The 57,671-nt window shown below is 66.0% G+C and carries 41 protein-coding genes and 1 other RNA gene (2 of these 42 running past the window's edge); 24 read left to right on the top strand and 18 right to left on the bottom strand.

Features of this window, described 5'->3' with window-relative positions:
• From FHT08_RS02030 to FHT08_RS02015, 4 genes are all read left to right on the top strand, one after another.
• Positions 1–637 carry the 3' portion of a TetR/AcrR family transcriptional regulator gene (locus FHT08_RS02030; protein ID WP_047127206.1) on the top strand. 17 nt of this gene lie to the left of the window's left edge, so 637 of the gene's 654 nt are visible here — the last part of the coding sequence; its start codon lies off the left edge, out of view; it ends in the stop codon at positions 635–637.
• Between the two features lie 128 nt (positions 638–765).
• A complete protein-coding gene (locus FHT08_RS02025) occupies positions 766–1,422 on the top strand; it encodes a protein-L-isoaspartate O-methyltransferase (RefSeq protein WP_047127207.1) in 657 nt (218 codons plus the stop codon).
• A 20-nt stretch (positions 1,423–1,442) separates the two neighbouring features.
• Positions 1,443–2,816, top strand: coding sequence for a TolC family outer membrane protein (locus FHT08_RS02020; protein WP_047127208.1), 1,374 nt, complete (start codon positions 1,443–1,445; stop codon positions 2,814–2,816).
• A 238-nt stretch (positions 2,817–3,054) separates the two neighbouring features.
• Positions 3,055–3,417, top strand: a complete 363-nt coding sequence (locus tag FHT08_RS02015) for a hypothetical protein (RefSeq protein ID WP_146098405.1) — start codon at positions 3,055–3,057, stop codon at positions 3,415–3,417.
• 349 nt (positions 3,418–3,766) lie between these two features.
• On the opposite strand, the gene waaA is transcribed toward FHT08_RS02015, so the two are convergent.
• Positions 3,767–5,083, bottom strand: coding sequence for a lipid IV(A) 3-deoxy-D-manno-octulosonic acid transferase (gene waaA / locus FHT08_RS02010; RefSeq protein WP_104605205.1), 1,317 nt, complete (start codon positions 5,081–5,083; stop codon positions 3,767–3,769).
• A gap of 76 nt (positions 5,084–5,159) precedes the next feature.
• Here waaA and FHT08_RS02005 point away from each other — a divergent pair, with 76 nt between their 5' ends.
• On the top strand, positions 5,160–6,080 hold the full coding sequence (locus FHT08_RS02005) for an LpxL/LpxP family Kdo(2)-lipid IV(A) lauroyl/palmitoleoyl acyltransferase (RefSeq protein WP_104645137.1): 921 nt from the start codon (positions 5,160–5,162) through the stop codon (positions 6,078–6,080).
• Between the two features lie 62 nt (positions 6,081–6,142).
• Here the strand turns inward: FHT08_RS02005 and FHT08_RS02000 are convergent, their stop codons facing one another.
• Genes FHT08_RS02000 through FHT08_RS01990 form a run of 3 tightly spaced genes read right to left on the bottom strand, consistent with a single transcriptional unit; the run spans position 6,143 to position 8,778 of the window.
• The gene (locus tag FHT08_RS02000) at positions 6,143–7,477 is read right to left on the bottom strand and encodes an O-antigen ligase (protein WP_104536252.1); all 1,335 of its coding nucleotides are present in this window, start codon (positions 7,475–7,477) and stop codon (positions 6,143–6,145) included.
• Positions 7,458–8,570 (bottom strand): glycosyltransferase, encoded by a 1,113-nt coding sequence (locus FHT08_RS01995; protein ID WP_166774146.1) that lies wholly within the window; start codon positions 8,568–8,570, stop codon positions 7,458–7,460. The genes FHT08_RS02000 and FHT08_RS01995 overlap by 20 nt, the downstream gene beginning before the upstream one ends.
• Positions 8,571–8,580: 10 nt before the next feature.
• Positions 8,581–8,778, bottom strand: coding sequence for a zinc-finger domain-containing protein (locus FHT08_RS01990; RefSeq protein ID WP_006451050.1), 198 nt, complete (start codon positions 8,776–8,778; stop codon positions 8,581–8,583).
• Between the two features lie 319 nt (positions 8,779–9,097).
• Here FHT08_RS01990 and FHT08_RS01985 point away from each other — a divergent pair, with 319 nt between their 5' ends.
• Entirely contained in the window at positions 9,098–12,460 is a 3,363-nt protein-coding gene (locus FHT08_RS01985) for a GH92 family glycosyl hydrolase (protein ID WP_166774145.1), read from the top strand.
• 320 nt (positions 12,461–12,780) lie between these two features.
• On the opposite strand, the gene FHT08_RS01980 is transcribed toward FHT08_RS01985, so the two are convergent.
• A complete protein-coding gene (locus FHT08_RS01980; protein ID WP_047124708.1) occupies positions 12,781–15,081 on the bottom strand; it encodes an NADP-dependent malic enzyme in 2,301 nt (766 codons plus the stop codon).
• Between the two features lie 198 nt (positions 15,082–15,279).
• Positions 15,280–16,626 carry a dicarboxylate/amino acid:cation symporter gene (locus FHT08_RS01975; RefSeq protein WP_047124707.1) on the bottom strand — a complete coding sequence of 449 codons (1,347 nt, stop codon included), beginning with the start codon at positions 16,624–16,626 and terminating at the stop codon, positions 15,280–15,282.
• Positions 16,627–16,910: 284 nt separating this feature from the next.
• Here FHT08_RS01975 and FHT08_RS01970 point away from each other — a divergent pair, with 284 nt between their 5' ends.
• The 4 genes from FHT08_RS01970 (at position 16,911) to FHT08_RS01955 (ending at position 25,220) form a co-directional block, all read left to right on the top strand.
• Positions 16,911–18,083, top strand: coding sequence for a porin (locus tag FHT08_RS01970; RefSeq protein ID WP_047124706.1), 1,173 nt, complete (start codon positions 16,911–16,913; stop codon positions 18,081–18,083).
• 225 nt (positions 18,084–18,308) lie between these two features.
• Positions 18,309–20,954, top strand: a complete 2,646-nt coding sequence (locus FHT08_RS01965; protein ID WP_166774144.1) for a PAS-domain containing protein — start codon at positions 18,309–18,311, stop codon at positions 20,952–20,954.
• A 298-nt stretch (positions 20,955–21,252) separates the two neighbouring features.
• Positions 21,253–23,373, top strand: coding sequence for a TonB-dependent receptor (locus FHT08_RS01960; protein ID WP_243848926.1), 2,121 nt, complete (start codon positions 21,253–21,255; stop codon positions 23,371–23,373).
• A gap of 698 nt (positions 23,374–24,071) precedes the next feature.
• Positions 24,072–25,220: an aldo/keto reductase gene (locus FHT08_RS01955; RefSeq protein ID WP_243848925.1), complete on the top strand. Its 1,149-nt coding sequence runs from the start codon at positions 24,072–24,074 to the stop codon at positions 25,218–25,220.
• Between the two features lie 339 nt (positions 25,221–25,559).
• Here the strand turns inward: FHT08_RS01955 and FHT08_RS01950 are convergent, their stop codons facing one another.
• The 5 genes from FHT08_RS01950 to FHT08_RS01930 all read right to left on the bottom strand — a co-directional run bounded on the left by FHT08_RS01950 (position 25,560) and on the right by FHT08_RS01930 (position 30,324).
• Positions 25,560–26,264 carry a DUF6602 domain-containing protein gene (locus tag FHT08_RS01950; protein WP_166774143.1) on the bottom strand — a complete coding sequence of 235 codons (705 nt, stop codon included), beginning with the start codon at positions 26,262–26,264 and terminating at the stop codon, positions 25,560–25,562.
• Positions 26,265–26,360: 96 nt separating this feature from the next.
• Positions 26,361–26,999 (bottom strand): response regulator transcription factor, encoded by a 639-nt coding sequence (locus tag FHT08_RS01945; RefSeq protein ID WP_024938967.1) that lies wholly within the window; start codon positions 26,997–26,999, stop codon positions 26,361–26,363.
• A 196-nt stretch (positions 27,000–27,195) separates the two neighbouring features.
• Positions 27,196–28,245, bottom strand: coding sequence for an ABC transporter substrate-binding protein (locus tag FHT08_RS01940; RefSeq protein WP_166774142.1), 1,050 nt, complete (start codon positions 28,243–28,245; stop codon positions 27,196–27,198).
• Positions 28,245–29,630 (bottom strand): sensor histidine kinase, encoded by a 1,386-nt coding sequence (locus tag FHT08_RS01935; RefSeq protein ID WP_053051680.1) that lies wholly within the window; start codon positions 29,628–29,630, stop codon positions 28,245–28,247. The genes FHT08_RS01940 and FHT08_RS01935 overlap by 1 nt, the downstream gene beginning before the upstream one ends.
• The gene (locus tag FHT08_RS01930) at positions 29,623–30,324 is read right to left on the bottom strand and encodes a response regulator (protein WP_104605147.1); all 702 of its coding nucleotides are present in this window, start codon (positions 30,322–30,324) and stop codon (positions 29,623–29,625) included. Before FHT08_RS01930 ends, FHT08_RS01935 begins: the two co-directional genes overlap by 8 nt.
• Before the next feature lie 247 nt (positions 30,325–30,571).
• Between FHT08_RS01930 and FHT08_RS01925 the strand changes: the two genes are divergently transcribed.
• The 4 genes from FHT08_RS01925 (at position 30,572) to FHT08_RS01910 (ending at position 35,529) form a co-directional block, all read left to right on the top strand.
• The gene (locus tag FHT08_RS01925; RefSeq protein WP_104605149.1) at positions 30,572–31,765 is read left to right on the top strand and encodes an OprO/OprP family phosphate-selective porin; all 1,194 of its coding nucleotides are present in this window, start codon (positions 30,572–30,574) and stop codon (positions 31,763–31,765) included.
• Between the two features lie 103 nt (positions 31,766–31,868).
• Positions 31,869–33,197 carry a CitMHS family transporter gene (locus FHT08_RS01920; protein WP_104644517.1) on the top strand — a complete coding sequence of 443 codons (1,329 nt, stop codon included), beginning with the start codon at positions 31,869–31,871 and terminating at the stop codon, positions 33,195–33,197.
• Positions 33,198–33,366: 169 nt separating this feature from the next.
• On the top strand, positions 33,367–34,107 hold the full coding sequence (gene phbB, locus FHT08_RS01915; protein ID WP_166774141.1) for an acetoacetyl-CoA reductase: 741 nt from the start codon (positions 33,367–33,369) through the stop codon (positions 34,105–34,107).
• Positions 34,108–34,497: 390 nt separating this feature from the next.
• Positions 34,498–35,529, top strand: a complete 1,032-nt coding sequence (locus tag FHT08_RS01910) for a LacI family DNA-binding transcriptional regulator (RefSeq protein ID WP_166774140.1) — start codon at positions 34,498–34,500, stop codon at positions 35,527–35,529.
• Between the two features lie 144 nt (positions 35,530–35,673).
• On the opposite strand, the gene FHT08_RS01905 is transcribed toward FHT08_RS01910, so the two are convergent.
• Positions 35,674–36,993 carry an MFS transporter gene (locus FHT08_RS01905; protein WP_166774139.1) on the bottom strand — a complete coding sequence of 440 codons (1,320 nt, stop codon included), beginning with the start codon at positions 36,991–36,993 and terminating at the stop codon, positions 35,674–35,676.
• Between the two features lie 267 nt (positions 36,994–37,260).
• Here FHT08_RS01905 and FHT08_RS01900 point away from each other — a divergent pair, with 267 nt between their 5' ends.
• From FHT08_RS01900 to FHT08_RS01890, 3 genes are all read left to right on the top strand, one after another.
• On the top strand, positions 37,261–39,717 hold the full coding sequence (locus FHT08_RS01900; protein WP_166774138.1) for a TonB-dependent receptor: 2,457 nt from the start codon (positions 37,261–37,263) through the stop codon (positions 39,715–39,717).
• A gap of 34 nt (positions 39,718–39,751) precedes the next feature.
• Positions 39,752–41,671: an amylosucrase gene (locus tag FHT08_RS01895; protein ID WP_166774137.1), complete on the top strand. Its 1,920-nt coding sequence runs from the start codon at positions 39,752–39,754 to the stop codon at positions 41,669–41,671.
• Positions 41,672–41,984: 313 nt separating this feature from the next.
• Positions 41,985–42,062, top strand: a non-coding RNA gene (locus FHT08_RS01890) — sX9 sRNA.
• Positions 42,063–42,129: 67 nt separating this feature from the next.
• Here FHT08_RS01890 and FHT08_RS01885 read toward each other — a convergent pair.
• The 3 genes from FHT08_RS01885 to rsgA all read right to left on the bottom strand — a co-directional run bounded on the left by FHT08_RS01885 (position 42,130) and on the right by rsgA (position 45,399).
• Positions 42,130–42,810: a type 1 glutamine amidotransferase domain-containing protein gene (locus FHT08_RS01885; protein ID WP_166774136.1), complete on the bottom strand. Its 681-nt coding sequence runs from the start codon at positions 42,808–42,810 to the stop codon at positions 42,130–42,132.
• Positions 42,811–43,045: 235 nt separating this feature from the next.
• The gene (locus tag FHT08_RS01880; protein WP_102251298.1) at positions 43,046–44,308 is read right to left on the bottom strand and encodes a flavohemoglobin expression-modulating QEGLA motif protein; all 1,263 of its coding nucleotides are present in this window, start codon (positions 44,306–44,308) and stop codon (positions 43,046–43,048) included.
• Positions 44,308–45,399, bottom strand: coding sequence for a ribosome small subunit-dependent GTPase A (gene rsgA / locus FHT08_RS01875; protein WP_024938955.1), 1,092 nt, complete (start codon positions 45,397–45,399; stop codon positions 44,308–44,310). The genes FHT08_RS01880 and rsgA overlap by 1 nt, the downstream gene beginning before the upstream one ends.
• 153 nt (positions 45,400–45,552) lie before the next feature.
• On the opposite strand from rsgA, the gene FHT08_RS01870 reads away from it, so the two are divergent.
• The 3 genes from FHT08_RS01870 (at position 45,553) to FHT08_RS01860 (ending at position 48,245) form a co-directional block, all read left to right on the top strand.
• Positions 45,553–46,824, top strand: coding sequence for a pyridoxal phosphate-dependent aminotransferase (locus FHT08_RS01870; protein WP_166774134.1), 1,272 nt, complete (start codon positions 45,553–45,555; stop codon positions 46,822–46,824).
• Positions 46,824–47,501, top strand: coding sequence for an SGNH/GDSL hydrolase family protein (locus tag FHT08_RS01865; protein WP_104536269.1), 678 nt, complete (start codon positions 46,824–46,826; stop codon positions 47,499–47,501). The genes FHT08_RS01870 and FHT08_RS01865 overlap by 1 nt, the downstream gene beginning before the upstream one ends.
• A gap of 72 nt (positions 47,502–47,573) precedes the next feature.
• Positions 47,574–48,245, top strand: coding sequence for a methyltransferase (locus FHT08_RS01860; protein WP_104536270.1), 672 nt, complete (start codon positions 47,574–47,576; stop codon positions 48,243–48,245).
• 647 nt (positions 48,246–48,892) lie between these two features.
• Here the strand turns inward: FHT08_RS01860 and FHT08_RS01855 are convergent.
• Together FHT08_RS01855 and FHT08_RS01850 are read right to left on the bottom strand one after the other, a co-directional pair.
• Positions 48,893–51,082, bottom strand: coding sequence for a TonB-dependent siderophore receptor (locus tag FHT08_RS01855; protein ID WP_166774132.1), 2,190 nt, complete (start codon positions 51,080–51,082; stop codon positions 48,893–48,895).
• Positions 51,083–51,368: 286 nt separating this feature from the next.
• The gene (locus tag FHT08_RS01850; protein ID WP_208408805.1) at positions 51,369–52,160 is read right to left on the bottom strand and encodes a polysaccharide deacetylase family protein; all 792 of its coding nucleotides are present in this window, start codon (positions 52,158–52,160) and stop codon (positions 51,369–51,371) included.
• Between the two features lie 45 nt (positions 52,161–52,205).
• Here FHT08_RS01850 and grxD point away from each other — a divergent pair, with 45 nt between their 5' ends.
• Together grxD and FHT08_RS01840 are read left to right on the top strand one after the other, a co-directional pair.
• Complete coding sequence (gene grxD, locus FHT08_RS01845) at positions 52,206–53,132, top strand: Grx4 family monothiol glutaredoxin (protein ID WP_166774129.1); 927 nt, start codon at positions 52,206–52,208, stop codon at positions 53,130–53,132.
• 203 nt (positions 53,133–53,335) lie between these two features.
• Complete coding sequence (locus FHT08_RS01840; RefSeq protein ID WP_166774127.1) at positions 53,336–54,205, top strand: hypothetical protein; 870 nt, start codon at positions 53,336–53,338, stop codon at positions 54,203–54,205.
• Between the two features lie 296 nt (positions 54,206–54,501).
• On the opposite strand, the gene FHT08_RS01835 is transcribed toward FHT08_RS01840, so the two are convergent.
• On the bottom strand, positions 54,502–55,062 hold the full coding sequence (locus FHT08_RS01835; protein WP_166774124.1) for a DUF924 family protein: 561 nt from the start codon (positions 55,060–55,062) through the stop codon (positions 54,502–54,504).
• Positions 55,063–55,202: 140 nt separating this feature from the next.
• Between FHT08_RS01835 and FHT08_RS01830 the strand changes: the two genes are divergently transcribed.
• Both FHT08_RS01830 and FHT08_RS01825 read left to right on the top strand, forming a co-directional pair.
• Complete coding sequence (locus FHT08_RS01830; protein WP_104536277.1) at positions 55,203–56,603, top strand: amidohydrolase; 1,401 nt, start codon at positions 55,203–55,205, stop codon at positions 56,601–56,603.
• Positions 56,600–57,671, top strand: partial view of an amidohydrolase family protein gene (locus FHT08_RS01825; RefSeq protein WP_166774122.1) — the 5' portion only. 209 nt of this gene lie beyond the right edge of the window; 1,072 of the gene's 1,281 nt are visible here — the first part of the coding sequence; the start codon lies at positions 56,600–56,602; its stop codon lies off the right edge, out of view. The genes FHT08_RS01830 and FHT08_RS01825 overlap by 4 nt, the downstream gene beginning before the upstream one ends.

Here is a 57,671-nt window from a genome sequence, read left to right as displayed (position 1 = left end):
CCTCAAGTCCAAGGCCAAAAGCAACGGCCCCGGACGGCCCAAGGATCTTGGGAAACGCGCCGCCATCCTCGGCGCTGCCCGCGCCATGTTCATGGAGCAGGGGTATGCCGGTGTCAGCATGGATGGCATCGCCGCGCAGGCGGGTGTATCCAAGCTCACCGTCTACAGCCATTTTGGCGACAAGGAGAGCTTGTTCTCCGAAGCGATCCGTGCGCAATGCCAGCAGATGATGCCGGACGACCTGTTCGATCATGCTCCCAAGGGCGCGTTGCGCGATCAGCTGATCGAAATTGCCAATGCCTTCTTCGCCATGGTCAGTACCGACTCGGCCATTGCCACCCACCGCATGATGATGGCGCCCGGCACCGGCGATGTGCATGTGCGCGAGATGTTCTGGACTGCCGGCCCCAAGCGAACCCAGCAGGCGCTGGCGGATTTCCTGTCTGCGCGCGTGGCCGATGGTCAGCTGAAGATCGACGATGTGGCACGTGCGGCCTCGCAGTTCTTCTGCCTGCTCAAGGGCGAGCTGTATGCGCTGATGATGTGCGGCCTGCATGGCCAGCCCACCCGCGCGCAGGTGGACGAACACCTGCAAGCCAGCGTGGATTTCTTTTTGAGGGCGTATGCACCGCGTTGAACGCCCCCGGCCTTTGGTGGCGATGACTTCCGGCACTGCGCCGTTTGGCGGCGCGCAGCGATGCTAGATGCGCCAGTGGCCCCGTGCACCGGTAAAATGCCTGCCCCACCGCGTTGGATAACCGCACCATGACGATCGATTTCTCCCAGGCCCGCGAAAAGATGGTCGAACAGCAGATCCGGCCGTGGGACGTGCTGGACCTGCGTGTGCTCGCGGTGCTGGCGCGCCTGCCGCGCGAAGCCTTCGTGCCCGAGGCCTACAAGACCCTGGCCTATGTCGATGTGGAAATCCCGCTGTCGGCAGGCCACAAGATGATGAAGCCGGTGGTGGAAGGCCGCATGTTGCAGGCGCTGGATCTGCAGCCGGGCGAGGACGTGCTGGAAATCGGCACCGGCAGCGGATTCTCCACCGCCTGCCTGGCTGCGCTTGCCCGCGAGGTGCTGAGCCTGGAGATCGACCCGGCACTGGCCGCCGCCGCGCGCGCCAGTCTGGACAGCAGCGGCCTGGGCAGCAACGTGCGTATCGAAACCGCCGATGTGTTCGGCTGGCAGAGCGAGCGCCGCTTCGATGCGATCTGCGTGACCGGCGCGGTCGAGTCGCTGCCGACGCAGTGGCTGCAGTGGCTGCGTCCGAACGGGCGTCTGTTCGTGGTCCGCGGTCACGATCCGGTGATGGAAGCAGTCCTGGTCCGTGGCGACGTCAACGCTCCGCGCATCGAATCGTTGTTCGAAACCGACCTCGCCTATCTCCAGGGCGCCGCACCGACGCCCCGATTCCAATTCTGATTCCCAAGGAAGCTTCCCCGATGATCCGCCGATCCCTCGTCCTGGCGCTGGCCGCCGCCCTGTCTCCGATGGCTGCGAACGCCACCGATCTGCTGCAGGTCTACGAAATGGCCCGCAACGGCGATCCGCAGCTGGCCGTGGCCGAGTCCACCCGCCTGGTCAACCGGGAAGGTCAGGTGCAGGCGCGTGCGGCGTTGTTGCCGCAGCTGAACGGTGCTTACGACTACAGTAAATCCCACCGCGAAATCGAAGGCCAAGATGGCCGCATCACCACCTCGTCGCGCTCCACTCAAATCCAAGGCTCTCAGACGATCTTCAATTGGGCGCAGTTCTCCAACCTGCGCGCGCAGCGCGAAGTTGCAAGGGCAGCCGACTTCACACTGGCATCTGCCAATAACGACCTGATCACCCGCACCTCGGCGGCGTATTTCCAGGTCCTGGTGGGCATCGAGTCGCTGGCGGCTGCAGAGACCAACGAAGCGGCCGCCAAGAAGCAGTTCGACTACGCCGACAAACGCCTGGAGGTGGGCCTGGCCCCGATCACCGACGTGCATGAAGCGCGCGCTCAATACGACCAGGCGCGTGCAGATACGATCAACGCCCGCAACACGCTGAAGGACTACTACCAGGCGCTCACCGAGTTGACCGGCCAGCCGGTAGTTGGTCTGCGTGCACTGCCGGAAGAGTTTCGCCCGGAGGTTCCTGCGGCCTACAGTGATGTCGACCAATTGGTGGCGACCGCCATCGCAGACAACCCGGCGTTGAAGGCGCAGCAATTGCAGGTCAGCGCGGCGGAGGCCAGCATTACCGCAGCACGTGCCGGCCATTTGCCCACCGTCAATCTGACCGGCAGCGTGGGACGCAGCAATAGTTGGGGCACAGGGGCTGCGGAAAGCGGTGTGTTTACGACCCAAGGCCGCGACATCGATACCGATTCGATCGGCATCAGCGTGTCAATTCCAATTTTTGCCGGCGGTGCAACGCAGTCCGCAGTACGTCAAGCACTCTCACAGCGCGATATCCAGCAGGACACCTACGAGCAGCAGAAGCGCGCGCTGGATCGCAATACGCGCAATGCCTACCAAACCGTGGTCGCCGGCATCAGCGAAGTGGAAGCACGCCGCCTGGCCGTGGTCTCCGCGCAGGCCGCGTACGACGCCTCGCAGGTGGGGCTGGAAGTCGGTACGCGCACCGTGCTGGACGTTGTGCAGAACCAGCGCACCCTGTTCCAGGCGCAGCTGAACTATGCACAGTCGCGCTACAACTTCCTGCAGAACCGTCTGCTGCTGGGCCAGGCGATCGGCAAGCTCGACATCACCGACCTGCAGGATGTGAACCGCCTGCTGTCGCAGGATGCCGAGTCCAAGCTGCAGGGTAGTGGCTCGCTGCAGTAAGGCGCTAAACAAGGCAAAAGCAAAAGGTGGGCTTAAGCCCACCTTTTTTTGGCGCCAAGCAAACCACAATCAACAGCGCATGGCGCTAACTCCCACATAAAAAGTAGGGGAATCCCTACCAAACAACCAGACATTACATTACAGCTCGGCGCTGCATTGAGCCCGAACATCATGGAGCCGGATGTAGATTCACAATAATTACTGAATAAAACACGGCATCTTTAACTATGGAGCTGACATGAAAAAAATTATTTCCTCCGTTTTAGTAGCCGCCACTACCGTCTTGATCTCCCCTATGGCCCAAGCGGTAACTTACCAGACTGTTACCGAGGGCTACGCGCGCGATATTCAAGGAACTGTTGATGCAACTCCCCAGTGCCCAGCTGGATTCACCCCAGTATCTGGGGGATGGAATACAGGAGACCCTAACTCAGTGAGATTTTGGGGAAGGCGAGCCGAGAATAGCAACTTACAGGAAAACATGAACCTCGGTCGTTTTGCTATCGTTGGCAGCTATCCATCAGGGAATGGGTGGCGCACTTACGGTTACACCAATGGTCCAGTTGTTGTAAATATATATACTGTATGTGCTTCCAGCTAAAAACTCGCATCTAAGCCACACATTCACCCAGACATGATTAGCCGTAGCCCAGCCACCTAGTGACTGTGGAGCTCACCGATTCGCTTAGTCCGATCTGCTTCACAGTTATCACCTCTTTTTTGAATCTTTGTTCCACCTGATGATTTACGCGCCTAGATAGCACCACTTCCGGCACCTGCCACATACTTAGCTAAGCGCATGGCTATACCCCCCCCAACCTATGCGTCTTAAATATTTAGATCCGAAAGACAAGGGATTACATTAACCGACTTAGCCCCCCGGCATAGTGCGCACCAGTGACCCACGCCACAATTAGACGCGGGGATGCAAATATGTTTTCGGCATACTTTCAGGACGCCACGCCCTCGCTCACCACCGGCGGCAGGTCCGGCGCGATCTGCACCAGCGTCCGCGCTACCGCGCCCTTGCCATTGGCGACCAATGCCAGTCCTGCTGCGGCTATCGTCTCGCGCTGGGCAGGGTCGCCGAGCAAGCGCGCGAGCTCGTGATACACGCCGTCGGCATCTTCGCAGATGGTCACCGCAGCGGCCTCGCGCATGCGCCGCGAAATCTCCGCGAAATTATGCAGATGCGGGCCGGTGACTGCCGGCGTACCGACCGCCGCCGGTTCGAGCAGATTGTGCCCGCCGATCGGCTGCAGGCTGCCGCCGACGAAGGCGACCTGCGCGCAGGCGTAGAAACTCATCAGTTCGCCCAGGGTATCGATGACGAACACCTTGTCGCGCGCCTGTGGCCATTGCCGGGTCTTGCGCGTGGACACGGCCCAGCCACGCTCGCGCGCCATTGCCTCGGCCTTGGGAAAGCGCTCCGGGTGGCGCGGCGCCCATAACATCAGCAGATCAGGAAACTGCAGCAGCAGGCGCGCATGGATGTCGGCCACGGCCGCCTCCTCGCCTTCGTGCGTGCTGGCGGCAATCCACACCGGCCGCGTTGCCGGCACGTGCGTATGGAACTGCGCGACCAGGGCCTGCAACTGCGCAGGCGCGGCGATATCGAATTTGAGATTGCCCAGTGCGATCACCTGGTCGGAGCGCGCACCCAGCGTGATGAAGCGTTCGGCATCGTCGTGCGACTGCGCCGCCACGCAGGTGACGCTGCGCAGCGCGCGGCTGATCAACGGTGCCAGCAGGCGATAGCCACGCAGCGAGCGCGCCGACAGGCGCGCATTGAGGATGTACACCGGAATCTTGCGGTCGCGGCAACCGAACAACATGTTCGGCCACAGCTCGGTTTCCAGGATCAACGCCAAGCGCGGGCGGAAATGCTCCAGGAACCGGCCGACGCTGCCGGGTACGTCGTAGGGTAGGTACACGTGGTCCACCGCATCGCCCCAGACCGCGCGCACGCGCTCGGACCCGGTGGGGGTGATGGTGGTGATGACCCAACGGATGTCCGGACGCTGCGCGCGCAGGGCGTTGACCAGCGGCGCGGCGGCATTCACCTCGCCCACCGACACCGCATGCACCCACACGCGCGGACGGCCGCAGGCATGCGTGTAGGAGGCATAGCGCTCGTTCCAGCGGTTGAAGTATTCGCGCACGCGAAAACCGCGCCACACCAGGTGGTACACCGTCACCGGCAGCAACAGGTACAACAGCGCCGAGTACAGTCCGCGCAACAGCCATTCGATCGGGTCTTTCCGCATCGGTGCAGGATACGGGAGCGTTGCGGCGTGCGCATGTGCACGCTGCCGCGCGCGCATGATCCCTTAGAATTGGCGCATGTCCGAGCCCGCCAACGTCGCTGTCCGCCCTTCCCTGCGTAACCCCAGGCACTGGCCGATGTATCTGGGCCTTGCCGTCATGGTAATGGCCGGCCGTCTGCCCTGGATGCTGCAGCGTGCGCTCGGCCGTGGCGTGGGCTGGATCGCAATGCGCCTGGCCGGCACGCGTCGGCGCGCTGCCGAAGTCAATCTCAAACTATGTTTTCCCGAACAGGACGATGCCTGGCGGGCGCGGCTGTTGCGCGACAGTTTCGATGCGCTGGGCGTGGGCCTGTTCGAATTCGCGCGCGCCTGGTGGGGCAGCATCGATACCATCCGGCCGGGCGTGCAGGCCGAAGGCCTGGAACATCTGCAGCGTCTGCAGGAGCAAAAACGCGGCGTATTGCTGGTGTCCGGCCACTTCATGACGCTGGAAATGTGCGGGCGGCTGCTATGCGATTACGTGCCGCTGGCCGGCATGTACCGCAGGCATCGCAACCCGGTGTTCGAGTGGGCGGTCAAGCGCGGGCGGCTGCGCTATGCCACGCACATGTTCGCCAACGAGGATCTGCGCGCCACCATCAAGCATCTCAAGCGCGGCGGTTTCCTGTGGTACGCGCCGGATCAGGACATGCGCGGCAAGGACACCGTGTTCGTGCCGTTTTTCGGGCATCCGGCCTCCACCATCACCGCCACCCATCAGCTGGCGCGGCTGACCGGTTGCGCGGTGGTGCCGTATTTCCATCGGCGCGAAGGTGGCCGCTATATCCTCAAGATCGCACCGCCGCTGGCAGACATCCCCTCCGACGATGTGATCGCCGATACCGCGCAGATCAATGCGGCGATCGAGGACATGGTGCGCGAGGCGCCGGACCAGTACCTGTGGATCCATCGCCGCTTCAAGCGCCAGCCGGGTGGGCGCAGCGCGTTCTATCGCTGATGTCGGGGGGGTCTCACGCCTGCGCTGCGTGCAGCCGCAGCAGCGCAAGGATGTGCGGCGAGTCAGCGCGGCGGCGGCTGATCGGCGTCGTCGTTGAGCAAGGCACCGGCATACAGGCCGGCCAGCATCAGGCTCAGCCCGCCCCAGAAGCTGGAGTAGAACGCCAGATGCGTGTTGAGCGGGAACACGGTTGCCACCAGCGCGATCATCGCCGGGCGTGCCTGCGCGCGCGCGGCCAGGCTGGAATAGCGCCACGCGCGCCAGGCCTGCGCCGCACCGGCCAGCCACAGCAGCAAACCGACCACCCCGGTTTCGGCCAGGATTTCCAGCACGATCTGGTGCGCATGGAAGGCCGGCCCGTCGCCCCAGGCCGGCGCCTGCGCGGGTGCCGGATTGCAGGCCGGGTAGGCCTGACGAAATCCACGTGCGCCCACGCCATTGAGCGGATGCGCGCGGATCATGCACAGCGCCGCGCCCCAGATCTGCGCACGCCCGGACAATGCCTGATCCACACCCTGCTCGCCATCGCTAAAGGCCAGGGCGGTGCGCTGGATCCGCTCGCGCGCCTGCGGCGCCACGGTGACCACACCCGCCGCCAGCAGCGCGCCGACCAGCGCCACTCCCAGCAGGCGACGGCCACCCAGCAACTGCCAGCCGGACAGCAGCACGATCACGCCGTAGGTGATCCACGACGCCCGCGAACCGGCCAGCACCAACACCACCCCGACCGCCGCCGCAGCGCCTGCCCAGGCCCAGGCATGGCGACGGCCCAGCGCCAGCAACAGGAAGGGCGACAGGCTGGCCAGGGTCTGACCGAACTTGAGGTTGCACGGCCCCAGCACGCCGCTGAGGCGGTCGACCAGGGCCAGCTCCTGCGGCGTGCACAGGCCATGCCCGCTGATCAGCTGCTTGATCTGATCCAGGCCGAAGAACAACGGGCTGTTGCCGAACGCGGCCTGCAGCAGCGCATCCAGCGTCCATACCGCGCCGATCACCGCCAGGCCGGTGAAGGTGCGGCGACGCCGCTGCGCGTTGGCCACCGCGATCGCGCACAACCACATGAAAGGCAGATAGCGCAGATCGGTGGCCGACTTGCGCAGCGCGCGGCCCACGTCCACCGCATCGAACGCCGACAGCATCTGCGGCAACCAGTACGCAAAGAACAACACACTGGTCAGCGCCCAGGCGGCACCGCTGAGCAGCCGGGTGCCGCCGCGGAACCGCGCATGCAGCAGGCGATACGCCGCAAACAGGGCGCCCAGCGACAACACCGTTTCGGCCAGCCCGGGCGTGGGCCACAGCGCCACGAACAGGATCACCCACAGCGGCGCCCAGCGACCGGCATCGGGCGTCAGCACGGACGCGGGCGGGATGGCCTCAGCGGCGGAGTTCGTCATAGACCTTCAGGGTGGCCGCTTGCGTGGCCTGCAACGTGTAGGGAAGCACGGCGGGCGGTGTCGGCGCCTGCTGCAGCACATGGAGCGCCTGGGTGCGCAAGGCGTCGGCATCGAAGGCCGGCACCGCGCCACCGGGTTGCAATTCGGCCAGCAACTCGCCCACGCCACCATGTGCCCAACCCAGCACTGGCCGGCCCACCGACAAGGCCTCCACCACGGTGCGGCCGAAGGCCTCGGGTTTGCGCGACAGCTGCAGCACCAGATCGCTGGCGGCATAGGCCTCGGCAATGCGTGCGGTGGGTTCGGTGAAGACGACCGCCTCGGCCACGCCCAGTCTGGCGGCCTCGGCCTCCAGCTCGCGCAGGTAGGCTTCGCGGCCCGGCGCGCGCGCGCCCGGCAGCCACAACCAGGCCGGCACGCCGGCAGCGCGCACATCGGCGAGCAGTTGCAGACCGTCGGTGTGCCCCTTCAGGCGGGTGCCGCGCCCGGGCAGCAGCAGCAGTGGCGCATCGGCCGGCAAGCCGGGCAGCACGGTCTGTGCCCAGGTGCGCGCGCGGCGATCCGGATGCGGGCGTCGCGGAAACTGGGCAACATCGACTCCGCGCGGGATCGTGCGCAAGCGCGCGCTGTCGGTCTGCGGATAGTGCGTGCAAACGTACTCGCGCACCGTCTGCGAAACGCAGATCACCCGCTCGCCGTAGGTCATCACCGCGCTGTAGCGGCTGGGCGAGTTGAGCCCATGCACGGTGGTGACAAAGCGCGGCCGTGTGGCCTGCGGCATGCCGCGCAGCGCGTACCACCCCAGCCAAGCCGGCAGGCGCGAACGTGCATGCACGATGTCGGCGCCCAGTTCGGCGAACAGCCGGCGCAGGCCGACCACATGGCGCAAGGTCAGCAGCGACTTGCGCCCGATGTCCAGAGTGAGATGTTCGCCACCCGCCTCCAGCAGCGGCTGGACCAGGCGGCCGCCGGCCGACACCACCACCGCGCGGTGGCCGGCGCGCACCAGCGCAGCGGCGATTTCCAGGGTGGAGCGCTCGACGCCGCCGGACTGCAGCGCCGGCAGCAGTTGCACCACGGTCAGGCGGTGCATCCGGCCAGGATCAGTCGGCGAGCACGAACAGCGCGCCGCAGTACGGGCACTTGGCTTCGCAGTTGGGTTCGTCTTCGATCGGCAGATACACGCGCGGATGCGAGTTCCACAATGCCATCTGCGGCGTCGGGCAGCTCAGCGGCAGATCGCCGCGATGCACGGTGTAGCGCGATTCGGCATTGGCGGGCGCGGTGGCGGTCTGGCTCATGGCGGCACGATCGTAGAGGCAAAGGCAGAGCGCGGATTCTAGCAGCCTGCGTGGGGATCGGCCCATCGACCGGGCGACACCGGTTCGGGTGGGATGGTCTCGGCGCCAGCCCGGGCGTCCGCAACCCCGGGACGCTAAGGCAGGTCCGGCATCGCCTTGCCCCTGCTGGCGCGAGCGCGCCGGGCCACCACACCCGGACATCGCGCTTATCATCGCCTCACCATGACGCACCGCCCCGCGCCTGCGCCCCGTGTCCCGATCGCACGCAGCGGTCAGCCAGACCTGCCCTGCGGCATCGCCCCCAAGGAGACATCGCCACGTGATCTCATCTGTCGTCTTGCTGCATCCGCGTGACCTGTGGCTTCGGCTGGCGGTTGCCCTGGGCTGCGCTGCGCCGCTGTCGGCGAGCGCGGCGACCGGGTTTTCGAGTTCGTTCGAAGCTGGTCAGCCGTTACCGGTAGGCGCCGCTGCAGGCGATGTGCAGATTGCCATCGGCACCGGTCCGGCCGCGCCCTATGCGGCCAAGCCGCGCACCGGCTACAGCGGTGCACATGCGCTGCGGTATGACAGTCGTGCTGCGGGGGCGCGGCGCACCCTGTTTACCGCAGATGTCCGGATCGGTGCCGATACGACGCTGTCATGGCTGGTATTGCCGGAGAGCGTGGGCAGCGAGCATGCGGCCTCGACCTATGTATCCCTGGATCTGCTGCTGGACGACGGCACGCGCGTGTCTGCCAGCCCCGCGCGGGATCAACACGGCGTCGCGCTCGGCGCGCGCGCGCAGGGCGAGTCGAAGACGCTGTATCCGCAGCAATGGGCGCGCAAGGCGGTGCGGCTGGGCGAGGTGCCCGGTCTGCGTGGGCGCCATGTGCGTGCGATCGAGCTGGACGTTGCGCCGCCCGCAGGCGCGGCCAGTACCGGTTGGATCGACGATATCGCGCTTGCCGATGTACCGCTGACGCCGGCAACGCATCCGTCGGATTGGGTGCTGACCACGCGCGGCACGCAATCCAATGGCACGTTCTCGCGCGGCAATAATTTTCCTGCAACGGCCGTGCCGCATGGCTTCAACTTCTGGACGCCGGTGACCGATGCGGGCACGCTGACCTGGCTGTATCGCTGGAACGAACATAACGACACGGACAATCGCCCGCGCCTGCAGGCGTTGTCGCTCAGCCATCAGCCCAGCCCGTGGATGGGCGACCGCCAGACCTTTCAGGTGATGCCGTCGCTGGCCGCCGGCGTGCCGCCAGCCGATCGCAAACAGCGTGCGCTGGCGTTTTCGCATGCCAACGAAACTGCACGCCCCTATCGCTACGCGGTGCAGTTGGACAACGGGATCCACGCCGAGATCGCACCGACCGACCATGCCGCGCTGTTCCGCTTTCGCTTCCCGGCGCAGGGCGATGCCAATCTGGTGTTCGACAATGTGGACGCGCGCGGCGGGCTGCGCCTGGATGCGGCAACGCAGACGCTCTGCGGCTACACCGACGTGCGTAGCGGGCTATCGACCGGGGCCACGCGCATGTATGTCTATGCCAGCTTCGACACGCCGTGGAAAACCAGCGGCCTGAGCGACACCGGCCGGCCCACCGGCTGGATCAAGTTCGATGCAGGCAGCACCCGGCAGGTGCAGATGCGTATTGCCACCTCGCTGATCTCGCTCGATCAGGCCAGGCACAACCTGGCACTGGAAATCGCGCCCCAGGCAACGTTCGAGCAGGTCGCCGCGCGGGCGCAGCAGGCCTGGGATGCGTTGCTGGGGCGCCTGGACGTGCCCGACGCCATGGCCGATCAGAAGACCACGCTGTATTCCAACCTGTACCGACTGCACCTGTATCCCAACTCCGGGCATGAGAATGTCGGCAGCGCCGGCGCACCGGACTGGCGTTACGCCAGCCAGAGCAGCTGGTCGGACGACAACATCGATGGCAGCGCGGTGCGCAGCTTTGCGCCCATCCGCGATGGCCGGGTCTACGTCAATAACGGATTGTGGGACACCTTTCGCACTGCGTGGCCGGCGTACGCCTTGTTCGCGCCCGACGATGCCGGTGCGCTGGTGCAGGGCTTTCTGGAGCAGTCGCGCGCGGGCGGCTGGGTGGCGCGCTGGTCGTCGCCCGGGTATGCCGATCTGATGGTCGGCACCAGTTCCGACGTGGCCTTTGCCGATGCCTGGCTCAAGGGCGTGCAGGGCTTCGATCCGGTCGAGGCGTATGTTGCCGCACGCAAGAACGCCACCGTGGTGGCTCCCGACAGGCATGTCGGCCGCAAGGGCATGGCGCGTTCGACCTTTCGCGGCTACGCCGATACCGACACGCACGAAGGCATGTCGTGGTCGATGGAAGGCGCGCTCAACGACTTCGGTATCGCCAATATGGCCGATGCGCTGGCCACGCAGGCGAAAACAGCCACGGCGCGCGAGCGTTACGCGACCGAGGCTTTGTATTTTCGTCATCGCGCGGCAGGCTATTCGGCGTTGTTCGATCCGGCGATCGGGTTCTTCCAGGGCCGTACACCGGACGGCACCTGGCGCGTGGACGCGGCACGGTACGATCCGCGCGTCTGGGGCCACGATTACACCGAATCCAGCGGCTGGACGTTTGCGTTCACCGCACCGCACGATGGGCAAGGCCTGGCCGCGCTGTATGGAGGGCGCGCGGGTCTGGCAGCCAAACTGGATACGTTCTTCGCTACCCCCGAGACCGCCGAGGCCAGCTTCGCCGGCTCTTACGGCACCACCATTCACGAGATGACCGAAGCGCGCGACGTGCGCATGGGCATGTATGCGCACAGCAACCAGACCGCGCACCACATTCCGTGGATGTATCTGTACGCCGGGCAGCCATGGAAGACGCAACGCCTGACCCGCGAGATCCTGGCGCGCCTGTACCTGGGCAGCGAGATCGGCCAGGGCTATCCCGGCGATGAGGACAACGGCGAAATGTCGGCGTGGTATCTGTTCGCAGCAATGGGGTTGTATCCGTTGCGCATGGGCACGCCGGACTATGTGATCGGCTCGCCGCTGTTCAAGCATGCCAGCGTGCGTCTACCCGGTGGCGGGACGCTGACGGTCAACGCGCCACGGAATTCGCCGCAGAACGTGTACGTGCAATCGCTCAGGCTCAACGGCAAGCCCTGGCGCAAGACCTGGTTGCCGCATGCAGACATCGCCAAGGGTGCGACGCTGGACTTCGTGATGGGGCCGGTGCCCTCGCGCTGGGGCACCGGGCCGGACGATGCACCACCGTCGCTGACGCCTGCGGGGGAACGCCCTGCCCCGTTGCACGATGTACTCGGAGACACGGCGCGCATCACGCCGGCCGATGGTGGCGATGTCGCCGCATTGCATGACGACGATGCGGGGACGGTCGCTTCAGTTGCATCGGCATCGGCGCTGACGTTCAGCGGCATGGTGGGCGGCACGCCGATCCTCTACACCCTGACCAGCGGCAATGCGGCGATTGCGACAAGTGGATGGACCTTGGAAGCGCGTGCGGCCGGTGGTGCGTGGAAGGTCGTCGATCAGCGCCATGAGGAAACGTTTGACTGGCCGTTGCAGACGCGGCCGTTTCGCATTGCCTCCCCTGGTGCGTATGCGGAGTATCGGTTGCGATTCAGCGCGCCTGCCAAACTGCAGCTGGCGGAGATCGAATTGTTGGCGGCGGAGCCTGCGGTGCGTTGAAGCGGAGGTCTCGCATCGCTGATGGCGCTGCTTGTCTGGAGGCAGGTGACTGCAGGATGCAGGCACTGGCTCACGCAATCGGTGGATTCGCGACTGCTGCCGGAGTAGGGTTTCACTGCAACGTCAGCAGCGCTGGTAAGCCGTACCCTCACCCCACCCCCGGCCCGCGCTTGCGGCGCGGGCGCTTCAAGGCACGCGCGCCAGTGGCGCGCAAGCAGTGCCTTGTCGCCCCGGGGGGAGAAGGGCTTTGGCGCGACGCGTCTGGTGCCGCTGGCGGGCAGGGTTTCGGGGGTTTGCCGGTGGCAGAATCTCAACCGCTATTATTTTTCGCTGGCGCCCTTCTCGGCATCGCGCTGCCGGCGGATCTGCGCATCCACCGCGGCGATCGCGGTCATGTTCATCACCCTGCGCGAGGTGGCGCTGGTGGTGAGGATATGCACCGGCTTGGAGATGCCCATCAGGATCGGGCCGATCGCCACGCCGTCGGTGAACACGCGCACTAAGTTGTAGGCGATGTTGGCGGCCTCCAGGTTCGGCAGCACGAACAGGTTGGCGCGGCCCTTGAGCGTGCTGTTGGGCATGATCTGCTTGCGCAGCGCCTCGTCCCAGGCGGTGTCGCCCTGCATCTCGCCGTCGATGTTGAGCTCGGGCTTGCGCTTGAGCAGGGCCTCGCGCACCTGGCGCATCTTCAGCGCATCGCGCGAGTCGTGGCTGCCGAAGTTGGAGTGCGACAGCAGCGCGATGTTGGGCTCGATGCCGAACAGCTTGAGGCGATACGCGGCCTGCAGCGTCGCTTCGACCACCTGCTCCACGGTCGGGTCTTCCTGCACATGCGTGTCCAGGAAGAAGAACACGCCCAGCTGGTTGATCACGCCGGTCATCGCCGAGGTGGAGCTCACCCGCGGTTCCAGCGGAATCACGCTGCGTGCGTAGCCCAGCTTCTTGTGGAAGCGGCCGACCACACCGGACAGCATCGCATCGGCTTCGCCACGCGCCACCATCACCGCCGCGATCAGGGTCGGACGCGAGCGCATCAGCTCCTTGGCGGCGGTGTCGGTCACGCCGCGACGCTCGGTGAGCGCGTGGTAGTACTGCCAGTATTCGTTGAAGCGGGGATCGTCGAGGATATTGGTGATCTCGAAGTCCACACCGGCGGTCAGGCGCAGACCCATGCGCTCGATGCGCGCCTCGATGACATCCGGGCGGCCGATCAGGATCGGGAACGCCAGGCCTTCGTCGACCACGTTCTGCACCGCGCGCAGCACCACTTCCTCTTCGCCCTCGGCATAGACCACGCGCTGCTTGTCGGCGCGCGCGCGGTCGTAGACCGGCTTCATCATCAGGCTGGTGCGGTAGACGAACTGGCCGAGCTTGTCGCGATAGGCCTCCATGTCGGTGATCGGGCGCGTGGCCACGCCCGAATCCATCGCCGCCTGCGCGACGGCGGACGACAGCTCCACCAGCAGGCGCGGGTCCAGCGGACGCGGAATCAGGTATTCCGGGCCGAAACTCGGGGTTTCGCCGCCGTAGGCCGCGCCCAGGTCGGAGGCCTCGCGCCGCGCCATCGCCGCGATCGCCTTGACGCAGGCGATCTTCATGTCTTCGTTGATGCCGGTGGCGCCCACGTCCAGCGCGCCGCGGAACAGATACGGGAAGCACAGCACGTTGTTGATCTGGTTCGGGTAGTCCGAACGGCCGGTGCCGATGATGCAATCCGGACGCACCGCCTTGGCCGCTTCCGGGGTGATTTCCGGGTTGGGATTGGCCAGCGCGAAGATCACCGGCTGGCGCGCCATGCTGGCGACCATCTCCGGCTTGAGGATGCCGGCCGCCGACAGGCCCAGGAAGATGTCCGCCCCCTCGACGATCTCGGCCAGGGTGCGCTTGTCGGTATCGCGCGCGTAGCGCTGCTTGTCCGGGTCCAGGTCGGTACGGCCGGTGTGGATCACACCATCGCGGTCCAGCGCCAGGATGTTCTCCGGCTTCAGGCCCAGCGAGACCAGCATGTTGACGCAGGAGATGCCGGCCGCGCCCATACCGGTGGTGGCCAGCTTGACCTCTTCGATCTTCTTGCCGGTGACCACCAGCGCGTTGAGCACCGCGGCGCCGACGATGATCGCGGTGCCGTGCTGGTCGTCATGGAACACCGGGATGTTCATGCGCTCGCGCAGCTTGCGCTCGACGATGAAGCACTCCGGCGCCTTGATGTCTTCCAGATTGATGCCGCCGAAGGTCGGCTCCAGGCTGGCGATGATATCGACCAGCTTGTCCGGGTCGTTCTCGTTGATCTCGATGTCGAACACGTCGATGCCGGCGAACTTCTGGAACAGCACGCCCTTGCCTTCCATCACCGGCTTGGAGGCCAGCGGGCCGATGTTGCCTAGGCCCAGCACCGCGGTGCCATTGGTGATCACCGCCACCAGATTGCCGCGCGCGGTGAGCTCGCTGGCCTGGGTGGGTTCCTCGACGATCGCCTCGCACGCGAAAGCCACGCCCGGCGAATACGCCAGCGACAGATCGCGCTGGGTCAGCATCGGCTTGGTCGCGGTGACCTTGATCTTGCCGGCCGGCTGCTGGCGGTGGTAGTCGAGGGCGGCCTGTTTGAAGTCGTCGTTGGACATCGGCTGTGTGGGTCTCGAAGGCGCAGGAGGTCTGAATTCTACCCTCCTGCCTGAACAAGGGCCTGTCGCGCAGCTGTCGGCGCGGCAGGAAGATCGCATGCTGCAACGCGTCGTGCGCCGCGGCCAGTTTTGGCTAGAAGCGAAAACGGCCCTGTACCCCGCCGGCAACGCCGACGGAATACAGGGCCGTAGGAAGCATCAGCGTGCGCTGATCGGGGCGACGACGTCGGTCGAGGCCACCGGCGCCTGCAGCGGCGGCGAGCCGCCATCCAGCACCAGCTTGAGCTGATCGCGGTCCAGCGCATTTTCCCAGCGCGACACCACCACGGTGGCCACCGCGTTGCCGATGAAGTTGGTCAGCGAGCGGCACTCGCTCATGAAGCGGTCCACGCCCAGGATCAGCGCCATGCCGGCCACCGGCACGTCCGGCACCACCGACAGCGTGGCCGCCAGGGTGATGAAGCCGGCGCCGGTCACGCCGGCCGCGCCCTTGGAGCTGAGCATCGCCACCGCCAGCAGAGTGATCTGCTGGCCCAGGCTCAGGTCCACGTTGGTGGCCTGGGCGATGAACAATGCGGCCAGGGTCATGTAGATGTTGGTGCCATCCAGATTGAACGAGTAGCCGGTCGGCACCACCAGGCCCACCACCGACTTCTCGCAGCCGGCCTTTTCCATCTTCTCCATCAGCGACGGCAGCGCCGACTCCGACGACGAAGTGCCCAGTACCAGCAGCAACTCGGCCTTGAGATAGCGGATCAGCTTGAGTACCGAAAAGCCGCACAGACGGCAGACGATGCCCAGGATCACCAGCACGAAGAACAGCGAGGTCAGGTAAAACGAACCCACCAGCCAGGCCAGATTGACCAGCGAGTCCACCCCGTACTTGCCGATGGTGAAGGCGATCGCACCGAACGCGCCGATCGGCGCGGCCTTCATCAGCATATGCACCAGGCGGAACACCGGCGCCGTCAGCGCCTCCAGAAAGCTCAGCACCGGGCGGCCGCGTTCGCCGACCAGGGCCAGCGCGATCCCGAACAGCACCGCCACGAACAGCACCTGCAGGATGTTGCCATCGACGAACGCGCTGATCAGCGTGGCCGGGATGATGTCCATCAGGAAGCCGACCAGGCTCAGCTCGTGCGATTTCTGTACGTAGGTGTTGACCGCGCTCTGATCCAGCTCGGCCGGGTTGATGTTCATGCCGGCGCCGGGCTGCACCACGTGCGCCACGATCATGCCCACGATCAATGCCAGCGTGGAGAAGAACAGGAAGTAGGTCATCGACTTGGCGAAGACCCGGCCCACCGTCTTGAGGTGGGTCATGCCGGCGATGCCGGTGACGATGGTCAGGAAGATCACCGGGGCGATGATCATCTTCACCAGCTTGATGAAGGCATCGCCCAGCGGCTTGAGGCTTTCGGCAAACGCCGGCTCGAAGTGGCCCAGCAGGGCGCCCAGGACGATCGCCACCACCACCTGAAAATACAGCTGACGGTAAAAGGGAACGGGCGCCGGCAAAGGGCCGGCAGGCTTGCTGATGTGCATGACGCCACTCCGAGGGAACATAGAGGGTGCCTGAGCGGTACCCGGTGCGGCATTCTGGCCGTACGTCACAGCTCGAGCCGATAGCCCATTGGTACTAACCACTGTCCCCGGGCTGAACGTCGCCTTACACTTCAGCCGCGCCACCCCCGGCCGTTAAATCCGTTTAACGCAGACACCGATTCCCGTGTTGTTGGCCGTCCGGAACCTGCGCGCTTGCTGAAGCTGTTCAGTGCGACCGCCATGGCAGGACGCCCGGCCCCTTCTCATTGCCGAAGACCACACCTATGCGCCTCAATCCGCTCGTTCTCGCGTTGGCCATCGCCGCCGCGCCCGCTGCCGCCAATGCGGCCACCTCGCTGGAAAACTGGCCCACCAAGTACACCTTCGGTGATGGCACCGAGCTCGGCCTGACCGGCAACTACGCCTACGACGACAACAACTTCTCCGGCGACGACCGCCTGGAAGACCGCACCGACTTCCGCCGCAAGGAATTCGGCGCCACCCTCAAGAAGAAGGGCGTCTACGACGCCATGGTGTATTTCGACTTCGAATCCAAGCTGTGGCTGGACGTGTTCTTCCGTGTCGAGACCAAGGCCCTGTTCGGTCAGGACTACGGTCGCGTGCGGCTGGGCTACATGAAGGTGCCGGTGGGTCTGGAAGCGGTACAGAGCTCGCGTGCGGGCAGTTTCATGGAACTGGGCCTGCCGATCCAGGCGGTGTTCCAGGGCCGCCGCACCGGCGTGGAATGGACGCTGGAGCGCCAGCAGTATCTGCTCCAGGCCGGCGCCTATGGCGGCAAGGATCTGCAGGGCGACAACCCGGGCACCACCCAGGCCGTGCATGCTGCCTGGACCCCGTTCAAGGCCGAAGGCAATGTGCTGCATCTGGGCCTGGCCGGTTCGGTGGAAAACCCGCGCGGCTTCAGCGACGGCCGTGGCGTGTCGTTCAGCCCGCGCGTGCGCCTGCGTGCCCGCCCGGAAGCCGGCCTGACCGACGTGCGCCTGATCGACACCGGTACCATTCTCGATGTGGACCACGTGATCCGCGCCGGCGTGGAAGCGGTCTGGATCCACGGCCCGTTCTCGCTGCAGAGCGAAGCGCTGCGCGCCGAAGTGGCGCGTAACGACAACCTGCCGCATTACATCGCGCAGGGCCAGTACCTCTACGGCACCTGGACGCTGACCGGCGAGTCGCGCAGCTATGCCGGCGGCGTACCGGGCAACATCAAGCCGGCGCACGACTACGGCGCGGTCGAGCTGACCGCCCGCTACAGCCGCCTGGATCTGGAAGACAACCGCGTCAGCGGCGGTCGCCAGCACGACACCACCATCGGCGCCAACTGGTACCTCACCAGCCACTTCAAGATGCAGGCCAACTACAGCTGGGTGGATGCCACGCGCAACGGCGTGCATGAAACCCCGCACGTGATGGAACTGCGCGCGCAGGTACAGTTCTAGGCGTTATCGCGCAGCGGTGACGCGGGACTCGTCGGCCGCGAGTTGGCGTCGGTTGACCGCTTCGACGCGTAACCCGGCAACGCACGCCAATGTGCGGGTCGCTGCGGCCGCATCCTTCAGGGGATGCGGCCGCAGTCGTTTTTGGGGGGCACCGTGGCGGCGAAGGGCGCAGGCCACCGCGCCGATGGCTGCACGATGCATCGGCACACCGCCATACTTGTCGCCATGTACGCCTCACAACGCCGCCGCCTGCTGTCCACGCTGTCCATCGTGCTGGGCGGCATGTTGGTTGCCATGTTCGCCGCCGGGCACTTCGTCGAGCAGAACGCCCTGCACGAGGAAAGCGCCACCGTGCGGCGTCAGCTGCGCCTGTACGCGCAGGCGTTGCAGCAACGTATCGATCGCTATCGCACCCTGCCGCAGATTCTGGCGCTGGACCCGGAACTGCGCGCCGCCGTTTCCGGCCCGTTGTCCCCCGCGCAGGTGGATCAGCTCAACCACAAACTGGAGCGCGCCAACAACGTCACCCGGTCCTCCACGCTGACGCTCATCAACCGCGACGGCATTGCACTGGCTGCCAGCAACTGGCGCGCGGCGCGCAGCAACGTGGGCGTGGATTACGCATTCCGCCCGTATTACCAGCAGGCACTGTCCAACGGCAGCGGAAGTTTCTATGGCATCGGCATGACCACCAGCGAGCCGGGCTATTTCCTGTCGCAGGCCATCGTCGATGCCGGCGGCCAGGTGCAGGGCGTGGTGGTGATCAAGATCGCACTGGCCGCGCTGGAACGCGAGTGGCTGCAGACCCCGGACATCGTGCTGGCCTCCGACGCCCACGCGGTGGTCTTTCTGGCCAGCCGCCCGCAGTGGCGCTACCGCATGCTGGCACCGCTGAGCCTGCGCGACCGCAGCGAATTGCGCAGCACCCGCCAGTATGCCGACCAGGACTTGTTGCCGCTGCGCCGCCGGTTGATCGAGCAGACCGGCAACGGTGGCGTGCTGGCCGAGGTCAACGACCCACCGCTCGCCGGCCCGGTGCTGTGGCAGACCCTGCAGGTGCCCGAAAGCGGCTGGCGCCTGCATTTGCTGCACGACACCCGCGCCAGCGCGGCGGCCGGCCGCGCCGCTGCGATCGCCGCAGCCGGTGCGTGGCTGGCGCTGGCCTTGCTGTGGTTGTTCGTGCAGCAGCGGCGGCGCCTGTCCGCCCTGCGCCAGCGCAGCCGGCACGAGCTGGAAACGCTGCTGCAACAACACGCCGAAGAATTGCGTACCGCGCAGGATGGCGTGGTGACCGCCGCGCAACAGGCCAATGCCGGTTTGAGCCGCAGCCTGGAACACCTGCCGCAGGGCGTGGTGGTGATCGACGAAGCGCTCGATCTGGTGGCGTGGAATTCGCGCTACGTGGAACTGTTCCGCTTCCCGCCCGAACTGCTGAAGATCGGCAGGCCGATCGAAGACCTGTTTCGCTTCAACGCACGCCGCGGCCTGCTCGGACCCGGGCCGATCGAAGCGGCGATCGAACGCCGCCTCAATCATTTGCGCAGTGGTAAACCGCATATGCGCGAGAGCGAGAAGGAAGATGGCACCGTGCTGGAAATCCGCGGCAATCCGCTGCCCGACGGCGGATTCGTCACCAGCTATGCCGACATCACCAGTTACAAGAACGCCGCGCGCGAACTGCGTTCGCTGGCCGACGCATTGGAACACCGCGTGGCCGAACGGACCCGCGATCTGGCTGCGGCCAAACGCGAGGCCGAGAGCGCCAATCGCTACAAGACCCGTTTCGTCGCTTCGGCCGTGCACGACCTGCTGCAACCGCTCAATGCCGCGCGCATGTTCGTCTCGGTCCTGCGCGGGCAGGTGCGCCAGACCGGCGGCGCGCGCGTGGTCGACAACATCGAAGGCGCGCTCGCCGCGCAGGACGCCATCCTCAACAGCCTGCTGGACATCTCGCGCCTGGAGGCAGGCAGCCTGAAGACCCAGGTGCGCGATTTCGCCATCGCCCCACTGCTGGAAACCCTGGCCCGCGAGTTCGGCATCCTTGCCGAAGACCGCGGCTTGGTGCTGGATTGGGTGGCAACGTCCGCCGTGGTGTTGAGCGACGAGAACCTGCTGCGGCGCATCCTGCAGAACTTCCTGTCCAACGCCATCCGCTACACCCCGCGTGGGCGCGTACTGATCGGCTGCCGTCGTCGCGGCGGCTGGCTGCGCATCGAAGTGCACGACCAGGGACCTGGCATTCCCGAAGCCCTGCAGGAAGAGATCTTCGAAGAATTCAGGCGCCTGGACGACGGCGTGGCCAATGATCGCGGCGCCGGTCTGGGCCTGGCCATCGTCGAGCGCATCGGACGTCTGCTCGGTCACCGGATCGGCCTGCGTTCCGCACTGGGCAGCGGCAGCGTGTTTTCGGTGACCGTGCCGCTGGGCGAACGTGCCGCGATTGTCAGGCGATTGCCGCCGCCCACCACAACCGCAGAACATGCCAACGACCCCATCCTGCACGGGTGCCGCGTGTGGTGCGTGGACGATGACCCGCGCGTGTGCGAGGCCAGCCGCGCCCTGCTGGAGCGCTGGGAATGCCGTGTGGACTTTGCCGGCGGCCCCAATGAGGCATTGGCCGCTGCCAACGCCGACGAGGTGCCGGAACTGCTGTTGCTGGACGTGCGCATGGGCGAACACTATGGCCCCAGGGTGCTGCCGCAGCTGGTGGAACGCTGGCAACGCGAACCGCGCGTCATCCTGGTCACTGCCGAACCCGACCCGGCGCTGCGCGAGCATGCGCTCGACCTGGGCTGGGGATTCTTGACCAAGCCGGTGCGCCCGCCCGCGCTGCGCGCGTTGGTCACCCAGATGTTGTTGCGGCGCCAGTAGTTGCACGGTTGCCAGCACTGCTGCATCGCAGTTGATCGAACCGGCAGCGCACGCCGGTCGGGACCGACTGGCGCATCGGTGGATCGATGCAACGCTTGCCGCTACAGCGTCGATCGACAAGCGCCCATGCCTGACAAGATCGCTGGCCGCAGCTGACGCATCCCCGCGCCTGCCTGCCCCGACGCCGGGACGCTCGCGCCTGCTACAATAGCGCGAATGATTCGCATTTGACCGTCGCTTTCGTGGTGCCGTGCAGGCCTTGCCCCTGTGCCGGCCACGCCTTGGAGTTCCTTGCCCGATGAAATCTCCCGTCTCCGGATCGGCCAGCATGCCGTTCGTTGTCAGCTTCTGCCTGCTCGCCTCCGCCACCGCTTCCGCACAATCGGACGTCACCGATACGCTGGACACCGTGGTGGTGGCCGCCTCGCGCTCCAACATGACCGTGGCCGAATCGCCGCAGACGGTGTTGATCATCGACAAGGCGCAGATCCAGCAGCAGTTGACGATCTCCAGCAACTCCTCCGACGTGCTCGCCAACCTGATTCCTTCGTACACGCCCAGCCGCGGCAAGATGAATGGCAGCGGCGAAACGCTGCGCGGGCGCACGCCGCTGATCCTGATCGACGGCGTGCCGCAGTCCAATCCGATCCGCCCCACCGGGCGCGAAGCGCACACCATCGACTATGCGATGGTCGAGCGCATCGAAGTCATCCAGGGCGCCAATGCCATCAACGGGCTGGGCGCCACCGGCGGCACCATCAACATCATCACCCGACGGCCGCAGGACGGCTCGCTGAACCAGCACATCGACGTGCAGGCCACCGCGCCCAGCTCCGAAACGCGCGCGGAAACCACCAGCGTTGAAACCCGTTACCGCGTGGACGGCCGCTCGGACAGGCTCGACTACCTGTTCTCGGCCAGCTACAGCGACCAGGGCCTGTATGTGGACGGACAAGGCCGTCCGATCGGCGCCGACAACACCCAGGGCGACCTGATGACGTCCAAGAGCTACGACGTGCTTGCCAAGCTCGGCTACGCGCTCACCGACGCGCAGCGTCTGAGCGTCAGCGTCAACCGCTACCGCATCAAGAACGACAACGACTACATCGGCGTCGCCGGCAACCGTGCGCAGGGCCTCCCCACCAGCTCGGTGCGCGGCACCCCGCAAGGCACCGCGCCCTGGAACGATGTGCTGACGTCCAGCCTATCGTATACCCACGACGATCTGGCCGGCATGCAGCTGAGCGCGATGGTGTTCAACCAGGAATTCGAAGGGCTGTTCGGCGCCGACAACTCTTCCACGTTTCAGGATCCACGCATTGCCCCGGTCGGCAGCTTGTACGACCAATCGCGGTCGGTCGCCTCCAAGTGGGGCAGCAAGATCAGCCTGACCAAGGACGACCTGCTCGACGGCCGGCTCAAGCTCACCGGCGGCGTCGACCTGCTGGCCGACACCGGCAAGCAGGATCTCTACGGCACCGGGCGCACCTATGTGCCCGAATCGGACTACCGCAATCTTTCGCTGTTCGTGCAGGGCGAATACAAGCTGCTGCCCGAGCTGACCCTGCATGCCGGCGTGCGTCGCGAAGAAGCCGAGCTGAAGATCGATAGCTACCAGACGCTGTGGCGCTACAACCGGGTCGCTGTCGAAGGCGGCACGCTCGATTTCAATCAGACCCTCTACAACACCGGCCTGGTCTACACGCCGGTCGAAGGGGTGAGCTTTTTCACCAGCTATTCCGAAGGCTTCGGCATGCCGGACGTGGGCCGCGTGCTGCGCGCGATCAACACGCCAGGCACGCGCGTGGCCAGCCTGAGCACGCTGGAACCGATCCTGACCAAGAGCGTGGAAGCAGGCACCCGCCTGACGCGCGGCGCGTTCGACGCGGACCTGAGCTACTTCCAGTCCAACTCGGACCTGGGCACGCGCGTGGTGCCGATCAACGGCGCCTTCATGATGAGCCGCGAAAAGACCCGCGTGCAGGGCGTGGACGCCAGCCTGGGCTATCGCCTGGATTCTGCGCATCGCCTGCGCCTGTCCTACGCCTACACCCATGGCCGCTACGACAGCGATAACGATGGGCAACTGGACGCGCGCCTGGATGGGCTCAACGTGGCGCCCAACCGGGTGATCGCCTCGTGGTCGGCGCAGTGGACGCCGAAGCTCTCCTCGTTCGTGCAGGCCCAGCATGCCTTCAGCCAATCCTTCGACGAGGCCGACAAGCGCTTCAGCGGCTACACGCTGGTGGATGCGACGTTCAACTACGCGCTGCCGCGTGGCGCAATGCGCATGGGTGTATCCAACCTGTTCGACAAGCAGTACATCACCTACTACTCGCAATCGGCCCTGGTCGAACCGCTGCGCTACTTCGCCGGACGCGGGCGCACCATCACGCTGGGTTATTCGCTGGATTTCTGATGGCGTAGCGTGGTTGCCAACAGCGCGCGATACGCCTGCGCACGCATGCTGCTGCGCCGGGATGTCGAGTCGTCGCGTCGTTAGATGCAGTCAACAGCGGGCGCGGTGCCCTCGCCGCCCGCGGGACACGCCGTGAATCCGTCCGTGGAGGCTCGGTGGCGGCATCCATGCCGCCACACGGTCCCGCAAGCGGCAAGGCCACCGCACCAGGGAGCCTGTCGGTTGCTTTGCTGAAAACCATACCCGCCAACCATCTCGACGGGTCCTTGCCCGCCCACCGTCGCGGGACCTTACGCGGCATGGATGCCGCGTAAGAGCCTACATGGACGTACTTGCGGCGTGTCCCGCGATGGTGGGCGGGCAAGGGCCCTGCAACGAAGTCGCAGACATCAGCGTCTTGGTCGCTCAATCGTGCCCCAGAAGGGCGCATGCCTGCGTGTCTCTGATACTCGCACCCATGCGCCCGCTGCGTGCGTATTCGTTGGCGTCCTGCAATCGGCGCTGCAACGCACCACGCACATCGAACCGAACGCTGCAATGCATGCAATTCACTGCGGCTGCGTGACGATGCCGATTTGACGATCCGGACGATCCGGACGATCGGGCAAGGATGCCGGATCACCAGGCTCACGCCGACCCTGCGGCCCGCGGCACAGTGCATCGCAACACGCACACCGCCACTACCGGAGACACACCGCATGAGTCAGACACTGTCGCTGGACCACTATCGCCTGCTTGGCCGCTCCGGCCTGCGCGTCTCGCCGCTGTCGCTGGGCACCATGACCTTCGGCGAAGACTGGGGCTGGGGTGCGGACGCGGACGAAGCCAGGCGCATCTTCGATGCGTATGCCGACCGCGGCGGCAATTTCATCGACACCTCGGTCAACTACACCAACGGCGGCTCCGAGCGCATCCTCGGCACGCTGCTCAAGCACCGCCGCGAGCGCTTCGTGCTGGCCACCAAGTTCACCATGGCGCGCGATCCGGACAACATCAATGCCGGCGGCAACCATCGCCTCAACCTGATCCGCTCGGTCGAGACCAGCCTGCGCCAGCTCGACACAGACCGCATCGACCTGCTGTATCTGCACGCCTGGGATTTCACCACCTCGCCGGAGGAAGTGATGCGCGGGCTGGAGCATCTGGTGCAGTCGGGCAAGGTGCTCTACATCGGCATCTGCAACACCCCGGCCTGGCGGGTGGCGCAGTTGCAGACACTGGCCGACCTGCGCGGCTGGTCGCCGCTGGTGGCGCTGCAGATCGAATACAGCCTGGTCGAGCGCAGCGTCGAACACGAGTTGCTGCCGATGGCACGCGAGCTGGGCCTGGGCGTGTTGCCCTGGTCGCCGCTGGGCGGTGGCATCCTGACCGGCAAGTACAGCCGCGCCGATCTCTCCGCCGACAACGCGGCCGAGGTCTCGACCAGCCGCAAGGGCGTGATCGCCTCGACCGGGCATCTCAATGCACGCTCGCTGGAGATCGCCGATGCGGTCGGTGCGGTCGCCGAGGAACTGGGTGCCTCGCGCTCGCAGGTGGCACTGGCCTGGACCTTGCGCAATCCGGCCGTGGTCTCGCCGGTGATGGGCGCGCGCACGCTGCAGCAGGCCGAGGACAACTTCGGTGCGCTCGCCATCGACCTGAGCGTGGAGCAACTGCAGCGGCTGAACCAGATCAGCGCGCTGGCGCCGATCTTTCCGGAGCGTTTCATCGGCCGGCCCATGGCGCAGCAGCTCATCTACGGGACGCACAAACTGCAGCTGCGCAACCAAGCGGAGCGCACACGACCAGAACATGACCATTGCCACGACGTTATGCATTGTCGCCACGACGCTCGTGCAAACGCCTAGCCCCCCTCCGACACCACCTACACGTCCTGTATCGGATGGCCGATATCAGCGTGCAATAAGCACATCGTAGGCGCCCCGTTTACGTGCTGGGAAGCTGGCATCAGCGGTGTGTTCAACGAGCTATTAGCACCTGAGGTGGTGCGGATCTTCGAAGGCTCCGGCCCGAATGCGAGCACACTTCATCGTCGCGATGCATCGCTCGATAATGTGGTGTACCCGTTCAGCGACCGCGCTGGTCGCGCAGATGTTGCTACGGCAAGGAGTTACTTCCTGACCAATAAAAGATCTGTGTCAAAAAATCTCGGCGCGCCACCGATAATAGACCAATTCATCTGCAGGTTATGAAATATAACGCTCCCATTTCACAGTACGCATTACTAAGCGCCCTGTCATCCTGGATAACAACACGAAGAGTCTGGCAACACCCACTTCCGCTCCATCAAAGCGAAGATACTCATCCAGGCCATCCTGATCTAAAAGCAGACCCTCATTCGCAATCAACGCCCCCCTTTTTAAATCAATGTATACATCTGGTCGCCCTAACGGTTCCATATCCAAGAGCGCATCTTTAATTGTGCTCAAATCAGAGCCGCCGTATGTGACAACGACAATCAGTATCCGGTCGTAAGGCCATGTCAAATCGCCTAACTCAACGCCACCAAGGCTGCTTGGCACCAATCGTTTCACACTCCGAATATTTTCAGCTATTTCTTTTATTTTTGCCGGTCTAATTTCGGTCTTTATTTCAAATGTTGCCACAACGCCTTCTTGAAAAATAAGATCATGCCCGCTGGAAAAAGGCAGCCGCGGCATGGATTTCAGCGTTAGCACTATGTCTTGCTGCTTCGAACGACGACCGTCAGAATCTATAATGACTCCACTCACAATACTTGTCATTTCTGGCAAATGCGATTTCAGAAAATCCTGAATCAGCCTTTCCCGCGCCGCCCCTGCAGTAACAGAATGCCCCAGCACAGCGGTAGCTTCATATTGCGCATTCAGCGCATTGACCACCGCCCGGAAATATTCAATCAAGGGTTTCATTGCTTATCGTTTCCCGTCACCTAAGCGCAGATTAAATTAATTGAAAAATTCAATTCAACCGCCGTATCAAATCTAGGCTCGATCCTAGGAGCAACCTCAGCCCTCGCCTTCCGGCTCCAGCGCCTTGACCAGCACTGCCGCCTGCGTGCGGCTGTAGCAGTCCAGCTTCTTCAGGATGGCGGTGACGTGCACCTTGACGGTGTTCTCGGCCAGCCCCAGCTCGTGTGCGATCTGCTTGTTGAGCAGGCCGTCGGCCAGGCTCAGCAGCACGCGGAACTGTTGCGGGGTGAGCTGGGCGAGCTTGGAGGCCAGTTGCGCGTCGGCCTCCGAGCGCTCGGCGGTCATCGGCGGGAACCAGGTGCCGCCCTCCAGCACGCTGGCCACCGCGGTGCCGATCGATTCGGCCGGGGTGGATTTGGGAATGAAGCCGGCTGCGCCGAACTGCTGCGCGCGCCGGATCACGCGTGGGTGATCGTTGGAGGAGATCACCACCACCGGGATGTCCGGATGCTCGCCACGCACGTGCAACAGCGCCGAGAAGCCGCGTGCGCCCGGCATCGCCAGGTCCAGCAGTACCAGCTCGGCCTGGGGGTGCGAGCGCAGCATCGCGCTCAGCGTGGCGGCGCTGGAGGCCTCCACCACGTCGGCCTGCGGCAGGGTCTGCTGCAGCACATGGATCACGGCGGCGCGGAACAGCGGGTGGTCGTCGGCGACGAGGATGGTGAGATCGGCCATGCGCCAAGTCTGGCACATGGCCGTGTCGGTTTCCCGCGCCCGGGCGTCCGCCTCCACCCCGTTGCGCAGGTATCGGGTCTGTCGGGCAGCCAGCACGTGCGTGGAAAATCGCCGCGCCCAACGCCTCGTACACGCAAGGCCTGCAGCCCACGCCGCGCCGATGCGTAGCCGTTCGCGCAGGCCGTCAGCGCTCGCCCTAGCGCGGTGGCTGCGTGCTGGCCCGCCAGGCGTCCAGAAACTGCCGGCGCTTGAGTCTGTCCAGGTACACCAGCAGGCCGGGGCCAAGCGGGATCGGGCGAAATGGCGGTTGCGCCGAGCCGCCGCGGCCTCCGGCGGCCGGCAGGATCGGCATCAGCCGCGCCTCGCGCGAGAGCACCTGCTGACCGCGTGGCGAGAGCAGGTAATCCAGGAACCTGCGCGCCTCCGGCGCATGCGGTGCGGTCTTGGGGATTACTGCAGTGCGCAAGGCCACCAGCGTGTAGTCCTGCGGCTGCACGATGCCCAGCGGCGCGCCGGCATCGATACGTGTCTGCGCATAGGAACCGAGCACGTTGTAGGCCAGCAGCAGCTCGCCACGGCTGACGCGGTCGAGCAAGGTGCCGGTGCGTTCTTCCAGCCCGACCTGGTTGGCCCCCAACGCGGCCAGCAACGCACCGGCGATGCTGCCGACCTGCCCGTCCTGGGTGGCGAACAGATAGCCCACGCCGCTGCGCGCGACATCGTAGGTGCCGACCCGGCCGCGCAGCGGCGCGTCGGGCGCGCGCAGCAGAGCCAGCAGTTGCCGGCGCGTGCGCGGCACCCGCGCGGCCGCCAGCTTGCGCGTGTTGTAGACGATCGCCACCGGCTCGTAGCTGATGCCGAACACTTCGTGCCGCCACTGCGCCCACGCCGGCAGCGCTTCGGTCTGCGCGGAGCGATGCGCGAGCGCGTGGCCGTCGTTCACCAGCTTGGTCTGCAGGTCCATGCTGGCGCTGATCAGCATGTCGGCGGCAGCCGTGGCCTTGCCCGGATGCAGATAGCGCTCGTAGATGTCCCAGGCGATCACGTCCTCGTAGATCACCTCGGTGCCCGGATGCAGGCGCTGGTAGTCCTGGATGACCGCGCCGAACACTTCCAGGTCGGTGGAGCCTTGCACACGCAACTGCGCCTGTTTCGGGCCATGCGCGGGAAACACCCGCACATCGCCGGGCGCGGCACGCGCAACAACCGGCGCCAGCAACGCCACCATCAGCAACAGCACGCGCATCACCGCGCTCCTCCAGGAAAATGCAACGAGGCGATCAGCCCGCCGCCGACGCGGTTGCTCAGATCGATGCGCCCGCCGTGCGCTTCGACCACCCGCTTGACGATGGCCAGCCCCAGCCCCGCGCCGCCGGCCGGTGCATCCGGCCCGCGGACGAAACGTTCGAACACACGCTCGGCTTCGGCAGCGGGAATGCCGGGGCCGTGATCGGCGATGGTCAGCACGTGATGGCTGCCGTCGCTGGTGAGCGCCACCTGCAATGGCGCCCCGGCACCGTATTTGCAGGCGTTGTCGATCAGGTTCTTCAGCGCCTCGCGCAGCAGCAATGCATCGCCGCGCAACAGTGCCGGTTGCGGGTCGATCGCCAGGTGCACGCGCGGGGCGCCGTCGCTGCGCGGCAAGGCCTCGTGCAGGGCCTGGTGCAGCACCTCGGCCAGATCCACCGTGGCAAAGCGCTGCAGGTTGGCACGGTGGATCACGCTGGCGTCGCTGAGCAATTGATTGAGCAGCCGGCTCATATGGCTGGCATTGCGCTCGATCGCCACCAGGCTGCGTTGCATCTCGCGCGGGTCGTCGTCGTCCATCGCCAGTTGCGCCTGCGCGCGCAAGGCGGCCAGCGGCGTACGCATCTGGTGCGCGGCTTCGGCCATGAAGGCGCGCAGGGTTTCGTTGCTGGACGACAGCCGCGCCATGAAGCGGTTGAGCGCGGTCACCATCAACTGCATCTCCTGTGGCGCCGGCACGCTCAGCGGTTTCAGGTCGGAGGGCTCGCGCCGCGACAGGTCGCGCTCGATACGCTGCAACGGGCGCAGTGCGCGATACACGCCCAGCCACACCAGGCCCAGGGCGAGCAGCGACAGCACGCCGATCGCCACCAGCGCGTTGAGCACCACATCGCGTGCCACCGCATCGCGCGCGCGCCGGGTCTGACCGACCTGCACGCGCACCTCGCCCTGCCCGGAGGCTGATGCCACCCGATGCATCACCACCGCAAAGCGCACCGGCTCGCCGCTGTAGTCGGCATCGAACAGCACCGGGCGCTCGTCGCCGGGCGCGCGCGCCGGCAACGGCAAGCTCTCTTCGCCGGTGATGGTGCGGCCTTGCGCATCGAACACGCGGTAGAACACGCGGTCTTCCGGTGCCATGCCGAGCAGGTCCAGCGAGGCATACGGCAGATCCACCTGCCAGTCGCCGCCGACCAGCGCCACGCTGTCGACGATGGACAGGGCCGAGGACACCAGCAGGTGGTCGTAGGAGCGGTTGGCGGCCCGCTCGCCGTAGTCGCGTGCGGCAAAGAACAGCACCACTGCGCCCAGCACCGACAGGCTGCCCAGGTACAGCAGCAAGGTGCGCCGGATCGACGGTGCCACCATCCGCGGCTCAGCCATCGACGCCCGGCTCCACCGGCGCATGCGGATCGGCTTCTTCGAGCTTGTAGCCAGCCCCACGCACGGTGACGATGCGCAACGGCGCGCCCGCCAGCTTGCGACGCAGGCGGCCGACATACAGCTCGATCGCATTCGGCCCGGCATCGTCGTCGAAACCGAACAAGCCATTGCCGATCTCGTCCTTGCCCACCACATGGCCCAGACGTCCGATCAGGATCTCGAACAGGCGGTATTCGCGATTGGGCAACTCGATCGGCACGCCGTCCAGCACCAGCGTATGCGCGGCGTTGTCGAACACGAACCCGCAGATCTGCACCACCTCGCTGGCCTGCCCGCGGTTGCGCCGCAGCAACACCCGGCAACGCGCCTCGAACTCGCGGAAATCGAACGGCTTGCCAAGGTAGTCGTCGGCGCCGACATCCAGTGCCTGCACGCGGTCTTCGATGCCGTCGCGCGCGGTCAGCATCAGCACCGGCGTGGTATCGCCACGCTCGCGCATCCCGGCCAGCACGCGCAACCCATCCAGCTTGGGCAGGCCGATATCCAGCACCACCAGGTCGAAGCTCTGATAGCGCAGCACACTCGCCGCCGCCAGGCCATCGGACTGCCAATCCACCGCATGCCCGCTACGGCGCATGCGCCGCACGATGGCATCGGCGAGGTCGGCGTTGTCTTCGACTAGCAGCAGGCGCATGAGGCGGGGAATCGAGAATCGAGAATGGGGAATGGGGAATCGGAACAGCAGTTGGCCGCGGCCGGAAGGTAACAGGCAACGCGGACAAAAGCTCTTGGGCTTTTGCGATTCCCCATTCCCGATTCCCGATTCGCCCGCCCTGACAGGTCCATGACAGCTTCACCGGACTAGGCTGCTGCCAACGCGCCGCAGCGTGCTTGTGCGGTGCATCGCTGAACGTGATTCACACATGTACCTGGGAGGGTCTGTGAGCAACGACACCTTGCGTCTGCGCGTCTTCACCACCTGCGCTGCGCTGTGCCTGGCACCGGCGGCGCATGCGGCCGAGGGCGACGGCCCGGTCACCGCCGAGGTGGGTGGGCGCGTGCACTGGGACTTCACCGTGTTCGACAACGACGAACGCGGCACGCCCGAGCGCAACGACACCCAGTTCCGCCGCGTGTGGCTGGATGTGGCGGGCAAGTTCTACGGCTTCACCTACAAGGCCGAGGCCGAATTTGCCGGTCTGCAATACGAATCCGGCAGCCGCGGCATCCTGGCGCGCGATGTGTACATCGCCAAGAAGTTCTCCGCCGGTACGCTGACCGTGGGCCAGTTCAAGCAGTACTTCTCGCTGGACGATCGCACCGGCTCCAACTACGGCCCGTTCCTGGAACGCGGCTATGCCTCCACCACGCTGGCGCCGATCTATCGCAAGGCGATCTCCTGGCAGGCCAATCGCCCCGATGCGACCTGGTCCACCGCGGCCTACAGCCTGGAAAGCATCGACAATTCCTCGACCAAGGGCGGCGCGCTCGGCACGCGGCTGACCTTCGCGCCGGAGATGGGCCAGGCGCGGCTGCGCCACCTGGGCGTGTCGCTGGCGCACGAGCGTTATTCGCATCCGGGCAGCGGCGGCGCGGCGTCCCTGCTGATCCGGCCACGCCCGGAAAACGATCTGGCCAACAACAGCCGCATCACCCTGGCGCGCTTTGCCGATGGCCGCGATACCGATTTCGACAAATGGTCGCTGGAATACGCCGAAGTGCTGGGCCCATGGTCGTGGCAGAGCGAATTCAGCGGCGGCCTGCTCGACGACGGTTCCCAGCATGCCAAGGTGTTGGCCGGCTACGGCCTGGTCAGCTGGTTCGTCACCGGCGAGTCGCGCGGCTACGACCGCAAGACCGGGCGTTTCAGCAGGATCAAGACGCCCAACCGTCCCTCCGGCGCGTTCGAGCTGGCCCTGCGCTACGACTACATGCGCGGCGATCAGCATCTGGATGGCCAACCCGATTTCATCGATGCCAGCACGCAGTCGTGGACGCTGGGCGGCAACTGGTACTTCAAGCCGAACCTGCGCGTGATGCTCAACGTGATCGACAGCCGCAACCGCGACCGCATGGTCGATGCGGTGGTCGATCACACGCTGGCGGTGACCGGCCGGTTCCAGTACGACTTCTGACCGGTTTGCCTGACCTTCGCATGACGCGTTACCGCTGCTGCAGTGCACCCGCCGCCGCGCGCTCCACTCTCCCCCTGCTGTACGCCTCAAAGGATTTGCCCGCATGCTGACCGCGCTCGGTTTCGGAATGGTGATCACCTTCATGTACCTGATCATGAGCAAGCGGCTGTCGCCGCTGGTGGCTCTGATCACGGTGCCGATCGTGTTCGCGTTGCTGGGCGGCTTCGGCACCGGCATCAACGAGATGATGCTCGACGGCATCAAGAAGATCGCGCCCACCGGTGTGATGCTGATGTTCGCCATCCTCTACTTCGGGGTGATGATCGATGCCGGCCTGTTCGATCCGCTGGTCGGCCGCATCCTGCGCCTGGTCAAGGGCGATCCGCTGAAGATCGTCATGGGCACGGCGATCCTGGCGATGCTGATCTCGCTCGACGGCGATGGCTCCACCACCTACATGATCACCGTGTCGGCGATGCTGCCGCTGTATCAGCGCCTGGGCATGAACGCGCTCAACCTCACCTGCGTGACCATCCTGGCCAGCGGCGTGATGAACCTGACCCCGTGGGGCGGCCCCACTGCACGCGCCGCCACCGCCCTTCACGTGGATCCGGCCGACGTGTTCGTGCCGCTGGTGCCGGCGATGGCGATGGCGATCGCCGGCATCCTCGTGCTGGCCTGGTATCTGGGCATGCGCGAACGGCGCCGCCTGGGCGTGGTGCGCCTGCCCGCCGACGGCAACTGGCTGGACACCAGCATCCCTGAGGAAAGCGATGCGCTGCCACGCGTGGAAGACACCGAAGACATGAAGCGGCCCAAGCTGCTGTGGGTGAACCTGCTGCTGACCCTGGCGCTGATGGCCGCACTGGTGGTCGGCGTGCTGCCGATGCCGGTGCTGTTCATGATCGGCTTTGCGCTGGCGCTGATGATCAACTATCCCAACCTGGCCGAGCAGCGCCGTCGCCTGGTCAATCACGCCGGCAACGTGCTGTCGGTGGTGTCGCTGATCTTCGCCGCCGGCATCTTCACCGGCATCCTGTCCAATACCGGCATGGTCGAAGCGATGTCGCGCAGCTTTCTGGCGGTGATCCCGGACAGCTGGGGCCCGTATCTGGCGGTGATCACTGCGATCGTCAGCATGCCGTTTACGTTTTTCATGTCCAACGACGCGTTCTACTTCGGCGTGCTGCCCATCCTGTCCGAAGCCGCCGGCCACTACGGCATCACCCCGGTGGAAATGGCGCGCGCCTCGCTGGCCGGGCAACCGGTGCATCTGCTCAGCCCGCTGGTGCCATCGACCTATCTGCTGGTCGGCCTGGCCAAGGTCGACTTCGCCGACCATCAACGCTTCACGCTGAAGTGGGCGGTGCTGATTTCCCTGTTGATGTTGGCGGGCGGGTTGTTGTTTGGCCTGTTTCCGTTGGCGCGCTAGCCGCGCGCCGGGAATGGGGAATCGGGAGTGGGGAATCGTAAGGGCGGCGCTGTGCTGTCATGTCGATTCCTGAGTTCCACATGGCAAACAGAAGCCGCAAAAGCGGCTCCTGCTCTACCGATTCCCCACTCCCGATTCCCCATTCCCAAACTCCGAAGGAGTTCAAGCAATGACACTTCGCATCGCATACGTCACCAGTGGCATGGGCAGCGTGGGTACCGCGATCTGCCAGAGACTGGCGCGCAGCGGGCATACCGTGGTCGCCGGTTGCGGGCCAAATTCGCCGCGCAAGACCTCCTGGCTGCGCGAGCAGCGCGAGCAGGGCTTCGAGTTCGTCGCCTCCGAAGGCAATGCCGCCGATTGGGATTCCACCGTGGCCGCCTTTGCCAAGGTCAAGGCCGAGGTCGGCGAGATCGATGTGCTGGTCAACAATGCCGGCGGCAGCCGCGATACCTTGTTCCGGCAGATGAGCCGCGACGACTGGAACGTGGTGATCGCCAGCAACCTGCATTCCCTGTTCAACATCACCAAGCAGGTGGTCGACGGCATGACGGCGCGCGGTTGGGGGCGCATCGTCAACATCGGCTCGGTCAGTGCGCACAAGGGCCAGATCGGTCAGATCAATTTCGCCACCGCCAAGGCGGCGATGCATGGCTTCAGCCGCGCCCTGGCGCAGGAAGTCGCCTCGCGCGGGGTCACCGTCAACACCATCTCCCCGGGCTACATCGCCAGCGCCTCGATCAGCAGTTTTCCGCCCGACGTGCTCGACCGCCTGGCCACCTCGGTGCCGATTCGTCGGCTCGGCAAACCGGCCGAAGTCGCCGGGCTGTGCGCCTGGCTCGCCTCCGACGAGGCCGCCTATGTGACCGGCGCCGACTATGCGGTCAACGGCGGTCTGTACATGGGCTGAGAGCCGCTGACAGCATGTGGCACGCGGGCGTCATATCGGTGCGGACGGCACGCCGGTGTTTTGCTGCGCGAACGATACTTGCCGGCTCCGCACTGCGAGCGCGCCAGCCTGGCGGTGAGCGCAGTCCTCGATAGCCGCGGTGAAGCTTCACCGCTCTGATGCCTCACTGCTCTGATGCTTGACTGCTCTGAAGCCCCACTGCCGTGCAGCCTCACCGCGCTAAAGCGCCACGCTAGTCGTGGCCGCTGTCATGCACGCCACGCGCACCCGGCACTTGCATGCATGTGCGCGACTGCGTCTGACCGGCGCGCACAAGCGGCCGCCACTGCGTCGATCAACCCGCCTCCAGCGTGAACTGATTACACTCGGGTTTTTCCGCACTGCGTTGACATGGCCAAACCTCCAGAACGCGCCACGCCGGGTGCCCGCCCGCAGATGGCCGACATCGCCCGCATGGCGGGCGTGTCCGAATCCACCGTGTCGCGCGCCCTGGCCGGCAGTCCGGTGGTGGCCGAGCGGACGCGTGCCTACATCAAGCAGATTGCCGCCGATGCCGGCTACCAGGTCGATCCGATCGCGCGCAGCCTGCGCGCCAAACGCTCCAACACCGTGAGCGTGGCGGTGCCGATGATGCATGCGCTGGACCAGCCGCTGTCGGATCCTTTCATGATGACGATGCTGGCGCTGCTGGCCGAAGAACTGACCGGGCGTGGCTACAGCATGCTGCTGTCCAAGCTCGACCGGCATCAGGACGGATGGGTGGAACAACTTGCGCGCGGCAGCCGCTCCGATGGCGTGATCGTGCTGGGGCAAAGTTCCGAACATGTCGCGCTGGACGAGGCCGCGCGCGATGGTCTGCCGATGGCGGTCTGGGGCAGCCGCATCGACGGGCAGTCGTACATCAGCGTGGGCAGCGACAATTTCCAGGGCGGCGCGCTGGCCACCGAACATCTGATCGCCAGCGGCCGTCGCCGCATCGCCTTCCTCGGCGACGACCAGTTGCCCGAGGTCGCACCGCGCTTTGCCGGCTATCGCCATGCGCTGCAGCGGCACGGGCTGGAGTTCGATACGCGCCTGCATGCGCGCAGCCACTTTCTCAGCGAGGACGCCTACCGCCTGACCCGCGCCATGCTCAAGAAGACCGATCCGCCGGACGGGCTGTTCGCCGCCTCCGATGTGATCGCGGTCGGTGCGATCCGCGCCCTGGTCGAGGCCGGGCATCGCGTGCCGCAGGACATCTCGCTGGTGGGCTTCGACGATATTCCGATGGCCGCCTACAGCCAACCGCCGTTGACCACGGTGCGGCAGGACCTGGGGCTGGCGGCGCGCCTGCTGGTGGATCGGCTGCTGGCGTTGATCGGCGGCGAAGCGGTGGAGTCGGTGGAGATGCCGGTGAAGCTGGTGGTGCGTGAGTCGGCGTGAGGCCGGGATTGGGGAATCGGGAATCGGGAATCGGGAATCGTAAGAGCGTACGCGATGGCGTGCGTTGCGCAACTGCGCACTGGCGCCGGCGTGGTCGCGGTCGGTTGCTTCGGTACGCAGCGACACAGATGTAACGCGTCGCGACTACACCACTGCTGTCTTGGGCTTGCGGACGCGTACGCATAGCATCGCCACTGCGGCGGCCAGCATCAGTGCGCCGGCCAGGCGGATCACGTTACGCGGGTCGCCGTGCAACAGCCACTCGTAGTACAGCGGCAAGGTGACGATCTGGATCAGCATCGGCAACACGATGAACAGATTGAACAGGCCCATGTACACGCCGGTGCGCTCGGGCGGAATGCTGTCGGCCAGCATCAGATACGGGTTGCCCATCATGCTGGCCCAGGCCAGTCCGATGCCGATCATCGGCAGCAGCATCAGCCAGCGGTCCTGGATGCCCGGCAACACCCACATGCCGATCCCGGCCGCGACCAGGCAGGCCGCATGCGTGTACTTGGGGCCGATGCGGCGCACCACCGGCACCATCGCAAACGCGGCCATAAACGCGACGAAATTGTAGAACCCGCCGATCTGCCCATTGACCAGGCCGGCCTGGCGGAAGCCATGCGAGTCGGCTTCGGTGGTGCCGAACAAGCTGGTCGATAGCGACAGCACGATGTACTGCCAGTAGCAGAAGATCGCGTACCACTGGAACAGCATGACCGGCGCGAGCTGGCGCATGGTCGGCGGCATCGCGCGCAGGGCGCCGTGGATTTCGCGCACTGTGGCGCCCAGGCCGGCACCGGTCTGGCGCATCCGCGCGATCTCTGCCGGGGCAAGCGCCGGCTCGCGCACGCTGCGCGCGGTGAGCAGGATCGAGGCCGCAGAAAACCCCGCACCGATCACGAAGGCGGCGATGGTGACGTAGGGAATGTGGTGCGCATTGGCGGCGTCCTGGTTCATGCCCATCCACACCAGCAACGGCGGGGTGAGATAGGCCAGCGTCTGCGCCAGCCCAGTGAACGCGCTCTGGGTGAGATAGCCCAGCGGCCGCTGCGGTGGCGCCAGCACATCGCTGACCAGCGCACGGTATGGCTCCATCGCCACGTTGTTGGCCGCATCCAGGATCCACAGCAGACACACCGCCATCCATAGCGCAGTGCTGAACGGCATCGCCAGCAGGCACAGGCTGCACACCAGCGCGCCCAGCACCATGTAGGGCATGCGCCGGCCCCAACGGGTCACCGAGCGGTCGCTCCACGCGCCGACGAACGGCTGCAGCACCAGCCCGGTGATCGGCCCGGCCAGCCACAGGTACGGCAGGCTCGCGTGATCGGCGCCCAGATAGTTGTAGATCGGGCTCATGTTGCTCTGCTGCAGGCCGAAACTGTATTGCACGCCGAAGAAGCCGGCATTGAGCGCCAGGATGCGCGCGAAGGAGAACGGAGTGGCGGTCGACGACATGCAGAACCCTGGGCATCGGTGCGGCTCCCAGTGGCCGCAGCGCACTGTACCCTGCCGTCTTTGCAATCGATTGTAACGCTGCGCCGCAACACGTTTTCGCTTACCGAAACAAAGGCTCGCAAGCCTAGGAATGATGCTGCAGCGCAAGATTGCAATCGATTGTATTGGGGCGTATTACTGCGCTCGCACTGCAGGCCACACGGCCACTCCCTGGGAGGGGACGATGCAGGCGTCGGCACACCACCATCCGTGAGAGAGAGAACCGCAATGTCCACCTTGCACACCCTGCGCCTGCATGCCCTGGCCTGCGCGGTCGCTTCCTGCCTGTGCGCGCCTGCCGCGCTGGCGCAGGACGCGACCACGGCCGCACCCGTCACCCCGCCGGCCGCCGACAGCGCCGCAGTCAATCTGGATTCGGTGTTCGTCACCGGTACTTCCACTGCCACCACCAAGTTGAAGTCCAGCGTGTCGGTCAGCACCGTGGGTGCCGAGGCGATCGAACAATCGGCGCCGCGCAGCACCGCCGAGATCTTCCGCAACATCCCCGGCATCCGCTCCGAATCCAGCGGTGGCGAAGGCAATGCCAACATCGCCGTGCGCGGCCTGCCGGTCGCCTCCGGCGGCGCCAAGTTCCTGCAGCTGCAGGAGGACGGCCTGCCGGTGATGGAATTCGGCGATATCGCTTTCGGCAACTCGGACATCTTCCTGCGCTCGGATTTCACCCTGGACCGCATCGAAGCCATCCGCGGCGGCTCGGCATCGACGTTCACCAGCAACGCGCCCGGCGGCATCATCAACTTCATCAGCAAGACCGGCGACACCGCAGGCGGCAGCGTCGGCGTGAGCCGCGGCCTGGATTACGACAACACCCGCGTGGACTTCGACTACGGTGCGCCGTTCGCGGAAAACTGGCAATTCAACATCGGCGGCTTCTTCCGCCAGGGCGATGGCGTGCGCGATGCCGGTTACACCACCGACAAGGGCGGCCAGCTCAAGGCCAACCTGACCCGGCTGTTCGAGAACGGCTACGTGCGCGTCTACGGCAAATACCTCAACGATCGCGCCGCCGGTTATCTGCCGGTGCCGACCTCCGTGCGTGGCCGCGACGGCTCGCCGGACCTGGGCGGCTTTGCCGGCTTCGATCCGGGCAACGACACCTTGTACAGCCGCAATTTCCGCAGCGATGTCGGCCTGGACGGCAACAACCAGCCGCGCCGCACCGACCTGGGCGACGGCATGCACCCGATCTCGCGCACCATCGGCGCCGAGGCCTGGTTCGACCTGGGCAGCGGCTGGAACCTGAGCGAAAAGTTCCGCATCGCCGACAACAGCGGCCGCTTCGTCAGCCCGTTCCCGGCCGAGGTCACCGATGCCGCCACGCTGGCCGCGTCCATCGGCGGCGCCGGCGCGCAACTGGTGCAGGCCAGCGGCCCGGACGCCGGACAGGCCTACACCGGCAACGCGATCCGCACGCATCTGTTCAACGTGGCGATCAACGACCTGGGCAACGTCACTAACGATCTCAGCGTCTCGCGCGAGTTCGGCGGCGACGGCCGCACGCTCAACCTGCGCATGGGCTATTACAGCTCGCGCCAGACCATCGACATGGACTGGACCTGGAACTCCTACGTGCAGAGCCTGGGCCGCGATTCGCGCCTGCTCAACGTGGTCGATGCTGGCGGCGTGTCGCGCTCGCAAAATGGCTTGTATGCGTACGGCACCCCGTTCTGGGGCGATTGCTGCATCACCCGCAGCTACGACGTGCGCTACGACGTCAACGCGCCGTACGTCGCACTGACCTTCGACAGCGGCAAGTTCAGCATCGACGGCAGCCTGCGTTACGACATGGGCGATGCACGCGGCAGCTATGCCGGCACCGCGATCGCGCAGAACCTGGACGTCAACGGCGATGGCGTGATCCAGCCGGTGGAACAACGCGTGGCCACGGTCGATACCGCCAACGCACGGCCGGTGGATTACGACTGGAACTACCTGTCGTATTCGCTGGGCAGCAACTACCTGATCAACGACGACCTGGGCGCGTTCGCGCGCATCAGCCGCGGCGCACGCGCCAATGCCGACCGCCTGCTGTTCGGCGTGGTCCGCGACGACGGCTCGGTCTCCTCCGATGAAGGCGTCAACGTGGTCCGCCAGGCCGAAGCCGGCCTGAAGTGGCGCCGCGACGGCCTGAGCCTGTTCGCCACCGCGTTCTCGGCGCGCACCGAGGAACAGAACTTCGAAGTCACCAGCCAGCGTTTCTTCAACCGCAGCTACGAGGCGCACGGCGTGGAGCTGGAAGCCAGCTACCGCTACGAGGGCTTCACCGTCAACGGCGGCCTGACCTGGACCGATGCGGAGATTTCCAAGGACCAGATCACTCCGGAAAACACCGGCAACGTGCCGCGTCGCCAGGCCGATGTGGTGTGGCAGTTGACACCCAGCTATCGCGGCGACGGCTACCAGTTCGGCGTCAACCTGATCGGCACCACCGATGCCTACACCCAGGACTCCAACCAGTTGAAGATGCCGGGCTATACGCAGGTGAACCTGTTCGGCGACTACCGCGTGACCGACGCACTCACTGTCGCGCTCAACGTCAACAACCTGTTCAACACCTTCGGCCTGACCGAGGCCGAAGAAGCCAGCATCCCGGCCAACGGCATCATCCGCGCACGCTCGATCGCCGGCCGCACCACCAGCATCAGCCTGCGTTACGACTTCTAAGGACCCCTCGCCGGGTTCGTCCCGGCGCTTGCCAATGAGCACCTCCCCCACCGATTTCACTGCATTGCGCGCGGCGTTTGCCGCGCCCCTGGATGCGCAGCGTGCCAGCGTGCTGATGTCGCGCTTCGACCGGCATGCGTCGCGCCTGCTCGACGCGCTACAAGCGCTGTATGGGCAACGCCCGGACTATGCGTCGTGGCTGACGCAGTGGTTGAGCGCGCTTGGCAGCAGCGCGCAACAGCGGCCACAGCCACTGCAACAGCTCGACACAACGCGTCAGCCCGGCTGGTTCGGCGAGCAGCACATGCTGGGCTACAGCGCCTACGTGGACCGCTTCGCCGGCACGCTGCAGGGCGTGGCCGAACGCGTGCCGTATCTGCAGGAACTAGGTGTGCGCTATCTGCACCTGCTGCCGTTCCTGCGCGCACGCGCCGGCGATAACGATGGTGGCTTTGCGGTCAGCGATTATGGCCAGGTGGAGCCGAGCCTGGGCAGCAACGACGATCTCGTCGCACTGACCACACGCCTGCGCGAGGCAGGCATCAGCCTGTGCGCGGATTTCGTGCTCAACCATACCGCCGACGATCACGCCTGGGCGCAGGCGGCACGGGCAGGCGATGCGCGCTATCTCGACTACTACCATCACTTCGCCGATCGCACGCAGCCCGACCAGTACGAAGCCACGCTGGGGCAGGTCTTCCCGCATACCGCACCCGGCAACTTCACCTGGGTGGACGCCACCGGCCAGTGGATGTGGACCACGTTCTATCCCTATCAGTGGGATCTGAACTGGAGCAACCCGGCGGTGTTCGGCGAGATGGCGCTGGCGATGCTGCAGCTGGCCAACCTGGGTGTGGAAGCCTTCCGCCTGGATTCCACCGCGTATCTGTGGAAGCGCACCGGCACCGACTGCATGAATCAACCCGAGGCGCATACCCTGCTGGTGGCGCTGCGCGCGGTCACCGACATCGTTGCGCCGTCGGTGGTGATGAAGGCCGAAGCCATCGTGCCGATGACGCAATTGCCGCCCTACTTCGGCAGCGGTGCAGACCAGGGCCACGAATGCCACCTGGCCTATCACAGCACGCTGATGGCGGCCGGCTGGTCGGCGCTGGCGCTGCAACGCGGCGACATCCTGCACAACGTCATCGCGCATAGCCCCCCCTTGCCGGCCAACTGCGCATGGCTGAGCTATGTGCGCTGCCACGACGACATCGGCTGGAACGTGCTGCAACACGAAGCCGCCGGCAACGCCGCGCAGCCGCCATTCGCACTGCGCGATGTCGCGCGCTTCTATGCCAACGAGGTGCCGGGCAGTTACGCGCGCGGCGAGAGCTTCCAGAGCAATGGCGACGGCGTGCACGGCACCAACGGCATGGCCGCGGCGCTGGCCGGGATCCAGGCCGCACAGGCATCGGGCGATACGGCGGCGTTGCGCATGGCGGTGGATCGGCTGGTGTTGCTCTATGCCATCGCGCTGGCGATGCCGGGCGTGCCGTTGATCTACATGGGCGACGAACTCGCCCTTCCCAACGACGGCAGCTACCGCGACGATCCGCAGCGTCGGCACGAAGGTCGCTGGTTGCATCGCCCGGCGATGGATTGGCAGCTTGCAGCACAGCGCGAAGATGCAGCCAGCCTGAGCGGCACGGTGTATCGTCGGCTACGTGGATTGATCCGGCAACGTGCCGCGCTGCCCGCACTGGCAGCCGATCAGGCGCTGGGCAGCCTTGCGCTGGGCGATGCACGCCTGTTTGCATTGACGCGTGGCGATCGCTTCTTGGCCGTGCACAACTTTGGCGACCAACCGCTGACGGTGGAGCTTGCCGCGCTCGGAGACGGCCGATGGAAGGTGGTGGCAGATGGCGGCGAGGCGGCTGTCGAATCGCTGGGCGATGACATGCGGCTGGTGCTGCCGGCGTATGCAGTGCGCTGGCTGGAGCGTATTGCTTGAACGCGATGGTGCAGGTCTGTCGCGCGCTTGCAGGGCGGACGATCTGTGGCCTGGCAGCAGCGCCCTTGCCCGCCCACCATCGCGGGACACGCCGCAAGTACGTCCGTGTAGGCTCTTACGCGGCCTCCATGCCGCGTAAGGTCCCGCGACGGTGGGCGGACAAGGGCCAGTCACCATGGCCGGCTCGTTTGGTTACGAGCACCGGCTTGCGTCCGGTTGTCGGACGCTGCCGCGCTCTGAAAGAACACGACGAATAACGCTAGAAACTACTGCGCTCACCGTCAGACAGGTGCGGCAACCGCTCGGCACAGGTATGTACCACGCGTACACTCCGGTCCCTCCGCGACGTCCGCACCTTAGCTGACGACTAGTTGCTCCGTTTTTGTTGGCCGCTCCAAATCAAACGTCGCGATGTCTTCCGGTGGCCGTCCAGGCATCACCAGACGACAACTGCAGAATCAGCGCTTCGACAACTCAAGCAGCGCCTCGGCAGCCCTCTCCGACGAAGCCGGGTTTTGGCCGGTGACCAGCAAGCCATCGGTGACCACATGCACGCCCCAGTCGGCGCCCTTCTCGTAGCGGCCGCCAAGTTCGGTCAACACGTCTTCGACCAGGAACGGCACGATCTTGGTCAGACCCACGCCCTCTTCTTCGCTATTGGTGAAGCCGGTGACGCGGCGGCCGTTGACCAACGGCTTGCCATCGCTGCCCTTGACCCGGCGCAGCGCGCCCGGTGCGTGGCACACCAGGCCGTGCGGCTTGTTGGCCGCGGCGAATGCTTCGATCAGCGCGATCGAATCCGCGTCTTCGGCCAGGTCCCACAACGGACCGTGTCCACCCGGGTAGAACACCGCATCGAAGTCATCGGCCTTGACGTCCGCCAGGCGCTGCGTGCTGGCCAATGCCTGCTGTGCGTCGGTGTCCTGCTTGAAGCGCTTGGTGGCCTCGGTCTGTGCATCGGGCTCGTCGCTCTTGGGGTCCAGCGGCGGCTGGCCACCCTTGGGCGAGACCAGGGTGATGTCTGCGCCGGCGTCCTTGAACACGTAGTACGGCGCGGCAAATTCCTCCAGCCAGAAGCCGGTCTTCTTGCCGGTATCGCCGAGTTGGTCGTGGGAAGTGAGCACCATCAGGATTTTCATCGTATCGCCTCGTGTCATGGCCCATCTCGGGCAAGGCGAACAGTGTCCGGTGCAGCCCGTTGCAGCATCGTGTAGAACGCGTCGGCACGATGCTTACCGTTCAGCGCCTTGCACTGGTAGCAATGCAATGCCAGGCATGCGTCACGTACTGCGCCTTGTCACCCGACCCGCCTGCGACTGCTTCGCCGCGCCACCGCGCTGGCGCGGCAACCTCGCGCAAATTGCTCGGCAGGCTTCAGACGTTCATCGCCGGTGGCTGCAGCTGATCCATGCGGATGCGATTGGCGAACAACGAAAACGCCAGCATGCCGGCCAGGCCGCTGACCCGGCTCACCCACGGCGGCAACCAGCGCGGGGCGACTAGCACGCCGCTGTCAAACAAGGGCGCAAAGCGCGCCACATCGCCCAGGGCCATCTTGCCAGCGAACAGGTAACGGCATAGCTGCAGCTGATCGCGTTGCAGCGCATGCCGGAAGAAGGTGTGCACCGCCACCAGCCCGCGCAGATACACCGTGTCCTTGGTGAAGGCACCGCCGCCGGAGGTCGGCACGCCGCGGAATACGCGCTGCGCAGAGGAAAAGCTTTCCGCCGCGCTCTGCCCGCCTGCGGTGAAATAGCGGAACACCTCGATGAAGTCCGCACCCGAGCGCGCCATCGCGATCGCCTCGATACGCAGGCTGATGCGCTTCATGCGTTCGATATCGATGCTGCCGGTGATCTGCTCGGCAAACGTCGCCAGGCCTTCCTGCGTCGCGGTGGTGCGTGGCGAGGAAATGCCCAGGCTGGGCAGGTGCACCTGCGCGCGCCCGTTGAGCGCGGTCAGCGAATGCACCAGCGCCTCGTGATGGAACAGCTGCGCGCGGTCGTAATCGCTGAAGGTGGCGCCGCTGCGCAGGCGGATGCGATGCGCGCCGGCCGCCGCCTTGGCCAGCAGATCCGGATCCAGCGTGACGGTGATGACGCGCCCTTCGAAGAAGGCGTCCAGATCGTTCTGCAGCTGCATGCGCAGGGCGGTCGCCGACACCGGCACCTGTTCTTCCGGCGCCAGCAGTTCGCGGTCCAGCTCCTGCGCGATCTGGATGAAGTGCCGCGCCGCCTCGCGCGTGCTCGGGCCGTTGCCCGGCATCGGGTCGTCGGGCACGCCGAACAGCTGCGCCGAGTAATCGCTGACTGCGGGAGTACCCAGCGATTCCAGCAGGCCGGCGGCCAGGCCCCAGCTATGTGTCGAGTCGATCAGGTAGGCGCCCAGCGGGTGATGCGGATCGGCCTGCTTGGCAATGGCCGCCAGCTCGCGCCGGGTATCGCCGAAATCCAGTCGCGGATACTCCACCTGCGGCAGCTCCGGCTGCCCACGTGCCACGCTCTGCAGGAACGGCTCCTGCAGCGAGCGCGGCCAGCTGGCCAGCGCGAGCAGGCGCACGCCGCGCACGGCCTTGACCAGGCGCGCATCCAGCGCCGCATGGTGGACGATGTCCGGCGGCCCCTTGCGCAACGGCATCAGCGGCGTCCGTTGCGGTCGACGCTGGCAGGCCGCCGGCCCGATCCCTTGCCCCGGTTGTTCTGCGCAAGGCGTGTGGCGAGCTTTTCGGCCGCAGCGGCCACTTCCACGCGCAGCTTCATGTAATTGGCCACCCGCTCCGGATCCAGCGTATCGGCCTCGATCGCCGCACGCACCGCACAGCCGGGCTCGGCGATATGCGCGCAATCGTTGAAGCGGCACTGCGCCGCCAACGCTTCCACATCGGAGAAGCCGCCCTCGGCCAGATCCTCTTCGCCGGTGGGCTTGAGCTCGCGCATGCCGGGCGTATCGATCAGGCAGGCACCGGACGGCAACGGAATCAAGGCGCGATGGGTGGTGGTATGCCGGCCGCGCGAATCGTTCTCGCGCACCGCATTGGTCTTCATCTTCTGCGACCCGAGCAAGGTATTGGTCAGCGTCGACTTGCCGGCACCGGACGAGCCCACCAGCACCGCGGTACGGCCATCGCCCAGCCACGGCCGCAGCGCCGCCACGCTGTCCGGATCCTTGGCGTTGACCGCGCGCAACGGGATGTTCTGCGCCTCCAGTTCCTCCAGCACCGCCAATGCATCCTCGGCGTATTCGGTCTGGTCGGCCTTGGTCAGCACCACTACCGGCTCGGCACCGCCGCCGCCGACCAGCAGCAGATAGCGTTCGATGCGGCGCGGATTGAAGTCCGCATCCAGCCCGCACACGATGAACACCGTATCGATGTTGGCCGCGATCACCTGCTGGTGGTAATGCTCGCCGGCCGCTCCGCGCTTGATCGAGGTGCGCCGCGGCAGCAAGGCCACGATGCGCTTGCCCTCCATCAGCACCCAATCGCCCACCGACGCCCGCTCATGGCTGGGAAACCGCGGCCGCTGCCACTCCGGCAACGATTCGGCCTTGAGACCGGCCTCCGGCGTATCTGCAACCACATAGCCGGTGCGGTGCTGCTCCACCACCCGCGCCGGCAACGCCTGCGGATGCGCGGCAAAGAGCGCCTGCCAGGCCGGATCCTCGGCAGGGCCAGGCCAGGGCCAGCCAATGGACTGGAGGGTGGGGTAATCGGGGGACACAATGCTCATGGGGCGATTCTAGCCGGCTGGCCGCAGCGGCTTGTGCAATCGGGCCTTGCGCCCGGGCTGAAGCGCCCCTTGACATCGTTGCCGATGCAAGCATGTCCGCCTGTCATATTTCCGCTACCATGCCAAGCCTCACGCCTACAACCGGCCCGTCGCATGTCCACTGCCCCGCAAAAGCCGCTCGCCATCCGCGAGCGTCTGTCCGAAGTCCGCTACGAAATCCGGGGCGAGCTGGCGCGACGAGCGCGGGAACTGGAGGCGCAGGGCCGCAAGCTGATCAAGCTCAATATCGGCAATCCGGGCGCGTTCGGGTTCCGTGCGCCGGAGCATCTGCAGCGCGCGATCGCCGACGACATGGGCCGCACCGATCCCTACACCCATCAGCAAGGCCTGCCGGAAGCGCGCGAGGCGATCGCCACCGCGTATGCGCGGCGCCAACACCCGGATGCGCATCCGGACCGCATCTTCGTCGGCAACGGCGTCAGCGAGCTGATCGACCTGTCGCTGCGTGCGCTGCTCAATCCCGGTGACGAAGTGCTGGTGCCCTCGCCCGACTATCCGCTGTGGTCGGCCGCCACCATCCTCAACGATGGCCGGCCGGTGTATTACCGCTGCGCACCGGAAAACGGCTTCCAGCCGGACCCGGTGGAAATCGAGACGCTGGTGTCCTCGCGCACCCGCGCCATCGTGCTGATCAATCCGAACAATCCCAGCGGCGCCAGTTATTCGCGCGAACTGCTGGAGCGCATCGTGGCCATCGCCAGCAAGCACAACCTGCTGCTGATGGTCGATGAGATCTACGACCAGGTGCTCTACGACGACGCCGCCTTCGTGCCGGTGGCGCCGCTAGCCGGTGCGCATCCGTGCATCACCTTCGGCGGCCTGAGCAAGGTGCACCGCGCCTGCGGCTGGCGCGTCGGCTGGGCGCTGCTGTCGGGCGAGCAGTCGCGCATCAACGACCTGCGCAACGCGATGGACCTGCTCGGCGCCTTGCGCCTGTGCGCCAACGTGCCGGGCCAGTACGCCATCGATGCGGCAGTCAACGGGCCGGACACCATCTCGGCGCTGTGCGCGCCGGGCGGCCGTCTGTACGAAACCCGCCGTGCGGTGATCGAGGCCTGCGCGGCCAGCGAGCACCTGTCGCTGGTGGCGCCGGCCGGCGCGCTGTATGCGTTCCCTGCAGTGGTCGGCCCGGCCGCGCGCAACTTCGACGACCACGAATTCGCGCTCGACCTGATGAACACCGAAGGCGTGCTGGTGGTGCCGGGTTCCAGCTTCAACGTGCCCTACCGCCACCACTTCCGCGTGACCCTGATGCCGGAAGCGCCGGTGATGCGCGATGTGTTCGCACGCATCGACCGTGCCCTGGCGCGCCGCGCCGAGGCGGTCACCAAGGTCGTGCCGCTCAAGTCGCGCAGCGTGGCCTGATGGCGGCGGCCGGCACGCCGCTGCGCTATCTAGCGCTCGGCGATTCCTACACCATCGGCGAAGGCGTTGCCCCCGAGCAGCGCTGGCCGGTGCAACTGGTCGACGGTTTGCGTGCCTACGGCTGGAACGTGGCGCCGCCGCAGATCATCGCCACCACCGGCTGGACCACCGACGAGCTGCAGGCCGGTCTCGATGCCGCTGCGCCGCAGGGGCCGTTCGAGCTGGTGAGCCTGCTGATCGGTGTCAACAACCAATACCGCGGGCGTTCGCTGGACGCGTACCGCAGCCAGTTCGATGCGTTGCTGCAGCGTGCGATCGGGTTCGCCGGCGGGCTTGCGGCACGCGTGTTCGTGCTGTCGATTCCCGATTGGGGGCTGACCCCGTTTGCGCATGCGCAGGGCGGCGATGCGGCGCTGATCGGCGCACAGATCGATGCCTTCAACAGCGTAGCCGCCGAACGCTGCGCCGCACGCTCGGTGCGCTTTGTCGACATCACCGCCACCAGCCGCGATGGCGGCGACGCTGCCGACATGCTGGTCGACGATGGCCTGCATCCCTCCGGCGCCATGTATGCGCGCTGGACCGCATTGGCACTGCCTGCGGCGCGCGATGCGATAGCGGCTGCCAACGCGATCGGGATGGACCACGCCACGCGCGGGCAGCCCCAATCGCGTTAGCAGGCCCCAAGCTCGCCGCGCACCAAGCCTCATTGCCAAGGAACGACATTGCACAGCACCGCCACCCAACCCATGAGCCGCGCGCAGGCGCTGGCGATCGCGCGCGCGTTTTTGCCGCCGCATCCGCTGGGTAATCGCTACGACTATTACTACACCCAGGCCAAGCTGCGTACCGACCCGCTGTATCCGGGCGTGCTGGCCGAGTTGCGCAGCACCACCGCGCCCGTGCTGGATCTGGGCTGCGGGCTGGGCCTGCTCGCGCATGCATTGCGTGCCGATGGCCAGGCATTGGTGTATCACGGGGTGGATGTGGACGCGTCCAAGATCCGCCGCGCGCAACACATCGCGCAGCGCTCTGCGTTGGGCAATACGCAGTTTGCCGTGGTCGATCTGAGCGTGGCCTGGCCGCAACACCGCGGCAGCGTGACCATTCTGGACGTGCTGCAGTATCTGCAGGCCGACATGCAGGCCAGCCTGCTGCGCAGCGTGGCGCAGATGCTGACGCCGGGCGCGAAGCTGGTGATCCGCAGCGCATTGGGCGATGCCAGCAGCCGTGGCCGCACCAGCCGCGTGACCGACGTGCTGGCGCATCTGAGCGGCTGGATGCAGCGCATGCCGCGCAGCTATCCCACCCGCGACAGCCTGCAGGCGCAGCTGGATGCCGCCGGCCTGCGTGCGACATTTGCGCCGTTGTATGGCAACACGCCATTCAACAACTGGTTGATCGTAGCCGAGCCGCGCTGAGGCCGTGCACAACGTGCCTGGCTCGCGGACGTACTTGCGGCGTGTCCCGCAAGGGTGGGCGGGCAAGGGCCCTGCAGCGAAGTCGCAGAGCAGCCGCTCTACAACTGATCCATCCGCGCTGACCAATCACTTCGGGACAACCAACTCATCGAGCCGCCGCTTTGTCTAGATGCAGGCAAAGGCCTGGTTCGCCGAGTGCGCGGTGCCCTTACCGCTCGCGGGACACGCCGTGAATCCGTCCGTGGAGGCTCGGTGGCGGCATCCTTGCCGCCACACGGTCCCGCAATCGGTAAGGGCACCGCGCCAGAGAGTTTGTAGGTTGCTTTGTTGAAAGCCATGCACACCGACCATCTCGACGGGTCCTTGCCCGCCCACCGTCGCGGGACCTTACGCGGCATGGATGCCGCGTAAGCGCCTACACGGACGTACTTGCGGCGTGTCCTGCGAGGATGGGCGGGCAAGGGCCCTGCAGCCAAGCCGCAGAGTAGCCGCTCTACAACCGATCTATCCGCGCTTACCAATCACTTCGGGACAACCAAGTCATCGAGCCGCCGCGCCGTTTGGATGCAGGCAAAGGCTTGGTTAGCCCACCGTCGCATGACCTTTGGCGGCATCGATACCGCCAAAGCCTGTCGTCTTGAGCAAGGTCAGAACTTCCAGGACAGCGTCAGCTCCACATCGCGCGGATCGCCGTAGATCAACTGGCTTTGATAGACGATGTTGGCGTAGTACTTGCGGTCGAACAGATTGCGCACGTTGAGCTGTGCCGACCATGCCTGGTTGATGTCGTAGCGCGCCATCGCGTTGGCCAGCACAACGCTGCCCTGGGTCAGCCGCTGCGTGCTGCCCTGTGGCCCGGACATCAATTCGTGGATGGCCGACTGCCAGCTCAGGCCACCGCCCACGCGCCATGGGCCGGTCTGCCAACTGGTGAACAGGGTGGCCTCGCGACGCGGGCTGGTCGGATTGACGTCGACGCCGCTGGCATCGTTGGCATCGAATTGGGCGAAGCCGAATGCGATCCGCCACTGCCCGGACAGCTGCCCATCGAGCTGGAACTCCACGCCCTGGCTGACCGTGCCCTTCGCCGCCAGGAAGGCCTGATTGGTGGTGCCGGGCACCAATTGTCCGGGGTCGTTGACCGCCAGGTTGTCCTGCTCGATACGGAACAACGCCAGCGCCGCGTTGAGCTGGCCACCGAGGTATTCGCCCTTGGCGCCGACCTCGTAGCTGTTGCCCTCCAGCGGGGCGAGATAGCGCCCGCTGCGGTCGCGATTGTTTTGCGGCTTGAAGATGCCGGTGTAGCTGGCGTAGAGCGAATGGTGGTCGTCCACGTCCAGGATCAGGCCGGCGTACGGCGTGGTGCGGCCACGGCGCTCGTAGGTGTTGGCCGGCACCAGCTGATCGGTGTTTTTCCAGTCGGTGACGCGTGCGCCGACGATGGCCGTGAGCGCGTCGGTCAGGCTGAAACGACCGGCAGCGTAGGCGGCCACCTGGCGCACGTCGCGTTCTTCGCCCTTTACCAGCGGCGTCCATTGCGGCTGCGCCATGCTGCCGGTCCAGGCGTAGACGCTTTCGGCCGCCAGTATCTGCGGCGGCTGCGGCCCGTTGGACCAACTGCGCACGTTGCGGTTCATCCAGGTGGCCCCGGCAACCAGTTCGTGGTTGCGGCCCCACCAGGTCAGCGGCACGCTGAGGTAGGCATCCAGGCTGTTTTGCGCAGTGAGTGCGGGATAGCGCCCGCCAAAATTGCTGGCAAGGCCCAGGCCGGTCTCGCGGTCCGGGTAATCGAGATAGCCGAACAGCACCGACTTCCAATCGGCTTCGAACCGCTGATGCGAGTACTCCACGTGCAGCTGCGCACCGTTGTCGAAGCGATGGGTCAGGCCGGCGAACGCATTGGTGGTGTCTGCCACACCGCGCGCCCAGCGCGGCGTGAACGAATCCGAGCGTGCAAAATCGGTGCGGCTGCCGTCGCTGAAGTACGCCGGCACCCCGCCCCAGGTAGTGCCGCGGCCGTCGTTGCGCTGCTTGTTGACGCCGATGTAGCCGCGCGTGGCATCGCTGAAATCCGCATCGACGATGCCGTAGAACAGCGACGATTGCTTGCTGTAGTAATCGCGGAACGACTGCTTGTCCTCGTAACTGGCAACCACCCGTCCACGCACGTTGCCGGCCGCGTTCAAGGGCGATTGCAGGTCGACGGTGCCGCGGTAGCGATCCCAACGCCCTGCCGACAGATCGACCCGACCGGTGAACACATCGCTGTCGGCATGTTTGCGCACCAGGTCGATCGACGCGGCCGGGCTGCCCGCCCCGGTGGTCAGGCCGTTGGCGCCGCGGATGATTTCCACCCGGTCGTAGATCGCCATGTTCTGCTGCACATCGCCGGTGTAGTCGGTGGGAATGCCGTCGATGCGGTAGTAGTCCACTTCGAAGCCGCGCGCGTTGATGTAAGTGCGCTCGGTGTCCCAGGTGGGCGAGTTGAAGCCGGCCACGGTGTCGGTGACGTCCTGCAGCGATTGCAGGTTGCGGTCGACGATCTGCTGTCGGGTCACCACCACCACCGACTGCGGCGTCTCGCGCAGCGACAGCTCCAGCTTGGTCGAACTGCGCGCGACATCGGCGGTGTAGGAGTCGCTGCCTTCGGTTGCGGCGCCGCGGTGCGCCTCGATCTGCAGGCGGTCCAGATCGACCGGATCGCGTGTGTTCGATTGCGCCGCAGCCGCCAACGGCCACGCGCAGGCCAGCGCCAGCAGGGAGTACGCCAGCGGCCGCTGCGGCGAACGGAGATCCGCACGCGTGAGCGCGCGCGCAGGGACGGTGCGATGGGACATGGGGTCAGCCTCAAGAGCGAGTATGGCCGTCGATGACGGCGATTGAGGCTGGCGCCGGCAGCGCCGTCGGAAGGCGCGCACCGTTTGCTGGCTGGGGGCGCATGTTCGATCCGCGTTAAATCGCTGTCAATACATGCGCGGATCGACGTTGCGCCAAGCGCTGATCGCTGCGTTAAGTCCGATCAACGGAAAACGACGCGTCGCAGCGAAGCATTCCCACCGACAGGGACGATGGATCCGGCAACGTACGACCTGGTTCGCCGTCGGCCGCGCTGTGCGCAGGACCTCAGAGCGGACGCCGCCCCGCCAGGCCGCGCGCATGCATTGCCTCCAGCACGCCACGCAGGATGGTGAGGTTGTGGCCGTGCGCGGCGCCTTCGTGCAGCAGCACAATGGCGCCGGGATTCAGGTCGCGCACGATGCGGGCCACGGTGGCCTCCGGCTCGCAACGCACCCCGTCGAAACCGCGCGCGCTCCAGGCCACGCGGGTCAGCCCGTGCGCACGCAGCGGCGAAGCGACGAAGGGGTTGGTCATGCCCACCACCGAGCGGTACAGCCGCGGCGCTTGCCCGGTGATGGTGGCCAGCACGCGCTGTGCCTGGCCGATTTCCTGCGCCATGCGATGCGGTCCCAGCGCCCAGAACCAGGCCTGCGGATGGGTATGGCTGTGATTGCCGATGCCATGCCCGCGCCGCACCATCTCGCGCACCAGTTCAGGCCGCTGCTCGGCGCGTGCGCCGACCACGAAGAAGGTGGCCTTGGCATCGAAGGCGTCCAGCAGATCCAGCATCGCCGGGGTGTCGTCGGAGGGGCCATCGTCGATGGTCAGCCACACCTGCGGGGCGCGGCCCGGCAGACGCGCCAGCACCGGGCCATACAGGCGCGCGCGCGGCAGGAACACCGGCACCACGAACAAGGCATGCGACATCAGCAACGCAGGCACACCCCATACCCAGCCCAGATGCCACCACAGCAGCGCCACCGCTGCCTGCGACAGGGCCAGCAGGCCTATCCAGCGGTACGGGTGCGAGGGGATGCGATACAGCGTTTGAAGCGTGGTCATGCCGCATGATGCCATGCAGCGTAGAATGCCCGGACTCCACGATCTGACCGAAGCGCTGCCATGTCCCTCGATCCCGCCCTGCGTTCCCGCATCGATACGCTGCTGCAATCCAGCCGCGTGGTGCTCTTCATGAAAGGCCAGCCCGGCATGCCGCAGTGCGGCTTTTCGGCCAAGGCGGTCGGCGTGCTGGACGGCCTGGGCATCGACTATGCCCACGTCAACGTGCTCGCCGACCAGGAGATCCGCGAGGGCATCAAGGCCTACGGCGACTGGCCGACCATTCCCCAGCTGTATGTGGACGGCGAGTTGATCGGCGGCAGCGACATCATCGTGCAGATGGCAGACAGCGGCGAGTTGAGCAGCATGCTCGGCCTGCAGGCGCCAGACAGGACACCGCCCAGGATCACCATCACCCCGGCCGCGGTCGAGATGCTCAAGGGCGCGCTGGCCGATGCGCCGGATGCCTCGCTGACGCTGGCCATCGATGCCGACTTCCAGCCGAACTTCCAGCTGGCACCGACCAACCCGAACGCCATCGCGGCCGAGTCCAACGGCCTGCGCGTGCAGTTCGATCTGGCCAGCGCCCGCCGCGCCGACGGCATCACCATCGACTGGGTGGACGACATCCGCGGCCGGGGCCTGGCCATCGACAACCCCAACGCGCCCAAGCCGGTACAGGAGTTGTCGGTGCGCGATGCCGACGACCGCCTCAAGGCCGGTACGCTGACCCTGGTGGACGTGCGCCCGGCCGACGAACGTGCCCTGGCCAGCGTTGCCGCGCCGTTCCGTACGCTGGATGCGCATGAGCGCGCCGCCATCGAGCAGTTGCCCAAGGACACCCTGCTGGCGTTCCTGTGCCACCGTGGCGGGCGCAGCCTGCAGGCGGCCGAGCACTTCCGCAGCCTGGGTTTCAGCAACGTCCACAACGTCACCGGCGGCATCGATGCATGGTCGGACGAGGTGGACAACGGCGTAGCCAAGTACTGAGCAAGACAGGCGGCGCGGCCGGTATCGGAATCTATCTCCGGCGCGCAGGCACTGCGGTTCCTGCGCGCCATCGGCACGGATAACGGTCCGCTGGAACCACCCGCCAGGTTTCAAGCCGCGTTTGCTACATTGCACACCCGAAACGGGCGCTCCACGGAGCGTCCGTTTCGTCATGGATCGACACGCACAAGGACTTCGCTGCAATGCACACTCACCTGCTCTGTCTTGCACTGGCCGCGCTGTTGCCGCTGGCCGCACAGGCTGCCGAACCTGCACGTGCGGTCATGCTGGTACAGACCTACGACAGCCAGCCGACCGAAGACCCGCTGGAATACATTCCGGTGTGGCTGGGCAGCGGCGTAGCGAAGGATTCCACCATGCCCAGGTCGCTGCTGAGCCAACCGCTGCAGGTCTTCAATGCGGGCGTGCCCACCGGCACCGTGCGGCTTGCGTCGCTGAGCGTCGACGACAACAGCATGTGCGGCGGCACGGCAAAACTGCGCTTGAAGGGCACGAGCACGCTGTCCAGTTCGCCGCTGCTATCGACGGTGGATCTCAATCCCGGCAAGCGCTTTGCAAGCCGTGACGCCACAGCTGCCGAACAGGCCGAGCTGTTGCGACAGGTCGGCGAAACCGCGCAGCTGCGCAAGCGCGTCAAGCCTGCGGCGCTGGCCCAGGCATTGACGGCATTCACGGCCGATCGTGCGCGGGATCTGGCGGCGCTGCAGATCTTTACCGATACCCGGCAGCCGCAGCGCCGCGTGGCCGTGCTGACCTCCAATCACCCGACCAGCACCGGCAACCCGGACAACCCGACCGGCGTCCTCGTCGTGCTTGCCATCCTCGAACACGACGGCAGCCGCTGGCAGTTCCGCAAGGGCAGCGCGGCCAGCGGCTGTGACGATTGCGAAGACCTGCCTTTGCGCACGCATCTGCTGCAGTTCGGCGATATCGACGGCAACGGCACACTCGACTTCGTGCTGTCGGAAAGCGGCTACGAGAGCTACGGCTTCTATCTGCTGCTCGGCGAGGGCGCGAACTGGCGCTCGGAAGGCTTGATGGGCGGCTGTTGATCGGTCGCAGCGCGATGGCCGATGCGCGCATCGGTATCGGCGTTGCGTTGCACCACGGGCGGGATCCAGAACAGCGCGGCTCGTCGCCGCGCAAGCGATCCACACATCGCCGGTGCGAGGCCATTGATGCAGTTGCGCACCTGCATGATGTCGATCAACGCTCGACATCACGCGCATGTGCATCATCTACCGATCGCATCGATCGTCCCACGCAATGCGCATGCCCAACGCAAGTAGGCGGTGCGGGAAAGCCGTCGCGGCGCGCAACCGCGGCAGGCCACAACCGCTGCCATCCCTCAGCCGGTAAATCCACCGTCATCGAGAAACTGCCGTTCTTCCACGGTGGTCTCGCGCCCCAGTACCGCATTGCGATGCGGGAAGCGACCGAAGCGCTGGATGATCTGCTGATGCTCCACTGCCCAGCGCGTGGTTTCTGCATCGTCCAACGCGGTGATCAGCTGCACCGAACGTCCCTGCTCCTGCAGATCTTCGGCATGCTCCAACGGCAGATAGAAAAACAGCCGCAACTGCGCGGAGACCTCTTGGTCGAAACCGCTGGCAAGCGCCTGCTTGGCGTAGGCCAGCGCCAGGCCATCGGTGGCGTAGGCATGCGCGCTGCCGCGGAACGCGTTGCGCGGGAACTGGTCGAGCAAGATCAGCAAGGCCAGCGCATCTTCGGCACGTTCCATCCAGTGCGCATATTCGCCACGCGCCGCTGCGAAGTGCTGCTCGCTGAAATGCTGGCGGAAGTTGGCATCGAAGGCATCGTTGTGCGTGAACCAGCGTGCCGAGCCGGCCAGTTCCCAGAAAGCCAGCACCACATCGGCCTGTTTGTTGCGTTCTGATTTGACGATCATCGACGTGTCCCCTGACGAATGCGGCACAGCATGCACCGGCCCATGTGATGAGCCCGCCGCCGCCGGCGCTGCAGCACTTGGCAAGCGCGCCGCCGGCCGCTAGGTTTGCGGCTGACGTTTTCGTTGCACCGGGGAAATCCATGCGTTCCATCCTGTTCGCCGCGCTCGGCGCGGCCGTGCTGTGCGGTCCTGCGTCTGCGGCATCGCGTTTCGTGCAAGACCCCTACCCCAGCACCTATCGCGCGCTCGCGTCCGCTCCGGTATTGATCCAGCACGCCACCGTGCTCACCGGCACCGGCCAGCGGCTGGACGACGCCGACGTGCTGCTGCGCGACGGCAAGGTGGCCGCGGTCGGGCGCGCGCTGCAGGCGCCGGCCGATGTGCGCCGCATCGACGGCACCGGCAAATGGGTCACCCCCGGCATCATCGACGTGCACTCGCATCTGGGCGTGTATCCCAGCCCCGGCGTCAGCGCGCACAGCGATGGCAACGAGATGACCGCCCCGGTGACGCCGAACGTGTGGGCCGAGCATTCGATCTGGCCGCAGGATCCCGGCTTCGGCACCGCCCTGGCCGGCGGCGTGACCTCGCTGCAGGTACTGCCGGGCTCGGCCAATCTGATCGGCGGGCGCGGCGTCACCCTCAAGAATGTCGCCTCCACCACCTACCAGGGCATGAAGTTTCCCGGTGCCCCCTGGGGCCTGAAGATGGCCTGCGGCGAGAACCCCAAGCGCGTGTACGGCCAGAAGGGCGGCCCCGGCACGCGCATGGGCAACGTGGCCGGTTACCGCGCCGCCTTCATCGATGCGGCCGAGTATCTGCAGAAGACTGCGCCGAAGAAAAAGACCGCGAAAAAGCGCCATTGGTGGAGCCGCGGCGGCGACAACGACAGCAGCGGCGATGCCGGCGGCAAGCGCGATCTCAAGCTCGACACGCTGGCCGGGGCGATCAACGGCGACATCCGCGTGCATATCCACTGCTACCGCGCCGACGAGATGGCGACCATGCTGGACCTGTCCAAGGAATTCGGCTTCCACATCGCCGCCTTCCATCATGGCGTGGAGGCCTACAAGCTGGCCGACCGGCTGGCGCAGGACAACGTCTGCGGCGCGCTGTGGGCCGACTGGTGGGGCTTCAAGATGGAGGCCTTCGATGGCATCCAGGAAAACATCGCGCTGGTCGACAGACCGGCCAACAGCTGCGCCATCGTGCATTCGGATTCGGAAGAAGGCATCCAGCGCCTGAATCAGGAAGCGGCCAAGGTGCTCGCCAACGCGCGCCGCAGCGGAATGGAGATTCCGCCCGAGCGTGCGATCCGCTGGCTCACCAGCAATGCCGCCAAGGCGCTTGGCATCGAGCAGCAGACCGGCGCACTGGAGCCGGGCAAGATGGGCGATATGGTGGTGTGGAACGGCAATCCCTTCAGCTCCTACGCGCTGGCCGAACAGGTCTATATCGACGGCGCGCAGGTCTACGACCGCCACGATCGCCGCCTGCAGCCGGTGTCGGACTTCATGCTCGGCCAGGAGGTGGCGCGATGAGCCGCGCAATCTTCGTTGGCCCGCGTCTACGCGCGATCTCTGCTGTGGTCCTGGCAGTGCTTGCATTGCCCGCAGTCGGCCAGCAGGTGCTGATCCGTGGCGCGACCGTGCATACCGCCACCGCACAAGGCACGCTGCGCAATACCGATGTGCTGGTGCAGGGTGGCGTGATCCGCGCGATCGGCAGCAACCTGGCCGTGCCGGCCGATGGCCGCGTGGTCGAGGCCGGGGGCCGCCCGCTGACGCCGGCCCTGTTCGGCGGCATCACCGAGATCGGCATCGAAGAAGTCTCCGGCGAAGACAGCACCGTGGACAGCGGCGTCAAACTCAGCGACCAGCCGATGCGTCCGGAATTCGACGTCACCCTGGCCTACAACCCCGATTCGGTGCTGGTGCCGGTGGCGCGCGTGGAAGGCATCGGCTTCACCGCGTTGGGCGCGACCACCAGCGGTGCCTTCATCGCCGGACAAGGTGGCGTGGTGCGGCTGGACGGCAGCCCGGACCCGGTTGGCCCGCATGCCCTGTTCATCCGCATCGGCGCGGCGGCGTCCGATCTCACCGGCAGCTCGCGCGCCGCGCAATGGATGCTGCTCGACCAACTGGTGGCCGAGGCACGCGGACGCGTGCCGGCCGACTCGCCGCATGCGCTGCTGACCCCGGTCGGCCGCAACGTGCTGGCCAAATATCTGGCCGGGCAGGGCCGCATCGTGGTGCAGGTGGAGCGCGCCGCAGACATCCGCCAGTTGTTGCGTTGGGCGCAGCGCGAAAAGGTGCGCATCGCCATTGCCGGTGGCGCGGAGGCCTGGAAGCTCGCGCCGCAACTGGCGCAGGCCAGGGTGCCGGTGCTGGTGGACGCGCTGGCGGATCTGCCGTCCACCTTCGACCAGATCGGTGCGACGCTGGAAAATGCGGCACGTCTGCGTGCGGCCGGCGTGGAAGTCAGCTTTGCCCAGAGCGGGGATGCCTCGCATAACGCGCGCAAGCAGCGCCAGCTGGCCGGCAACGCGGTCGCCAATGGATTGCCGTGGGAAGCCGGCCTGGCCGGCCTAACCCGGGTGCCGGCAGAGA

It is taken from the genome of Xanthomonas sp. CFBP 8151 (assembly GCF_011761885.1).
In the GTDB taxonomy this organism is placed as follows: Bacteria; Pseudomonadota; Gammaproteobacteria; order Xanthomonadales; family Xanthomonadaceae; genus Xanthomonas; species Xanthomonas arboricola_B.
This window is presented reverse-complemented; position numbering and strand designations above follow the sequence as displayed.

Excerpts from the sequence above, each read along its gene's own strand:
- FHT08_RS02025 (WP_047127207.1), top strand. The coding sequence starts at position 766 with ATGACGATCGATTTCTCCCAGGCCCGCGAAAAGATGGTCGAACAGCAG.
- FHT08_RS02020 (WP_047127208.1), top strand. The coding sequence starts at position 1,443 with ATGATCCGCCGATCCCTCGTCCTGGCGCTGGCCGCCGCCCTGTCTCCG.
- FHT08_RS02015 (WP_146098405.1), top strand. The coding sequence starts at position 3,055 with ATGAAAAAAATTATTTCCTCCGTTTTAGTAGCCGCCACTACCGTCTTG.
- waaA (WP_104605205.1), bottom strand. The coding sequence starts at position 5,083 with ATGCGGAAAGACCCGATCGAATGGCTGTTGCGCGGACTGTACTCGGCG.
- FHT08_RS02005 (WP_104645137.1), top strand. The coding sequence starts at position 5,160 with ATGTCCGAGCCCGCCAACGTCGCTGTCCGCCCTTCCCTGCGTAACCCC.
- FHT08_RS02000 (WP_104536252.1), bottom strand. The coding sequence starts at position 7,477 with ATGACGAACTCCGCCGCTGAGGCCATCCCGCCCGCGTCCGTGCTGACG.
- FHT08_RS01995 (WP_166774146.1), bottom strand. The coding sequence starts at position 8,570 with ATGCACCGCCTGACCGTGGTGCAACTGCTGCCGGCGCTGCAGTCCGGC.
- FHT08_RS01990 (WP_006451050.1), bottom strand. The coding sequence starts at position 8,778 with ATGAGCCAGACCGCCACCGCGCCCGCCAATGCCGAATCGCGCTACACC.
- FHT08_RS01980 (WP_047124708.1), bottom strand. The coding sequence starts at position 15,081 with ATGTCCAACGACGACTTCAAACAGGCCGCCCTCGACTACCACCGCCAG.
- FHT08_RS01975 (WP_047124707.1), bottom strand. The coding sequence starts at position 16,626 with ATGCACATCAGCAAGCCTGCCGGCCCTTTGCCGGCGCCCGTTCCCTTT.
- FHT08_RS01970 (WP_047124706.1), top strand. The coding sequence starts at position 16,911 with ATGCGCCTCAATCCGCTCGTTCTCGCGTTGGCCATCGCCGCCGCGCCC.
- FHT08_RS01965 (WP_166774144.1), top strand. The coding sequence starts at position 18,309 with ATGTACGCCTCACAACGCCGCCGCCTGCTGTCCACGCTGTCCATCGTG.
- FHT08_RS01960 (WP_243848926.1), top strand. The coding sequence starts at position 21,253 with ATGAAATCTCCCGTCTCCGGATCGGCCAGCATGCCGTTCGTTGTCAGC.
- FHT08_RS01955 (WP_243848925.1), top strand. The coding sequence starts at position 24,072 with ATGAGTCAGACACTGTCGCTGGACCACTATCGCCTGCTTGGCCGCTCC.
- FHT08_RS01950 (WP_166774143.1), bottom strand. The coding sequence starts at position 26,264 with ATGAAACCCTTGATTGAATATTTCCGGGCGGTGGTCAATGCGCTGAAT.
- FHT08_RS01945 (WP_024938967.1), bottom strand. The coding sequence starts at position 26,999 with ATGGCCGATCTCACCATCCTCGTCGCCGACGACCACCCGCTGTTCCGC.
- FHT08_RS01940 (WP_166774142.1), bottom strand. The coding sequence starts at position 28,245 with ATGCGCGTGCTGTTGCTGATGGTGGCGTTGCTGGCGCCGGTTGTTGCG.
- FHT08_RS01935 (WP_053051680.1), bottom strand. The coding sequence starts at position 29,630 with ATGGCTGAGCCGCGGATGGTGGCACCGTCGATCCGGCGCACCTTGCTG.
- FHT08_RS01930 (WP_104605147.1), bottom strand. The coding sequence starts at position 30,324 with ATGCGCCTGCTGCTAGTCGAAGACAACGCCGACCTCGCCGATGCCATC.
- FHT08_RS01920 (WP_104644517.1), top strand. The coding sequence starts at position 31,869 with ATGCTGACCGCGCTCGGTTTCGGAATGGTGATCACCTTCATGTACCTG.
- phbB (WP_166774141.1), top strand. The coding sequence starts at position 33,367 with ATGACACTTCGCATCGCATACGTCACCAGTGGCATGGGCAGCGTGGGT.
- FHT08_RS01910 (WP_166774140.1), top strand. The coding sequence starts at position 34,498 with ATGGCCAAACCTCCAGAACGCGCCACGCCGGGTGCCCGCCCGCAGATG.
- FHT08_RS01905 (WP_166774139.1), bottom strand. The coding sequence starts at position 36,993 with ATGTCGTCGACCGCCACTCCGTTCTCCTTCGCGCGCATCCTGGCGCTC.
- FHT08_RS01900 (WP_166774138.1), top strand. The coding sequence starts at position 37,261 with ATGTCCACCTTGCACACCCTGCGCCTGCATGCCCTGGCCTGCGCGGTC.
- FHT08_RS01895 (WP_166774137.1), top strand. The coding sequence starts at position 39,752 with ATGAGCACCTCCCCCACCGATTTCACTGCATTGCGCGCGGCGTTTGCC.
- FHT08_RS01885 (WP_166774136.1), bottom strand. The coding sequence starts at position 42,810 with ATGAAAATCCTGATGGTGCTCACTTCCCACGACCAACTCGGCGATACC.
- FHT08_RS01880 (WP_102251298.1), bottom strand. The coding sequence starts at position 44,308 with ATGCCGTTGCGCAAGGGGCCGCCGGACATCGTCCACCATGCGGCGCTG.
- rsgA (WP_024938955.1), bottom strand. The coding sequence starts at position 45,399 with ATGAGCATTGTGTCCCCCGATTACCCCACCCTCCAGTCCATTGGCTGG.
- FHT08_RS01870 (WP_166774134.1), top strand. The coding sequence starts at position 45,553 with ATGTCCACTGCCCCGCAAAAGCCGCTCGCCATCCGCGAGCGTCTGTCC.
- FHT08_RS01865 (WP_104536269.1), top strand. The coding sequence starts at position 46,824 with ATGGCGGCGGCCGGCACGCCGCTGCGCTATCTAGCGCTCGGCGATTCC.
- FHT08_RS01860 (WP_104536270.1), top strand. The coding sequence starts at position 47,574 with ATGAGCCGCGCGCAGGCGCTGGCGATCGCGCGCGCGTTTTTGCCGCCG.
- FHT08_RS01855 (WP_166774132.1), bottom strand. The coding sequence starts at position 51,082 with ATGTCCCATCGCACCGTCCCTGCGCGCGCGCTCACGCGTGCGGATCTC.
- FHT08_RS01850 (WP_208408805.1), bottom strand. The coding sequence starts at position 52,160 with ATGGCATCATGCGGCATGACCACGCTTCAAACGCTGTATCGCATCCCC.
- grxD (WP_166774129.1), top strand. The coding sequence starts at position 52,206 with ATGTCCCTCGATCCCGCCCTGCGTTCCCGCATCGATACGCTGCTGCAA.
- FHT08_RS01840 (WP_166774127.1), top strand. The coding sequence starts at position 53,336 with ATGCACACTCACCTGCTCTGTCTTGCACTGGCCGCGCTGTTGCCGCTG.
- FHT08_RS01835 (WP_166774124.1), bottom strand. The coding sequence starts at position 55,062 with ATGATCGTCAAATCAGAACGCAACAAACAGGCCGATGTGGTGCTGGCT.
- FHT08_RS01830 (WP_104536277.1), top strand. The coding sequence starts at position 55,203 with ATGCGTTCCATCCTGTTCGCCGCGCTCGGCGCGGCCGTGCTGTGCGGT.